The sequence below is a fragment of the Pseudomonas sputi genome, assembly GCF_021603585.1.
GTDB lineage: Bacteria > Pseudomonadota > Gammaproteobacteria > Pseudomonadales > Pseudomonadaceae > Aquipseudomonas > Aquipseudomonas sputi.
The window spans coordinates 1-55,124 of the sequence record NZ_BQHI01000017.1; the positions used below are offsets into that span (position 1 = coordinate 1).

At 59.0% G+C, this 55,124-nt stretch carries 56 protein-coding genes and 2 pseudogenes (1 of these 58 running past the window's edge); 26 read left to right on the forward strand and 32 right to left on the reverse strand.

Annotation, left to right across the window (positions count from 1 at the left end; translation table 11 throughout):
- Nucleotides 1-495: pseudogene (locus L6D81_RS20500) on the forward strand (DUF2955 domain-containing protein); the annotation flags it as partial.
- Here L6D81_RS20500 and L6D81_RS20505 read toward each other — a convergent pair.
- Nucleotides 480-920: a YMGG-like glycine zipper-containing protein gene (locus L6D81_RS20505; protein WP_236181678.1), complete on the reverse strand. Its 441-nt coding sequence runs from the start codon at nt 918-920 to the stop codon at nt 480-482. The pseudogene L6D81_RS20500 and the gene L6D81_RS20505 sit on opposite strands and share 16 nt — an antisense overlap.
- Nucleotides 921-1,010: 90 nt before the next feature.
- Here L6D81_RS20505 and L6D81_RS20510 point away from each other — a divergent pair, with 90 nt between their 5' ends.
- Entirely contained in the window at nt 1,011-1,694 is a 684-nt protein-coding gene (locus L6D81_RS20510; RefSeq protein ID WP_236181679.1) for a hypothetical protein, read from the forward strand.
- 30 nt (nt 1,695-1,724) lie between these two features.
- On the opposite strand, the gene L6D81_RS20515 is transcribed toward L6D81_RS20510, so the two are convergent.
- Genes L6D81_RS20515 through L6D81_RS20525 form a run of 3 tightly spaced genes read right to left on the reverse strand, consistent with a single transcriptional unit; the run spans nt 1,725 to nt 3,599 of the window.
- On the reverse strand, nt 1,725-2,744 hold the full coding sequence (locus L6D81_RS20515) for an AbrB family transcriptional regulator (protein ID WP_236181680.1): 1,020 nt from the start codon (nt 2,742-2,744) through the stop codon (nt 1,725-1,727).
- Nucleotides 2,745-2,772: 28 nt separating this feature from the next.
- Nucleotides 2,773-3,195: an HD domain-containing protein gene (locus tag L6D81_RS20520; protein WP_236181681.1), complete on the reverse strand. Its 423-nt coding sequence runs from the start codon at nt 3,193-3,195 to the stop codon at nt 2,773-2,775.
- A 14-nt stretch (nt 3,196-3,209) separates the two neighbouring features.
- A complete protein-coding gene (locus L6D81_RS20525; protein ID WP_236181682.1) occupies nt 3,210-3,599 on the reverse strand; it encodes a hypothetical protein in 390 nt (129 codons plus the stop codon).
- A 257-nt stretch (nt 3,600-3,856) separates the two neighbouring features.
- On the opposite strand from L6D81_RS20525, the gene L6D81_RS20530 reads away from it, so the two are divergent.
- The 6 genes from L6D81_RS20530 (at nt 3,857) to L6D81_RS20555 (ending at nt 9,190) form a co-directional block, all read left to right on the forward strand.
- Entirely contained in the window at nt 3,857-4,225 is a 369-nt protein-coding gene (locus tag L6D81_RS20530; protein ID WP_236181683.1) for a hypothetical protein, read from the forward strand.
- A 165-nt stretch (nt 4,226-4,390) separates the two neighbouring features.
- Nucleotides 4,391-5,515 carry a DUF6384 family protein gene (locus tag L6D81_RS20535; RefSeq protein WP_236181684.1) on the forward strand — a complete coding sequence of 375 codons (1,125 nt, stop codon included), beginning with the start codon at nt 4,391-4,393 and terminating at the stop codon, nt 5,513-5,515.
- 22 nt (nt 5,516-5,537) lie between these two features.
- Nucleotides 5,538-6,458: a DUF6384 family protein gene (locus L6D81_RS20540; RefSeq protein ID WP_236181685.1), complete on the forward strand. Its 921-nt coding sequence runs from the start codon at nt 5,538-5,540 to the stop codon at nt 6,456-6,458.
- 38 nt (nt 6,459-6,496) lie between these two features.
- The gene (locus tag L6D81_RS20545) at nt 6,497-7,621 is read left to right on the forward strand and encodes a DUF6384 family protein (RefSeq protein ID WP_236181686.1); all 1,125 of its coding nucleotides are present in this window, start codon (nt 6,497-6,499) and stop codon (nt 7,619-7,621) included.
- A gap of 59 nt (nt 7,622-7,680) precedes the next feature.
- A complete protein-coding gene (locus tag L6D81_RS20550; protein WP_119426536.1) occupies nt 7,681-8,001 on the forward strand; it encodes a hypothetical protein in 321 nt (106 codons plus the stop codon).
- Nucleotides 8,002-8,050: 49 nt separating this feature from the next.
- A complete protein-coding gene (locus L6D81_RS20555) occupies nt 8,051-9,190 on the forward strand; it encodes a merozoite surface protein 3b (protein WP_236181687.1) in 1,140 nt (379 codons plus the stop codon).
- Nucleotides 9,191-9,315: 125 nt separating this feature from the next.
- Here the strand turns inward: L6D81_RS20555 and L6D81_RS20560 are convergent, their stop codons facing one another.
- A complete protein-coding gene (locus tag L6D81_RS20560; RefSeq protein WP_236181688.1) occupies nt 9,316-9,726 on the reverse strand; it encodes an MSCRAMM family adhesin SdrC in 411 nt (136 codons plus the stop codon).
- Nucleotides 9,727-10,316: 590 nt separating this feature from the next.
- Between L6D81_RS20560 and L6D81_RS20565 the strand changes: the two genes are divergently transcribed.
- Complete coding sequence (locus L6D81_RS20565; RefSeq protein WP_236181689.1) at nt 10,317-10,604, forward strand: fructose-bisphosphate aldolase; 288 nt, start codon at nt 10,317-10,319, stop codon at nt 10,602-10,604.
- Between the two features lie 77 nt (nt 10,605-10,681).
- On the opposite strand, the gene L6D81_RS20570 is transcribed toward L6D81_RS20565, so the two are convergent.
- The 5 genes from L6D81_RS20570 to L6D81_RS20590 form a co-directional block, all read right to left on the reverse strand.
- Complete coding sequence (locus tag L6D81_RS20570) at nt 10,682-11,239, reverse strand: hypothetical protein (protein WP_236181690.1); 558 nt, start codon at nt 11,237-11,239, stop codon at nt 10,682-10,684.
- Between the two features lie 41 nt (nt 11,240-11,280).
- Nucleotides 11,281-11,829 carry a cupin domain-containing protein gene (locus tag L6D81_RS20575; RefSeq protein ID WP_011333561.1) on the reverse strand — a complete coding sequence of 183 codons (549 nt, stop codon included), beginning with the start codon at nt 11,827-11,829 and terminating at the stop codon, nt 11,281-11,283.
- 205 nt (nt 11,830-12,034) lie between these two features.
- Nucleotides 12,035-13,318, reverse strand: coding sequence for an NAD(P)/FAD-dependent oxidoreductase (locus L6D81_RS20580; RefSeq protein WP_236181691.1), 1,284 nt, complete (start codon nt 13,316-13,318; stop codon nt 12,035-12,037).
- A gap of 52 nt (nt 13,319-13,370) precedes the next feature.
- Complete coding sequence (locus tag L6D81_RS20585; RefSeq protein WP_236181692.1) at nt 13,371-14,861, reverse strand: aldehyde dehydrogenase; 1,491 nt, start codon at nt 14,859-14,861, stop codon at nt 13,371-13,373.
- Between the two features lie 105 nt (nt 14,862-14,966).
- Nucleotides 14,967-16,343 carry a glutamine synthetase family protein gene (locus tag L6D81_RS20590; RefSeq protein WP_011333558.1) on the reverse strand — a complete coding sequence of 459 codons (1,377 nt, stop codon included), beginning with the start codon at nt 16,341-16,343 and terminating at the stop codon, nt 14,967-14,969.
- 282 nt (nt 16,344-16,625) lie between these two features.
- Here L6D81_RS20590 and L6D81_RS20595 point away from each other — a divergent pair, with 282 nt between their 5' ends.
- The 5 genes from L6D81_RS20595 (at nt 16,626) to L6D81_RS20615 (ending at nt 21,708) form a co-directional block, all read left to right on the forward strand.
- Nucleotides 16,626-17,387 carry a gamma-glutamyl-gamma-aminobutyrate hydrolase family protein gene (locus tag L6D81_RS20595; RefSeq protein ID WP_236181693.1) on the forward strand — a complete coding sequence of 254 codons (762 nt, stop codon included), beginning with the start codon at nt 16,626-16,628 and terminating at the stop codon, nt 17,385-17,387.
- 219 nt (nt 17,388-17,606) lie between these two features.
- Nucleotides 17,607-18,749, forward strand: a complete 1,143-nt coding sequence (potA, locus tag L6D81_RS20600) for a polyamine ABC transporter ATP-binding protein (RefSeq protein ID WP_007957110.1) — start codon at nt 17,607-17,609, stop codon at nt 18,747-18,749.
- A gap of 29 nt (nt 18,750-18,778) precedes the next feature.
- Entirely contained in the window at nt 18,779-19,660 is an 882-nt protein-coding gene (locus L6D81_RS20605) for an ABC transporter permease subunit (protein WP_373874323.1), read from the forward strand.
- Nucleotides 19,657-20,541 carry an ABC transporter permease subunit gene (locus L6D81_RS20610; RefSeq protein ID WP_236181695.1) on the forward strand — a complete coding sequence of 295 codons (885 nt, stop codon included), beginning with the start codon at nt 19,657-19,659 and terminating at the stop codon, nt 20,539-20,541. The genes L6D81_RS20605 and L6D81_RS20610 overlap by 4 nt, the downstream gene beginning before the upstream one ends.
- 69 nt (nt 20,542-20,610) lie before the next feature.
- Nucleotides 20,611-21,708, forward strand: a complete 1,098-nt coding sequence (locus L6D81_RS20615) for a polyamine ABC transporter substrate-binding protein (protein WP_236181696.1) — start codon at nt 20,611-20,613, stop codon at nt 21,706-21,708.
- 174 nt (nt 21,709-21,882) lie between these two features.
- On the opposite strand, the gene thpR is transcribed toward L6D81_RS20615, so the two are convergent.
- A complete protein-coding gene (gene thpR / locus L6D81_RS20620; protein WP_236181697.1) occupies nt 21,883-22,422 on the reverse strand; it encodes an RNA 2',3'-cyclic phosphodiesterase in 540 nt (179 codons plus the stop codon).
- Between the two features lie 107 nt (nt 22,423-22,529).
- Here thpR and L6D81_RS20625 point away from each other — a divergent pair, with 107 nt between their 5' ends.
- On the forward strand, nt 22,530-22,724 hold the full coding sequence (locus tag L6D81_RS20625; protein ID WP_236181698.1) for a hypothetical protein: 195 nt from the start codon (nt 22,530-22,532) through the stop codon (nt 22,722-22,724).
- 15 nt (nt 22,725-22,739) lie between these two features.
- On the opposite strand, the gene L6D81_RS20630 is transcribed toward L6D81_RS20625, so the two are convergent.
- The 11 genes from L6D81_RS20630 to L6D81_RS20680 all read right to left on the reverse strand — a co-directional run bounded on the left by L6D81_RS20630 (nt 22,740) and on the right by L6D81_RS20680 (nt 33,195).
- Nucleotides 22,740-23,093, reverse strand: a complete 354-nt coding sequence (locus L6D81_RS20630; RefSeq protein WP_236181699.1) for a DUF1428 domain-containing protein — start codon at nt 23,091-23,093, stop codon at nt 22,740-22,742.
- Between the two features lie 2 nt (nt 23,094-23,095).
- Nucleotides 23,096-24,175, reverse strand: a complete 1,080-nt coding sequence (locus L6D81_RS20635) for a hypothetical protein (RefSeq protein ID WP_236181700.1) — start codon at nt 24,173-24,175, stop codon at nt 23,096-23,098.
- A 73-nt stretch (nt 24,176-24,248) separates the two neighbouring features.
- Entirely contained in the window at nt 24,249-24,656 is a 408-nt protein-coding gene (locus tag L6D81_RS20640) for a hypothetical protein (RefSeq protein WP_236181701.1), read from the reverse strand.
- A 1-nt stretch (nt 24,657) separates the two neighbouring features.
- Entirely contained in the window at nt 24,658-25,392 is a 735-nt protein-coding gene (locus L6D81_RS20645; RefSeq protein ID WP_236181702.1) for a hypothetical protein, read from the reverse strand.
- A 15-nt stretch (nt 25,393-25,407) separates the two neighbouring features.
- On the reverse strand, nt 25,408-27,822 hold the full coding sequence (locus tag L6D81_RS20650) for a penicillin acylase family protein (RefSeq protein ID WP_236181703.1): 2,415 nt from the start codon (nt 27,820-27,822) through the stop codon (nt 25,408-25,410).
- A 23-nt stretch (nt 27,823-27,845) separates the two neighbouring features.
- Entirely contained in the window at nt 27,846-28,466 is a 621-nt protein-coding gene (locus L6D81_RS20655) for a 2OG-Fe(II) oxygenase (RefSeq protein ID WP_236181704.1), read from the reverse strand.
- A 28-nt stretch (nt 28,467-28,494) separates the two neighbouring features.
- Nucleotides 28,495-29,751, reverse strand: a complete 1,257-nt coding sequence (locus tag L6D81_RS20660; protein ID WP_236181705.1) for a hypothetical protein — start codon at nt 29,749-29,751, stop codon at nt 28,495-28,497.
- A gap of 19 nt (nt 29,752-29,770) precedes the next feature.
- On the reverse strand, nt 29,771-30,943 hold the full coding sequence (locus L6D81_RS20665; RefSeq protein ID WP_236181706.1) for a hypothetical protein: 1,173 nt from the start codon (nt 30,941-30,943) through the stop codon (nt 29,771-29,773).
- A 5-nt stretch (nt 30,944-30,948) separates the two neighbouring features.
- Complete coding sequence (locus L6D81_RS20670) at nt 30,949-31,725, reverse strand: sterol desaturase family protein (protein ID WP_236181707.1); 777 nt, start codon at nt 31,723-31,725, stop codon at nt 30,949-30,951.
- A 44-nt stretch (nt 31,726-31,769) separates the two neighbouring features.
- On the reverse strand, nt 31,770-32,390 hold the full coding sequence (locus L6D81_RS20675) for an acyl-homoserine-lactone synthase (RefSeq protein WP_236181708.1): 621 nt from the start codon (nt 32,388-32,390) through the stop codon (nt 31,770-31,772).
- Between the two features lie 415 nt (nt 32,391-32,805).
- Nucleotides 32,806-33,195, reverse strand: coding sequence for a DUF4902 domain-containing protein (locus L6D81_RS20680; RefSeq protein ID WP_236181709.1), 390 nt, complete (start codon nt 33,193-33,195; stop codon nt 32,806-32,808).
- A 118-nt stretch (nt 33,196-33,313) separates the two neighbouring features.
- Between L6D81_RS20680 and L6D81_RS20685 the strand changes: the two genes are divergently transcribed.
- A complete protein-coding gene (locus tag L6D81_RS20685; RefSeq protein ID WP_236181710.1) occupies nt 33,314-34,027 on the forward strand; it encodes an autoinducer binding domain-containing protein in 714 nt (237 codons plus the stop codon).
- A 96-nt stretch (nt 34,028-34,123) separates the two neighbouring features.
- Here the strand turns inward: L6D81_RS20685 and L6D81_RS20690 are convergent, their stop codons facing one another.
- A complete protein-coding gene (locus L6D81_RS20690; protein ID WP_236181771.1) occupies nt 34,124-34,903 on the reverse strand; it encodes a PhzF family phenazine biosynthesis protein in 780 nt (259 codons plus the stop codon).
- A 364-nt stretch (nt 34,904-35,267) separates the two neighbouring features.
- Between L6D81_RS20690 and L6D81_RS20695 the strand changes: the two genes are divergently transcribed.
- A complete protein-coding gene (locus L6D81_RS20695; RefSeq protein WP_236181711.1) occupies nt 35,268-35,891 on the forward strand; it encodes a glutathione S-transferase family protein in 624 nt (207 codons plus the stop codon).
- A 192-nt stretch (nt 35,892-36,083) separates the two neighbouring features.
- Nucleotides 36,084-36,356: a hypothetical protein gene (locus L6D81_RS20700; protein ID WP_236181712.1), complete on the forward strand. Its 273-nt coding sequence runs from the start codon at nt 36,084-36,086 to the stop codon at nt 36,354-36,356.
- Nucleotides 36,357-36,399: 43 nt separating this feature from the next.
- Here the strand turns inward: L6D81_RS20700 and L6D81_RS20705 are convergent, their stop codons facing one another.
- The gene (locus tag L6D81_RS20705; protein WP_236181713.1) at nt 36,400-36,606 is read right to left on the reverse strand and encodes a hypothetical protein; all 207 of its coding nucleotides are present in this window, start codon (nt 36,604-36,606) and stop codon (nt 36,400-36,402) included.
- 334 nt (nt 36,607-36,940) lie between these two features.
- Here L6D81_RS20705 and paoA point away from each other — a divergent pair, with 334 nt between their 5' ends.
- The 3 genes from paoA to paoC are packed head-to-tail and all read left to right on the forward strand — an operon-like array spanning nt 36,941 to nt 40,730.
- Nucleotides 36,941-37,582 (forward strand): aldehyde dehydrogenase iron-sulfur subunit PaoA, encoded by a 642-nt coding sequence (gene paoA, locus L6D81_RS20710; protein WP_236181714.1) that lies wholly within the window; start codon nt 36,941-36,943, stop codon nt 37,580-37,582.
- Nucleotides 37,579-38,535 carry an FAD binding domain-containing protein gene (locus L6D81_RS20715; RefSeq protein WP_236181715.1) on the forward strand — a complete coding sequence of 319 codons (957 nt, stop codon included), beginning with the start codon at nt 37,579-37,581 and terminating at the stop codon, nt 38,533-38,535. Before paoA ends, L6D81_RS20715 begins: the two co-directional genes overlap by 4 nt.
- The gene (paoC, locus tag L6D81_RS20720; RefSeq protein ID WP_236181716.1) at nt 38,532-40,730 is read left to right on the forward strand and encodes an aldehyde oxidoreductase molybdenum-binding subunit PaoC; all 2,199 of its coding nucleotides are present in this window, start codon (nt 38,532-38,534) and stop codon (nt 40,728-40,730) included. The genes L6D81_RS20715 and paoC overlap by 4 nt, the downstream gene beginning before the upstream one ends.
- Before the next feature lie 55 nt (nt 40,731-40,785).
- Here the strand turns inward: paoC and L6D81_RS20725 are convergent, their stop codons facing one another.
- Nucleotides 40,786-41,730, reverse strand: coding sequence for an aldo/keto reductase (locus L6D81_RS20725; protein ID WP_236181717.1), 945 nt, complete (start codon nt 41,728-41,730; stop codon nt 40,786-40,788).
- 112 nt (nt 41,731-41,842) lie between these two features.
- On the opposite strand from L6D81_RS20725, the gene L6D81_RS20730 reads away from it, so the two are divergent.
- The 3 genes from L6D81_RS20730 (at nt 41,843) to L6D81_RS20740 (ending at nt 44,442) form a co-directional block, all read left to right on the forward strand.
- Complete coding sequence (locus tag L6D81_RS20730) at nt 41,843-42,613, forward strand: alpha/beta hydrolase (RefSeq protein ID WP_236181718.1); 771 nt, start codon at nt 41,843-41,845, stop codon at nt 42,611-42,613.
- Nucleotides 42,614-42,743: 130 nt separating this feature from the next.
- On the forward strand, nt 42,744-43,610 hold the full coding sequence (locus tag L6D81_RS20735; protein ID WP_236181719.1) for a CAP domain-containing protein: 867 nt from the start codon (nt 42,744-42,746) through the stop codon (nt 43,608-43,610).
- Between the two features lie 403 nt (nt 43,611-44,013).
- The gene (locus L6D81_RS20740; RefSeq protein WP_236181720.1) at nt 44,014-44,442 is read left to right on the forward strand and encodes a nuclear transport factor 2 family protein; all 429 of its coding nucleotides are present in this window, start codon (nt 44,014-44,016) and stop codon (nt 44,440-44,442) included.
- 67 nt (nt 44,443-44,509) lie between these two features.
- Here L6D81_RS20740 and mqo read toward each other — a convergent pair whose 3' ends face one another.
- From mqo to L6D81_RS29730, 3 genes and pseudogenes are all read right to left on the reverse strand, one after another.
- Nucleotides 44,510-46,159 carry a malate dehydrogenase (quinone) gene (mqo, locus tag L6D81_RS20745; RefSeq protein WP_236181721.1) on the reverse strand — a complete coding sequence of 550 codons (1,650 nt, stop codon included), beginning with the start codon at nt 46,157-46,159 and terminating at the stop codon, nt 44,510-44,512.
- 491 nt (nt 46,160-46,650) lie between these two features.
- Nucleotides 46,651-47,514: a methyl-accepting chemotaxis protein gene (locus L6D81_RS29725; RefSeq protein WP_373874324.1), complete on the reverse strand. Its 864-nt coding sequence runs from the start codon at nt 47,512-47,514 to the stop codon at nt 46,651-46,653.
- Nucleotides 47,509-48,264: pseudogene (locus tag L6D81_RS29730) on the reverse strand (MCP four helix bundle domain-containing protein); the annotation flags it as partial. The gene L6D81_RS29725 and the pseudogene L6D81_RS29730, both read right to left, overlap by 6 nt.
- A 247-nt stretch (nt 48,265-48,511) precedes the next feature.
- Between L6D81_RS29730 and L6D81_RS20755 the strand changes: the two are divergent.
- Together L6D81_RS20755 and L6D81_RS20760 are read left to right on the forward strand one after the other, a co-directional pair.
- Nucleotides 48,512-48,826, forward strand: a complete 315-nt coding sequence (locus tag L6D81_RS20755) for a DUF2388 domain-containing protein (protein ID WP_236181723.1) — start codon at nt 48,512-48,514, stop codon at nt 48,824-48,826.
- Between the two features lie 114 nt (nt 48,827-48,940).
- Nucleotides 48,941-49,345 (forward strand): hypothetical protein, encoded by a 405-nt coding sequence (locus L6D81_RS20760; RefSeq protein ID WP_176240513.1) that lies wholly within the window; start codon nt 48,941-48,943, stop codon nt 49,343-49,345.
- Here L6D81_RS20760 and ligD read toward each other — a convergent pair whose 3' ends face one another.
- From ligD to L6D81_RS20780, 4 genes are all read right to left on the reverse strand, one after another.
- On the reverse strand, nt 49,346-51,892 hold the full coding sequence (gene ligD / locus L6D81_RS20765; protein ID WP_236181724.1) for a DNA ligase D: 2,547 nt from the start codon (nt 51,890-51,892) through the stop codon (nt 49,346-49,348).
- A gap of 17 nt (nt 51,893-51,909) precedes the next feature.
- Nucleotides 51,910-52,863, reverse strand: a complete 954-nt coding sequence (locus tag L6D81_RS20770; protein ID WP_236181725.1) for a methyltransferase — start codon at nt 52,861-52,863, stop codon at nt 51,910-51,912.
- An 11-nt stretch (nt 52,864-52,874) separates the two neighbouring features.
- Nucleotides 52,875-54,251 carry an iron-containing redox enzyme family protein gene (locus L6D81_RS20775; RefSeq protein WP_236181726.1) on the reverse strand — a complete coding sequence of 459 codons (1,377 nt, stop codon included), beginning with the start codon at nt 54,249-54,251 and terminating at the stop codon, nt 52,875-52,877.
- A gap of 168 nt (nt 54,252-54,419) precedes the next feature.
- Nucleotides 54,420-55,124 carry the 3' portion of a tellurite resistance TerB family protein gene (locus L6D81_RS20780; RefSeq protein WP_236181727.1) on the reverse strand. 27 nt of this gene lie beyond the right edge of the window, so the window shows 705 of its 732 coding nt (coding positions 28-732); its start codon lies off the right edge, out of view; the stop codon is at nt 54,420-54,422.

A 55,124-nucleotide genomic window follows, 5' to 3' on the forward strand; every position in this document is an offset into this window, starting at 1 on the left:
GTGGCGTTACGCGCAACATTGATCGTGCTGCCGACCTTTCTGCTGGTGCTGATCGACCCGGCCAGCTACCTGCCGATCATCCTCAAAGCCGTCAGCCTCGGCCAGCAGAGCACCACCACCCGCACGCATCACGCCGGGCGCGAACTGCTCGGTTCGACCTTGCTCGGCGGGCTGCTGGCGGTGTTGTTCTGGTGCGCGCTGAGCCTGTTCGTGCACCTGTGGATGTTCTTTCTGTGGATGCTGCTGTTCGGGCTGTTGGTGGCGCGCAAACTCTATCGACTGCACCCGACACAACTGACGCCGGGGTTCTGGCTCAACACCCTGATCACCATGATCATCCTGCTCGGCCAATCAGTGGAAGACAGCGCAGCGGGCAAAGACGTCTACACCGCCTTCGCGGTGCGCATGGGGTTGTTCATTCTGGTGACGCTCTACAGCGGTGTGATGATGCACCTGCTCGTCGCGCACCGGGAAAGCCGTCAGGGCGTGACCTGATAACCCCGCCCTTGCAGGCAACCGGTGTAGGCGCTTGAACTGGCTGAAGCATCGGTCCGCCGTTGCTCACGCCGATCCTGCCGCTGCCGCGCACCGCCAACCACCGCACCCGCCGCAGCGGTCTGCTTGGCGCGGTCCTGGCGGTAATCCTGCTTGCGGTCATCGTCCACGGCTTCGTAGAACTCGTCGTGCTGACGCCCGCGCACCTCAGCGGCGGTGGCGCCGGCCGCGGCACCCACTGCGGCGCCCTTCAACCGACCGCCGGCTTGCGGTGTCGACGTGGTTGAGGTGGACGCGATGGAGTGGCAGTCGTTGATGTCGATCTGGGTTTGTTGAGAGGTCTGGCCCTTGAGCGGGACGACGGATTCAGCGCTGGCCTGTGTGGCGCACAAGCACGCTGCGATGAACAGTGAATGGCGGAACATGATGACCTCCGACGCGGCGGGGTTGCCTGTGGGGCGGGGTAATCTGGGAGTGTAGTTCACGGGGGTTCACAACTCCGGGCGAACGCATCAATGGTTCACACTCCGCTTGTTGGGTACCATCCCGACACGCCAATCTTTGTGTCCCGCATCCCGATGAAACTACTTAGCCGAATCATGGCTTTCGTGAAACCCGCAAGACGAAAGCTTTTTGCCGGTTACAGCGAGCAAGCGCTCAAGACCCGATTCGCCTCACCGTTACCAAGCGCCAGCCTGCCGAAACTATCGACGGTGGTATCTGTAGCAGCGTCCGGGATCAATGCTTATTACAGCTCCCTTCTGATGGTCGCCGATGACCTTTGCAAGTTTCAGCGACTGGTGGAATCACATTTCCAAAAGATCGACGAGCGCAGATTCAAAGACCTGACCGCTTTTGAATATGAAGATGTCACGAAACAAGAGCTGTTGATTTACTTCCCCTCCACCACCGAGTTCAACGCGCTGACCATTCGTATCTTGACCAACAGCGTCGAGTTTCTGAGTAGCCTTGGAAATCAGACCTTTTGCGTGCCTCCGCCCTGGATTGCTTTCGACGATTACCCCGCGTCGTGGTGGGGCGGCAATATGCAGGGCACGCAGAGTTTCTATAACGACAACTACTTTCTTCCGTATTTCATCCGACTCGGTGACGCTGAGAAACAAGCGTACTTTGCAAGATTCCAGGCCCCTACCGAGTGGATTGAACAGTTAGCGCTGATGTATGTCGACGGATGTTGAACCCTGAAGGACAGCCATTCACGTCTCCCGTCAGACGTCTTCCCGCACCCGCCGAACCTGCACCAACAACGCCGGCGCAAAGTGCAGCACCACCATTCGCGCCAGATGGTGGGTCAAGATAAACACCACATTCAGCCCGCCGGCGAACGCCACAATCGCGATGGTTTCGATGGCCCCCGGCATGTAGGCGAGCCACAGCGACAACGCATCGCTGCCCAGCAACCGCGCCGCCGCCAATGCAAAAACCGCCGCGACCAAAATCATCAAACCCACCGACACCAATGCCGTGCGACCATGACGTCCCAGTTCCGCGAGGCCCAACCCCTGGAATCGGGAGCCGATCCGCACACCCAGAATCAGCGCCGCCAGATTCAGGCTCCAGTCCGGCATTTGAAAGCCCTGCAGCCACCCTGATTTCACAAACACGGCGGTGATGATGATTGCTGTCAGCATGAACGGCGCCGGCACGCCAACGGCCAGCAGCAAACGCCCGATCACCACGCTCAAAACGATCACCGACAGCACGGTCAGCGCCATGCCCGTGGACAGCGGCTCGACTTCGGCCACTGCAACCGGTGCTGTTCCGGGAATCAGCAAACTCACCAGCACCGTAATCAACAGCAGGCGCATCAAGTGCACGATGATCACCTTGCTCGACGCCTGATGCGACTCCAACAAATCGAACACCGCCGCCAGCGCACCCGGATATACCGCCAGCAAGGCATCCGTTCGATTCCACCCTGCCCCGCGCGACAGCCACCATGCGGCCAGCGCCACTTGCACGGCCAGGCACAGCAGCAACACGCCGAGGCTCGGCAACATCGTCGAAACGGTCGCGCTGTCCCACGCTTCGAACATCAACCCGGTGGCGATGCCCAGCGTGACCTGGATATAGCCCAGACCATAAGGCGTCGCCGGTGCGATGCCAAATTTAGTGACGACAAGGGCGGTGACAAGGATTGAGCCCAACAGCAACCCGTGGGGCACACCTTCGAACTGCAACAGCGCGCCGAACCCGGCAGCAATCAACAAACACAGAGTGGATTTCATCGTCGCCTTCCTGGCTATTCAATTTGAGTCAGGCGCGCAACCGTCCAATCGCCCGCCGATATTTTTCGACCCGCTCCAGATCCTCCCAGCTCGGCGAGGCAATCCGCGACAGATCGCTGTTCTCTTCCAGATCCGCCAATTTCACCACCCGCCCGATCGGGTTCTGCGCCGCGCGCTCGACGAAGTCCTCGTAGGACTCGCCCGGCACTTTGGTCACCGATTCGATGGCGGACAAAACGGCTTCGCTGAAGCCTTCCTTGCGCAAATCCTCCAGGCTGATGCCGCAGTCCTCGACCACATCGTGCAGCACCGCGACGATGCGTTCTTCCAGGCTGCTCATGCGCAACATGACCTTCAGCGGATGCAAAATGTACGGCGCACCGCCCTTGTCCACCTGCCCCGCGTGGGCCGTGGCAGCAATCGCGATGGCGCGTTCCAGTGTCTGGGTCATGGGGTTTCCTCGGGTCAGACGCCGTACCGGCCGCCAATATAGAAGTGACGCTTGAACCAGCGCCCAATCGCCTGCAAACGCCCGGTTGGCTGCGCCGGCTCGGCGTACCGCTGAAGGATCAGCGAGACCAGATCAGCCTGACTCTCCCCCGAATGCGCGTCCATCAATTCGGCCACCCAAGCGCATCCGGCCTTCTTCAAATGCTCCCGCCATTCACCGGGCCAGCCATCCAGCTCATCCAGCGCCAACCACCGCGCACCACCCTGCTCGACATGCCCGCCGCCAATCGATTGCTCGAAGCAGAACGGGGTGGCCGGGCGGGACAGGTCGAGGCTGAAGATGTAGATGTCCTGGGTTTTGTGCTGCGGCGTGGGGGCGTTGTTGCGGCTGCCGATCTGAATCATGCGCGGGTCCGTCCCTGGCGAGGCGTTACAAACTGTTTCATGTATACCTTCACGGATTCACCCCGCCATGGCAAATCAAAAATCAACTGAACCGCCCCCATCAACGTCCGGAGACGCTCCAAAATTTCCGCCCTGCACATAGGCCGTCCATGAACTTTTCTTTAAAATGATGTCAATGCGATATCGCTGTTTGTCCTCAGGCATACGGCCCCCCCCCAGCGTCAGGCTGTTTCCTGACAATCATGGAAGCCCCCCCGATGAGACTGATTCTCGTGATGTTATTGATGTTGAGCGGCTACGCGCACGCCGGTTGTGAAAACATCAAGGACGATGACCAACGCAACTATTGCAAGGCCAAGGAAGGCTGGGGTGGCTGCCAGAACATCAAAAATGATGACATGCGCAACGCCTGCAAATCTGAAGCCGAGGGTAGCGATAGCTGTGGGAACATCCGAGACGATGATCAGCGCAATCTCTGCAAAGGCAAGAGAGGCATCGACAGCTGCGCGAACATTCACGACGATGACCTGCGTAACTTGTGCAGGGCACAACAAGGTCGGGGTGGCTGCCAGAACATCAAAAACGATGAGATGCGCAGAGACTGCAGAGCCACGACCAATGGCTGAAGGTTGCCGCTGACGCCGCAGCCACCAGGAGTCACTCCGGTCCGGTCATCTCGAGAATGATGTTTGCCTGCCTCTGGCACGAGGCGGGCACTCGGGATTGACCGCCCCGGTATACTCCCCCGCCATGCTTGCCCTGCATGACGCCTCAACCTGGAAAGGACACCGATGAGCAGTATTCCACTCTCCGAACAGATGGGCGCAATGGCCTTGGTCGATGAGTTGCGCCATCAGCGCAAACAGGTTCAGGAACACCTCGACCTGCCGCGACGCCGAGCCGAAATTGCCGAGCAAATTCGCACCTATTACCAGAACCACAACATCGCATTCGACGACAACCTGATCGAGCAAGGCGTGCGTCAGGTGTTTGCGCGTCGCCTGCTGCTGGAAATACCGCCCACGGGTGCCATCGACACCTGGCTGGTCAACTTGTTAGTCCGGCGTTCCAGTGTGTTCAAAACGCTGCGAACCTCTGCCCTGGTGCTGTTGGTCATTGCCTTCGCGGTCTACAAATTCACCAGCCCGACGGTTTACAGTCCGGCCGAAGTGCGCAAGGTCAGCACCGCCGCCGCGATGGTCCGCGATGATCGCAAAAAGCTGTTCCTGGAAGTGGACAAGCAGCGTGGCGCCGTAGAGGCCCTGGCTCGAAGGCTGGCCGAACAACCGGACCCGCACGCCAGCGTATTGCTGCAGCGCGCCCGAAGTGCGTTGCCGGCTACCGACGTGCGCACGTCTATCGGCCTTTCCGAACCCGTCACATCGGCAAACGCAGCCGCGATCGATACCCGCGTCAAAGAACTCGAGGAGGGCCGGTATGCGATCAACCGGTCTCTGAGCGATGTTGAAAACAACGTGAAGTACGCCCGACGTATCCTCGACACTCGCAATGACCTTGAAACAATGCTGCAAGACCCGCAGTTTGCACTCGGGATTGCCCACTCCAGCAATCTGGACCAGCGCCTGACGGAAATCGACCAGTTGCTCAAGCAAGTCAACGACTACGACAGTCACCAGGATGCACAAGATGCGTACAACGATCTGCGTAGCGATCTCTGGGACTATGAACAAGACATGCTCAAACTGCAGTCGAAGCGCTACCGCTCGCTGAAAGAGCGCATCACCTCCCGCTGGGTACCGGATGAAATCCGAACCCAGTTGCGCAGAAAAGTCGAAGTCATCCACCAGGTCCTGAAAGCCGGTGACTCGACGGCCGCCGAGCGAAAAATCAATCATCTGATCAGCTCGATGAAAGATGCAGGCTACTGGCGCCGCTGGGGTGGTTCGGGAGAATGACAGATTGAAAAGGACACCCCCCATGAGCAGCACCGCACTCTCCGAGCAACTGACGGCGATGGCGTTCATCGACAAATTGCGCCATGAGCAAAAGCAGATTCAGGATCATCTGGACCTGCCCAGCCGCCGCGCGGACATCGCCGAGCGCATCCGCGCCTACTACATCAGCAACGCCATCGGGTTCGATGACAAACTGATCGAACAGGGTGTGCGGCAATTTTTCGCCCATCGATTGGTGCTGGAAACACCGGCGCTCAACGGGTTCGATGCGTGGCTGGTCAAGTGGCTCTGCCGCCGCGGCGCTTCGCCGGCGAGCGTCAAACCGGCAAACAGACGCCGGTGGCCGCTCATGCTGCTGATCCTGTTATCCAGCGCGCTGACCCTGTGGGCGACTCACCACTACAAGGATGCCGGGAGAGTTGACGGCGTCGTCAAAAATGCCGGGACGTTGCGCGACAGAAGTTTCCAGTTGAACGAGAAAATGCAGTCAATCACCAAACGTCTAGCGGTGTTGCGCAAGAGCAACGCCGAGCACCCGAACGCGAACGTCGGCCGTTTGCTCCAGCATGCGCAGTCCAGAGTGCCCGCCAGCGCTTTTCGCACGGATCTCGGGGTGGATATAAAAATCACCAAGGACAATCTGGACCTGATGGAATCGCAGGTCATGGCACTCAACGCGCAGCAATGGCGGTTCGACGCCGACTCTGAACAGATCTACATCGACATGAAGTATGCCGGTGCAATCATCTGGATGCGCCAGACCCTGCGTGACATCCGCCAGGACCCGAAGAATGTCGCCAGGATCGAACAGTCCAGCAGTCTGAAACAGCGACTGACCCTGCTCGGGCAACAGCTTGAGCGCATCAACAACGAGAAGACTTACGGCGATGCGTTCTCCACGTTCCGCGATATCGACGATGAGCTGTTTGGCCTCAGTCTATAAACCACCGACTGCCTGCCCCCCCCACGAAAGGACTCCTGATGCGCAGCATTTCACTCTCGGAACAAATGAAGGTCGTAGCCCTGATCGACGAACTGCGGTATCAGCGCAAGCAGGTCCAGGAGCACCTCGACCTGCCTCGCCGCCGCGCAGAGATCGCCGAGCGCATCCGTGCCTATTACCTGAGCCAGGACCTGCCCGTGGACGACGACCTGATCGAACAGGGCGTGCATCAATTCTTTGCCCGGCGCTTGATTCTCGAGGCGCCGCCAACCCATCCTGTCGACTCGTGGCTGATCAGGACGCTGGTTGATCGGCAGATGCTGGCCGGTCGCATTCGACGCCTGCTGCCTAGGTTCGGGATCCTGCTGCTGTTGGGAGTCGTACTCGGGGGTGGCCTGCTGTTGCAAAAGCAGTGGGCTTCCGGCGGGGACGACCTGAAGCTTATTGAAGTCAAATTAGCTGCGCATAATTTGTCCGGCAGTCTGCGCGATCAGAACACAGAGCTTGAGAAGCTTCGGACGCTGCTGGCAAAGGTTCAGCACGAAAACGCACAACTGCCGGACGAAACCGCGACCCGCCTGCTCCAGCGTGCCGAACAGAAACTCCCGGCTCGCGGCCTGCAGACCGGTATCAGCAGTAACACCCAAGTCACCCGCGATAACGTCCTGGCCCTGGACTCGCAGATCAACGACCTTGAGCGGCAACGTCTGCAATTGAATCGGGACACCTACGCGGCCGACAAAGACATCCAGCGCGCCAGCGGTATTCTCGGCACACGCCGAAAGGTCCAGGAATTACTGAAAGATCCGAAACGTGCCGCCGCCATTGCCCAGTCGAGCAACCTCGATGAACGCTTGGCCGAGATTGATCTGGCGCTGAAAAACATGGATGACGATCAGGGGGCGGCGAATGCCGCTTACTGGGAGCTGTCGCGTGATCTGTTCGGCGATACCAGCCTGTTGGAGTTGCAGACCAGCCGCTTCCAGGGCTTGCGGGCACGGATTGAACGTAAGGAATTTCCAGCGGAACTACGCGAATCCTTGCAGTCGCGCCTGCAGGAAATCGAAACCGACCTGAACAAGGGCGACTCGAACGCCGCCGAGAAAAAAATCACTCAGACACGACAAAAACTCAGGGCAGCAGGCTATTGGTCGCTGTATTGACCAGGCCGACTTTCAGCCTGCAATTTCCTCCCTTGACCCGCGACTCAACAGGTACAGCAATGACCTCAACCACCCAGAACAAGGCGTCATCGACCAGTCAATCGACCGCCAGACAGACGCCGGCCCACAGTGCCAAAGACTACGAAGACATCCGCCAGGAATGCAGGGAAAAACTGCGCGCCTACAGTGAAAACGAAGCCTATGTCTTCCTGCGCGATCGAGCCTATGGCACCGACCAATACGCGTTCGGCTTTTTCCAGCGCTGGCTCGACGGCCTGCTGGCCAAACGCATCAACTACGCTGGCAATCGCCAGAACGAGCTGATGCTGCTGGCGATGCAGGCGCGCAATGAAGAGCTGCACGGCAAGCCGGCCCGCTGAGCATTATCTTTGCCCCCCCAGAACAGACGACACCACGTAAGGACACTCGATGACCAACTACCTCGAACGGGCACTCACGGGTCTGCGCACGATCGGCATCAACCTGTTTCAACCGGTTCACGATGCACCAGTGCTGGTCCTGCTCGACCGCGTCGCTCAGTACGACAACAGCAAAGTCACCGCCATCGCTTCAGTACTGCAGCAGTCGACCGCGTTCAACAGCATGGTCCGCGAGCAGATTGAAGGCATGGACATTTCCACGCGCTTCATGGACATCACCCAGCGCTTCACCTCGATCCGTGAAGACGCTTCGTCCATGGCCGAATGGATGGACGACGGCCGCCTCGACACCCTGGAAAAACTCAAGCTGAACTGGATGAACCTGCGCCGCGGCTCGATTCCCAGCCGCTTCAATGACATCCGCGAAAGCTACTTGCAGGTGTGCAAATCGGCCAATGACCAGATTGCCCGGGAAAGCGTGGTACTTGAGGCGTACATGGATTTCCGGATGGCAATGAAAGCCGCCGAAGTCGACGCCCAGCAAGTTCTGGCAGTGGCCGGCAAAGCGCTGGAGCAACGCACTCAAGCGCTGAACGACGCCAGTGCTCTGGTCTCCGCTGCCGAGACTTCCGAGCCGGCCCGGCGCGCCAGTCTGGAGCTGCAACGCGATGAAGCCGTACGTGCCTTGCAGGATGAAGACAAGCGCTACCAGATCGTCAAGGACATTGCCGATGATTTGAAGGTCGGGTACAACACTGCTGAAATGGTGTTTGCCCGGATCAATCAGGTGCATGTAATCAAGGAGCGCCAGTATCAGCGCATGGTCTCGTTCTTTTCCACCAACGAAGTGGTACTGACCGGCCTCGCCGTATCCTTCACCAGCAACAGCGGCCTGGCCGAAGCGACCCACACACTCAACGCCACCACCGAAGGCATCAGCAAAGGGCTCGAAACGCTGGGCTCTGCCGGCAATCAACAGATTGAAGCGGCGGTCAAAGCCAGTTACGGCTCGACCATCAAGGTCGATTCGGTTCGCGCACTTGCCGATGCGACCCTGAGCTTCCAGACCGACATGCAGAGCCTGACCGACAGCTACCGCGCCGAATCAAGCAATGCCGCCCGTGACATTGCCGATGCCGTGGAAGATGCCAAGCGCAAGTTTGCAGCGCTGCTGAGCAAGGCGGCCTGACGTCTCCAATGCAAAAAACGCCGATGCCCGCTCAGGCATCGGCGTTCAAGCACGTTGAAGGTTTACGCATATTAAAAAGGGACACCCTCAGGTGTCCCTTTTTGCATTTGGGGCAAACAGATCAATCAACGCTTCATGGCTTCGCACTGATTGCGCAGGTCCGAATCATGGATGCTCGAACAAGTGCTGCCCTTCTTCGCCTCACAAAAGGCACGCTGGTCGCTGTCATGGATGCTGGAACAGGTACTGCCTTTCTCAGCCTCACATGTTGCGCGCAAATCCGAATCATGAATGCTCGAACACGTACTGCCCTTTTTGGCCTCGCAGTAAGCGCGCTGGTCGCTGTCGTGAATGCTCGAACAAGTACTGCCCTTCTCGGCCTCACATGTCGCGCGCAAATCCGAATCATGAATGCTCGAACACGTGCTGCCGTTTTTCGCCTCGCAGTAAGCGCGCTGGTCGCTGTCGTGGATGCTGGCACAACCGGCAAATGCGTAACCGCTGAACAGCAACAACATCGCAAGAATCAGTTTCATCTCACACTTCCTTGGGTTTGCCGGGAAACAGCCAGGCACTGGTTGATCCGTTCGAAATGAGCGTCGCGACACGCTATCAAATTGACATCGTTTTTGAGGAAAGTTCCGGGGCGGGGATGGGTGCTGGATTTTGGGATCTGAAAAACGCGTAGGAAATGGCCGCGCGTGGTGAGGGAGCTTGTTCTTGAGGGGTTGCGAAGCGGTTCCAAACCCGGCAAGTCATTTTTCCCTGATACTTCGCAGCTCTTGATTTACGGCGGTTTCGCCGTTTACCGGGAGCAAAATCGCTGGCCACACGTGGGATTTCGCGTCCTACAGGCTGATTGCGACGCTGGGGATCGGTGCCTAGAGTGAGTCTGTCGCTGAACGAATTTGGCGATAGGGTTTCGCAGCCCTTAAGATTGACACCCTGTTCCGTCTGGCACGGCCGACTCCCGGCTGCGCAAATTTTATGGCGGTTGTGCGTGGGAGACCTTCGGGTCTGCCGGGTCTTGGTGTTAATCCTCCGGTCTGCGAACCCGCGCATAGCTGCCACCCATTTTGTTTCGCAGCAGGACGGTGGCAATTCTTCTAAACAAAGGATTAACACCATGACGACACCGAAACTTATGCGCCACTGTGCAAACATGTCCCACCCTGCCACCGATCACCCTGTCCTGCTCATCGACGCCGACACCCCACTGCGCGACTTACATGCCTGCCTCAGTGAACGCCTGAATGCCGTCCTCAAATTTCTCGATCTCATGGCCTGTATTCACTTACCTGACCATGCTGAACATGACATCAACACAGTCACCACCATCGCCAGAATCATGGTGCAAGACGTGAGTGATGTGTTTCGAGTTATAGAGCAACGAGGATTTGATGTCGTAGGCTAGAAAACTTGAAGGTGACAGACTCATACAAATAGATCTGTCACCTTTTCTGCAGTCACCTTTTCTGCATGTCACAGCAATCACTCCCTACCATTCTGCTCTTTCAACAACACCGTCATAGTGGCAAGTTTTTTATCAACATCAACGATACTGAAAGTAAACGACCGCGCCCCCACTTCAAAGTTTCGACTCCACCCCTTGGTTACTTTTACCGTATACAAAGGAGACTCCGGCGTCTGAACGTCTATAAGAAAACTCGAATACCCTTCACCGCCCGATGCTGACTTTACATATACACTAAACGGCAAAGTACTTTCTTTCAGGCCCTGCCCTACATTCAAGATACGGGTCTTGTTTATAGGCTTTGTCACAGTGCTTTCTGGTGACTTGACTTCCACTTGTTGCTTTGCTTTTTCAAGTTCGGAAATACGCTTTTCAAGGGAAATTATTTTCTCGCCAAACACACCATCAACATTAGGCGTATTTTTTACAGCACTAAAATCTTGGCCCCAGATCCGAAAAACAACACCATTTGATTCGGAATACCAGAGCATGCATGCCACCGTTGCGATACTCAGGAACAGAAAAAACAAAGCAACAGGCAAGGTTAATTGTTTCCAGAAGGCACCATTTTCCATTTCGTCTTCCCTTACAAAAAATCCAAATTTTCAGTCGACGATCAAAAATTCGCCGGCGTATTCGCACTAATAATCTCCGCCTCATCCGCTCCAATATTCCGGAACTTATGCGGCAGCGTCGTCGGAAAGTAATACCCATCCCCCGCACTCAACACGCTCACCTGCCCATCCACCGTCAACTCGACCGTGCCACGAGTGACAAGCCCACACTCCTCACCCTCAGCATGAACAATCGGCTCTTCCCCCGAACTCGCGCCCGGGGCGTATTGCTCGCGCAGCAAACGCATCTGGCGGCTGGGGACCGAGGCGCCGATGAGCAGCAGGCGCAGGCCGTGGCGGCCGAGGTCGGGTTGTTCGTTGGCGCGGAAGACGTATTGGTGTTCGCGGGGGGGCTGGTCGAAGGTGAAGAAGTCGGCCAGGGACATCGGGATGCCTTCGAGCAGCTTTTTCAGTGAGCTGACGGAAGGACTGACACGATTCTGTTCGATCAGGGAGATGGTGGCATTGGTCACGCCGCTACGCCGGGCCAGCTCGCGCTGGGAGAGTTTGTAGCTTTCGCGTACTAGTTTGAGTCGAGAACCCGTATCCATGACAGCCTTATGTGAGAACGACTTAAGGGCAATGGGGGTGGGTGGCGGGTGCCGCGCGAGGCGCGCGGATCACGTTGCTCCCGTGTCCCGGAACCGTGAAAGGCGGCTATTAAATCACGTTTGTCGGTGTTGCTCAGCAGGTTCGATGGACGGCACAAGAAAAAGCCGGCGGCGCCCTTTTTGGGGCCACCGCCGGGGAGGTAACTCAGATGCCGAAACGGTCGCGCAGCGAGTAGTACACGGCGCCGAGGGCGGTCAACGGGGCCGAAAAGGTGCGGCCCCCGAGCATTGGCATGTGTGGCAGGGAGGCGAAGGCGTCGAAGCGTTCGGCGTCGCCGCGGATCATTTCCGAGATCAGTTTGCCGGCCAGGTGCGAGCAGGTGACGCCGTGGCCGCTGTAGCCCTGCATGTAGTAGGCGTTTTTCTCGATGCGGCCGAATTGCGGCATGCGGGACATGGTCAGCAGGAAGTTGCCGGTCCAGCGGTAGTCGATTTTCACGTCCTTGAGTTGCGGGAAGGTCTTGAGGATCTTCGGGCGGATCAGGGTTTCGATGTCGTCCGGTTCACGGGCGCCGTAGACCACGCCGCCGCCGTAGAGCAGACGGTTGTCGGCGGTGAGGCGGTAGTAGTCGAGCAGGTAGTTGCAGTCTTCGACGCAATAGTTGTTGGTGATCAGGCTGCGGGCCTGTTTCTCGGTCAGCGGTTCGGTGACGCAGATCTGCGAGCCGCACGGCATGCTTTTGGCGGTCACGCGGTTGTCGAGGCCTTGCGGCAGGTAGGCGTTGCCGGCGATCAGCAGGTACTTGGCGCGGACCTGGCCTTTGGCGGTGCGCACGACGTTGGGTTCGCCGTATTTGATTTCCACGGCAGCGGACTGCTCGTAGATCTTGCCGCCCAGACGCACGATGGCCGCGGCTTCACCGAGGGCCAGGTTCAGCGGGTGAATGTGGCCCCCCTGCATGTCCAGCAGGCCGCCGACGTAGGCGTCGGAGCCGACTTCGCGACGAATGTCCGCAGCGTCGAGCATCTTCAGGTTTTTATTGCCGTAACGTTCCCAGCTACGTTTTTGTTCGGCGAGCCCCTTGAGCTGCTTGTTATTCATCGCTGCGAAAATGCCACCCGGGCGGTAGTCGCATTTGATGTCGTATTCCTTGATGCGCGAACGGATGATGTCGGCGCCTTCGAAGATCATGCTACCGAGGATTTCGGCGGTCTTGTCGCCGTAGCGCTCTTCGATCACGTCGACGTCGCGGCTGTAGGAGTTGACCAGTTGACCGCCGTTGCGACCGCTGGCGCCGTAGCCGACTTTTGCCGCTTCCAGCACCGTCACCTTGTAGCCGGCTTCGCTCAGGAACAGCGCCGAGGACAGCCCGGTATAGCCGGCGCCGATGATGCAGACATCGCAGTCCACCGACTCTTCAAGCGTCGGGAAGTCGATGACTTCGTTGCGGGTGGCCGCGTAATAACTGTTGACGTGTTGTTGTTTCATTTTTTTGTTCTCCGAGGGCCGCCGGTTGCAGGCGACCACCGCTGTAAAAGAGTCAGAGCTTGATCCAGGTCGCTTTCAGCTCGGTGTACTTGTCGAACGCGTGCAGCGATTTGTCGCGACCGTTGCCCGACTGTTTGAAGCCACCGAACGGCGCGGTCATGTCGCCGCCGTCGTACTGGTTGACCCACACGCTGCCGGCGCGCAGGCCACGGGCGAAGGTGTGGGCCTTGCTCAGGTTGCTGGTCCAGACCCCGGCGGCGAGGCCGAAGATGCTGTCGTTGGCGATGTGCAGCGCTTCTTCAACGGTGTCGAAGGTGATCAGCGACAGCACCGGGCCGAAGATTTCTTCCTTGGCGATGGTCATCGCGTTGGTCACGCCGTCGAAAATCGTCGGCTCGATGTAGGTCCCGCCGGTTTCTTCGAGGGTGCGCTGACCGCCGGCAATCAGCTCGGCGCCCTGCTCCCGGCCGAGGCTGATGTAGCGCAGCACGTTGTCCAGTTGACGCTGATCGACCACGGCGCCGACCGTGGTCGCAGGATCGAGCGCGTGACCCGGTTTCCACGCTTGCAGCGCTTCGACCAGCAGCGGGATGAATTGCTCGCGGATCGAACGCTCCACCAGCAGGCGCGAACCGGCGGTGCAGACTTCGCCCTGGTTGAACGCAATGGCGCCGGCCGCCGCTTGTGCTGCCGCGCGCAAGTCCGGTGCGTCGGCAAACACCACGTTCGGGCTCTTGCCCCCTGCTTCGAGCCAGACGCGTTTCAGGTTGCTTTGGCCGGCATAAATCATCAGTTGCTTGGCAATCGCCGTGGAGCCGGTGAAGGCCAGCACATCGACGTCCATGTGCAGCGCCAGCGCCTTGCCGACGGTGTGGCCGAAGCCTGGCAGGACGTTGAACACGCCTTTGGGGATGCCGGCATCCAGCGCCAGTTGGGCGATGCGGATCGCGGTCAGCGGGGATTTTTCCGAAGGCTTGAGGATGAACGAGTTACCCGCCGCCAGCGCCGGGGCGAATTTCCAGCTGGCCATGATCAGCGGGAAGTTCCACGGCACGATCGCAGCAACCACGCCCGATGGCTCGCGGGTGACCAGGCCGAGTTGGTCGTGCGGGGTGGCGGCGACTTCGTCGTAGATCTTGTCGATGGCCTCGGCGCTCCAGCGGATCGCGTTGGCGGTCGCCGGGATGTCGATGCTCATCGAGTCGCTGATCGGTTTGCCCATGTCGAGGGTTTCGAGCAGCGCCAGCTCTTGCTGGTGTTGCAGGATCAGGTCGGCGAAGCGGATCAGGATGCGCTTGCGCTCGGCCGGGGCCTTGTTCGCCCACACGCCGGCGTTGAAGGATTGGCGCGCGGCTTCGACGGCGAGGTTGGCGTCGGCTTCATCGGTGCTGGCCACGGAGGCCAGGAAACGGCCGTCGACGGGGCTCAGGCATTCGAAGGTTTCGCCGCTGATGGCCGGGCGGTATTCGCCGTTGATGAAGGCGCGGGATTCGATATTCAGGGACTGGAAACGTTGTTCCCAGTCGTTGCGGGTCATGGTCATGGGGGGGGTGACTCACACATAAGAATTAGTGACCGATAAACCTGTGGGAGCGGGCTTGCCCGCTCCCACGGGGTTTTGCGGTGTTAGCGAGATCGTGCTTGAGCGTCAGACGGTATGCAGATACCAGTTGTACTCAAGGTCAGAGATCGAGTTTTCGAACTCGGCCAGCTCGCTTTCCTTGCACGCGACGAACACGTCGATGTACATCGGATCGATGTAGCGGGCCATGACTTCGCTGTCGTCCAGCTCGCGCAGAGCGTCGCGCAGGTTGTTCGGCAGGCTCTGTTCGTTCTGCTCGTAGCTGTTGCCTTCGACCGGGGCACCCGGTTCGATTTCGTTGGTCAGGCCGTGGTGAATACCGGCCAGCACGGAAGCCATCAGCAGGTACGGGTTGGCATCGGCACCGGCAACACGGTGCTCGATGCGCACGGCATCCGGCGAACCGGTCGGCACGCGGACGGCCACGGTGCGGTTGTCGATGCCCCAGCTCGGCGAGTTCGGCACGTAGAACTGTGCGCCAAAGCGGCGGTACGAGTTGACGTTCGGGCACAGGAAAGCCATTTGCGCAGGCAGGGTCTCCAGCACACCGCCGATCGCGTGGCGCAGCGCGGCGTTCTGCTCGGGATCCTCGCTGGCGAAGATGTTGTTGCCTTCCTTGTCCAGAATCGAAATGTGTACGTGCAGACCGTTGCCCGCCTGACCCGGATACGGCTTGGCCATGAAGGTGGTGTCCATTTCGTGGTCATAGGCGATGTTCTTCACCAGACGCTTGAGCAGGACCGCGTAGTCGCACGCCTTGATCGGGTCGGACACGTGGTGCAGGTTGACTTCGAACTGCGCCGGGGCGCTTTCCTTGACGATGGCGTCGGCCGGAATGCCCTGCTCTTTCGCGCCTTCGAGGATGTCTTGCAGGCAATCGACGTACTCGTCGAGGTCGTCGATCAGGTAGACCTGGGTCGACACCGGGCGCTTGCCCGACACCGGCGAACGCGGCGATTGCGGACGGCCGTTCACGTTGTCCTGGTCGATCAGGTAGAACTCGAGTTCGAACGCGGCGCAGATGGTCAGGCCCAGCGCGTCGAACTTGCGCACCACGTTGGCCAACACTTCACGCGGGTCGGCGAAGAACGGCTCGCCTTCCAGTTCGTGCATGGTCATCAGCAGTTGTGCGGTCGGGCGCTTCTGCCAGGGCTCGATGCTCAGGGTGCCAGGAATCGGGTAGCAGATGCGGTCGGCGTCGCCGATGTCCAGGCCCAGGCCGGTGCTTTCCACCGTGGAGCCATTAATGTCGAGGGCGAAGAGCGAGGCCGGCAAGTTGATGCCTTTCTCGTAAACCTTGTGAAGACTGGTGCGCTCGATGCGCTTGCCGCGCACCACACCGTTCATGTCTGCAATCAGAAGGTCGACGTACAAAACCTCAGGATGTTTCTTAAGGAATGCGTTTGCTTCGTTGAGTTGAACGGCACGCAGAGGGACCGACATGATGCACCTATTTAGCTGTTAATTATTATGTTCACTGCTGTTTCGCGGAGCCAGTCAACCCGAACGGCAAAGTGAAGTCAATAGCGAACACAGGGCCGCTCAGCGTTTATTTTTCGGGCTTTTTTTAACACTCGCGTGCCAATTCAGGCGCCAGAGCGCCGGTCTTGATGAAGATTTGATGAACGGCGTTTAGAATTTTTTACATGGGAGTTGTTAATTAAAATCAACGAGGCTAAGCTCCGGAAAAGCTCGTTCAAGTGTCAAACTTCGAGGTGAATAAAAATGGCATTCAAGCCATTGATCGGCGTTACTGCGTGCGTCAAACAGATTGGCCTGCACCCCTATCACATCAGCGGTGACAAATACGTTCGCGCTGTCAGCGTTGCGGCGCTGGGGTTGCCCGTCGTCATTCCTTCCCTTGGCAAACTGACTGAAATCGAAGACCTGCTGGGTCAGCTCGACGGTCTGTTGCTGACCGGCTCGCCGTCCAACGTGGAACCCTTCCACTATCAGGGCCCGGACAGCGCCCCCGGCACGGATCACGATCCGGCGCGGGACGCCACTACCCTTCCTCTATTGCGTGCAGCCATCGCGGCGGGCGTTCCGGTACTCGGCATCTGCCGCGGTTTCCAGGAAATGAACGTGGCGTTCGGCGGCAGCCTGCACCAGAAAGTGCATGAGCTGCCGGGCATGCTCGATCACCGCGAAGCCGACAGCCCGGACGTCGCCGTGCAATACGCCCCGGCCCACGCCGTGAAGGTATTGCCGGGCGGCGTGTTCGAAACCCTGGAGCTGCCGGGTGAATTCCAGGTCAACTCGATTCACAGTCAGGGCATCGACCGCCTCGCTCCCGGCCTGCGCGCCGAGGCCGTAGCGCCGGACGGCCTGATCGAGGCGGTCTCGGTGGAGCACAGCCCGACCTTCGCCCTCGGCGTGCAATGGCACCCGGAATGGCAGGTGCTGGACAACCCGAACTACCTGCGGATTTTCCAGGCGTTCGGCGAGGCCTGCCGCCAGCGTGCGGCGCGACGCAACCAGCGCTGACGCTACCCAACGATTGCAAAACCATTTACTGCCCCCGCGGGGTCGGCGGTTGCTCGTTTGCGCATCCGTCATCCGCGATCAGCAACACACCGCGAAAACAAAAAGCACCACCCGGCAGCCAGGACGGCGGCGCCGAACAACCCGCACGGTGCGGGTCTGCAATCCACTCTTAAGCCTGGCCGCGTTGGCCCGGCGACTGAAACCTGTTGGGAGTTTCACATGGCAAACGCCTCCAGCACTTACAGGAAGGCTCTTGAAGGTCATCAGCAACCGAAAAAGGTTCTGGTGAAGGTCGATCGAGTCACCAAGAAGTTCGACGAAACCACTGCGGTGGACGATGTGTCCCTGGAGATCCACCAGGGCGAAATCTTCGCCCTGCTCGGTGGCTCCGGCTCGGGCAAATCGACCCTGCTACGCATGCTCGCCGGTTTCGAACGGCCGACTGAAGGACGCATTCTGCTCGACGGTGTCGATATCACCGACATGCCGCCATACGAGCGGCCGATCAACATGATGTTCCAGTCCTACGCCCTGTTCCCGCACATGACTGTCGCGCAGAACATCGCCTTCGGCCTCAAGCAGGACCGTTTGCCGGCCAGCGAAATCGACGCCCGCGTCGAAGAAATGCTGCGCCTCGTCCACATGACCCAATACGCCAAGCGCCGCCCGCATCAACTCTCCGGCGGTCAGCGTCAGCGCGTGGCTCTCGCCCGCTCGCTGGCCAAGCGGCCGAAGCTGTTGCTGCTCGACGAACCGATGGGCGCACTGGATAAAAAGCTGCGTTCGCAAATGCAGCTGGAACTGGTGGAAATCATTGAGCGCGTCGGTGTGACCTGCGTGATGGTGACCCACGACCAGGAAGAGGCCATGACCATGGCCGAGCGCATCGCGATCATGCACCTGGGCTGGATCGCCCAGATCGGCAGCCCGGTCGACATCTATGAAGCGCCGGTCAGCCGCATGGTCTGCGAATTCATCGGCAACGTGAACGCCTTCGACGGCACCGTGGTCGAGGACCTTGAAGGTCACGCAATCATTCACAGCCCGGACTTGCAGCAAAAGATCTACGTCGGTCATGGCGTCAGCACTTCGGTGCAGGACAAGTCGATCACCTACGCGATCCGCCCGGAAAAAATGCTGGTCAGCACGATCAAGCCCGAGACTCGCTACAACTGGTCCGAAGGCAAGGTGCATGACATCGCCTACCTCGGCGGTCACTCGGTGTTCTACGTCGAGTTGCCGAGCGGCAAGATCGTCCAGTCGTTCATGGCCAACGCCGAACGCCGTGGCGCGCGGCCGACCTGGGACGACAAGGTCTACGTCTGGTGGGAAGACGACAGCGGCGTGGTACTGCGCTCATGAGAACCTTCAATCAGCAATTCCTGCGCCTGGTGCCCAGCGGGCGAAAGTTCGTCATCGGCATTCCATTCATCTGGCTGTTCCTGTTCTTCATGCTGCCGTTCTTCCTGGTGATGAAGATCAGCTTCTCGGAAGCCGCGCTGTCGATCCCGCCGTACTCGGAGATCTACACCTACGCCGAACAGAAATTCCAGCTGCTGCTGAACATCGGCAACTACACCCTGCTCGGCGAAGACGAGCTGTACCTGTCGGCCTACCTCGGTTCGCTGAAGGTCGCAGCGCTGAGCACGATGATGTGCCTGGTGATCGGCTTCCCGATGGCCTACGCGATCACCAAAGCGAGCAAGGAAACGCAAAACGTCCTGCTGCTGTTGATCATGATGCCGACCTGGACCGCGATCCTGATCCGCGTTTATGCGTGGATGGGCATCCTCAGCAACAACGGTCTGCTCAACGCGTTCCTGATGTGGACCGGGCTCACCGATCACCCGATCGAGATCCTCAACACCAACACCGCCGTCTATATAGGTGTCGTGTATGCCTATCTCCCGTTCATGGTGCTGCCGCTCTACGCCAACCTGGTGAAGCACGACGCCAGTCTGCTGGAAGCCGCGCAGGATCTGGGTTCGAGCAACTTCAACAACTTCTGGAAAATCACCGTGCCGCTGGCCAAGAACGGGATCATCGCCGGCTGCATGCTGGTGTTCATTCCGGTGGTGGGCGAGTTCGTGATCCCGGAACTGCTGGGCGGCCCGGAGACCCTGATGATCGGTCGCGTGCTGTGGCAAGAGTTCTTCAATAACCGCGACTGGCCGGTGGCGTCTGCCCTGGCGGTGGTGATGCTGTTGATCCTGATTGTGCCGATCCTGCTGTTCAACCGCAGCCAGGCCAAAGAGATGGAGGGACGGGGATGAAACGCTTCGGATTTTCAAAGTTCATGCTGATCTTCGGCCTGATGTTCATCTATCTGCCGATGCTGATCCTGGTGATCTACTCGTTCAACGCCTCCAAACTGGTGACGGTCTGGGGTGGCTGGTCGGTGAAGTGGTACGTCGGCCTCCTCGACAACACCCAACTGATGGGCTCGGTGGTGCGTTCGCTGGAAATCGCCTGCTACACCGCGATTGCCGCGGTGGCGCTGGGGACGCTGGCAGCCTTCGTGCTGACCCGTGTGACGCGCTTCAAGGGTCGCACGCTGTTCGGTGGTCTGGTGACCGCGCCGCTGGTAATGCCTGAGGTGATTACCGGCCTGTCGCTGTTGCTGCTGTTCGTGGCGATGGCGCAACTGATCGGCTGGCCGCAAGAGCGTGGCATCGTCACGATCTGGATCGCCCATACCACGTTTTGTGCCGCTTATGTGGCGGTGGTCGTCTCCGCCCGCTTGCGCGAACTGGATCTGTCGATCGAAGAAGCGGCGATGGATCTGGGCGCAAAACCGTTCAAGGTGTTTTTCCTGATCACCATCCCGATGATCGCGCCGTCGTTGGCGGCGGGCGGCATGATGTCGTTCGCGCTGTCGCTGGATGACCTGGTGCTGGCGAGTTTCGTGTCCGGGCCGGGCTCCACCACCCTGCCGATGGAAGTGTTCTCGGCGGTGCGTCTGGGCGTTAAGCCCGAGATCAACGCCGTGGCCAGCCTGATTCTGCTGGCGGTGTCGCTGGTGACCTTCCTGGTCTGGTACTTCGGCCGCAAGGCAGAAGCCAACCGCAAGCGGGCGATTCAGGAAGCGATGGATCAGACCGCCAACGAATCGTGGCAGCAACCGCGACCTCAACGAGCGGCAGCGACGGCCTAGGGCCGTCGCGTTTTACGGCTTTGCGCTTTGGCTTAAACGCTTTTGAATAAAAAGAATGGAGTTTCACCGATGAAAATGTTTGGCAGGACTCTGCTGACACTGTCCTTATTGGGCGCAATCGCCACAGGCGCCCAGGCCAACGACAAGGTGCTGCGTGTTTACAACTGGTCGGATTACATCGGCCCGGACACCGTCAAGAAGTTCGAGGACGAGACCGGCATCCGCGTGACCTACGATGTGTTCGACAGCAATGAAACCCTCGAGGCACGTTTGCTCGCGGGTAAATCCGGCTACGACATCGTGGTGCCGTCCAACAGCTTCCTGGCCAAGCAGATCAAGGCCGGGGTCTATCAGACCCTGGACAAATCGAAGCTGCCGAACTGGAAGAATCTCAACCCGGTGCTGCTGAAAAACGCCTCCGCCAGTGATCCGGACAACGCCCACGCGTTCCCGTACATGTGGGGCTCGATCGGCATCGGCTTCAACCCGGACAAGGTCAAGGAAGTCCTCGGCAAGAACGCGCCGACCAACTCCTGGGATCTGCTGTTCAAACCGGAGAGCGCCGAGAAGCTCAAGGCCTGCGGCATCAGCTTCCTCGACTCGCCGACCGAAATGCTCCCGGCCGCCCTGCACTACCTGGGCTATCCGGTGAACGACAAGGACGTGAAGCACATCGCCGAAGCCGAAGCGCTGTTCATGAAGATCCGGCCGTCGGTGGCGTACTTCCATTCGTCCAAGTACATCTCCGATCTGGCCAACGGCAACATTTGCGTGGCCGTAGGCTATTCGGGTGACGTGTTGCAGGCCAAGGCCCGCGCGGTGGAATCGGGCAACAAGGTCGAGATCGACTACAGCATTCCCAAGGAAGGTGCCGGCAGTTTCTACGACATGGTCGCCATCCCGCGCGATGCCGCCAACGTCGAGAACGCCTATCTGTTCATGAACTTCCTGATGCGCCCGGACATCATCGCCGAAGTCACCAACAGCATCGGCTACAGCAACGCCAACGAAGCGGCGACGCCGCTGGTGGACGAAGCGATCCGCAACGACCCGGGCTCGTACCCGCCGCAAGCGGTGATGGCCACGCTGTATGCGGTGCCGGATCAACCGATTGCCACGCAACGGATCATGACCCGGGGCTGGACCCGCGTAAAACTCGGCAAATAATTGAAGCTCTGTGTGATCGTTCCCACGCGGACGCGTTCGACGTGGGAACGATCAGAGTTACAAGTTTCCGTTCACGCAGCGCCTTACCACCGCTGCCCCCTGCTCTGAACGGCCTCACCTGGCTTCCTCGGTTCGGGTGAATTCAGGCGCCCTCGGGCGCCTTTTTTTGTGGGCTCAGACCAGCGGCCATTCGGCCAGCGAGCGATAACGGCCCTTGTGGGATTCGAACAACGCAAAGCGTTCAGCGCGCAGGAAAAACTCTGGCGCAGTGGCGGATTCCGGTTCCGGCGCCCGATAGTCCCGGGCCAGCGTCAGGTGCGGACGATACTCGCGCGTCGCCTCTTCAAACCCGAACGGCAACATCGCCTGCTCCAGCGCATACACCAATCGCAGCAATGCCTGCGGTGCCTGCTCCGGCGCCAGCGACAACACCCCGGTACGCCGCCAGACCTGCAAGCGATCCAGCGAAATCCTCAGCGCCTCCCCCGGTGTTCGCACCTTCGCCGCCGCCTCGCAGACCTCGCCAATCTGCGCCAACGGCACCGCGCCGAGAAACAGCAGCGTCAGGTGAAAGTTGTCCGCCGGCACCGGTTTGCCGGTACGCAAACCCAATTCGCTGCGCCACTGGGCAATCGCCTTGCGCTGCGTCGGCGGGCAGTCCAGGGCGAAGAACAGCCGCTTGAACGGTTGATCCCCGCGCGTTTCGTCCGTCATGGCCACGCTCCTTCGTTCGTCGAGATCCCTGGATTCTACACGCCCATTTCTGGCGACTCTCGGTGTGGGGTTTATAGTTCAACGATTGCCATCAACCGGAGGACGTCATGCGCGAGATCCTCAGCAAAGAACCCTGGTGGGCCCGGCCACCGAATCCCGGACAGGATGAGAGTGAACTGGAATGGGGCTGGCTGGTGCACTACAGCGAAGGAGAGCCGCGTTTCGAATTCGTGCGCGAGCGGCCGACGGACGAGCAGATCCGCAACCGCAAAGGCTGCCGGATCACCCCGTCGACGGAGTGATCCGGCAGCGCTGCATCAAGGCTCGAGAATGTCTTTGAAGCCACCAAAGATCATCCGCTGCCCATCGAACGGCATCGGATTGACGTCCGGCTGCATGCGCGGGTCTTCCATCATTTTCGCCATGCCGGCGTCGCGGGTGGCCTTGTCTGGCCAAACCAGCCAACCGGCCGATACGGTTTCGCCTTCCTTGAGTTTCACGGCCATCGGGAATGAGGTGAGCTTGCCGTCCGGCACGTCATCGCCCCAGCCCTGAATCACCTCCAGCGCGCCATATTCCTTGAACAGCTTCGCGGCGATTTCGCAGTGTTTTTTGTACTGTTCGCGGTTGGCCTTCGGCACGGGCGCCACGAACACATCGATGTAAGCCATGGTCATTCTCCTTGCAGGGTGGGTTCGGTCTGCTGAGTAGTCGACTCGTGCGGCCGCCATTCGACACGGTTGACGCCCAACCCGACCGACGGCTCGTCCCGCCCACCCAGATTGCCCTCGACCTGCGCCGCCATGTGCAGGGTGCCGGCCATCACGCCGGTGGTCGGGTTTTGCAGCAGTTTCAGCCAGGCCTTGTCGAAGGTGTTGCCCAGGCTGCTGCGGATCAAGGCTTCGCTGTCGGGGCGATCGTTGGCCTGAATGATCGCGCGGATGCCCGCCACACCGACCGAAATCAGCGCCCCGGCCAGCTTGCCCGCCGCGGCCGCCACCGCGCTGGCGGCGCCACGCGGGGCCATCTCCGCCTCCATGCGCTGACTGGCGCGCCTGGCCACTGGCGCCATGGCCGTATCGGTCGAGGCCACGCCTTTCGAGCCACCGTCGGAGTGGATCTTGTCAATCAGCGCGGCGTAGGCCGGTAGCGTGTTCAACGGTTCAGTGCTGACAATCTGGTAGAGCGACGCGTCCCGGGCTGGCGGCGGGCCGAGGGCAATGGCGGGGATTTTCTGCAACCGTCCGTTGAGTTGGGCGATAGGCACGCCGTGGCGCTGGGCGATGACCGGCATCTGCTGCGCCATCAGTTGCGCGTAGAACGCGGTGGACTGGCCGAGGATCGCATCCGGGTCGATTTCCACTGCAACCGGCGCCAGAACCTTCTCCTGATATTGCTCAAGCAGATACGTCGCCAGCCGCTTGGCCGAGGCGTCCTGCTCGCCCCCCGCGCTGATCGTGTACCAACTGACCTTCATCGACAGCCATTCCTGGGTCCAGTAGCTGCTGAACCACGGGATGAAATTCTCTTCGGTTTGCTGATAAACGCGAGTGCGCCAATGTTCCATTGAACCGCGGGCGAACACCTTGACCTGTTCGGTAGCTTGCTGCGAGGCGCTGATCAGCTCCCGGTCCACCTGGCGCCAGGTCGTGGCGGAAACAGGAACCGCGATCGGTGTCGGCGGGGCAGGAACCTGACTGGCGCACCCCGCCAACGCAAGAAGCGCGACGACAATCAACGAGCGCGGGCTCACGATAACGATGTCCCATAACACTGCCGAACACTGGGCCGGGTGTTCTCCGAGGTGCAATGTGCAGTATAGGTGCCTACAGCGGATCACCGATGTCGGTTAACGTCCGGCAGGAGTCCGTGCGCCAATAGACGACCGTGAAATACACCCAACCGATGAAGAATGAAGGCGCAACCGTCAACAGCACATTGGGCGTGTCTGCCGTCAGGTGGATGATGATCGAGACCAAACTGAACACACTGACAATCGTTAACGGCGCGATACTGCGACGGATCACAGCACTGTAGCCACTCAGCAGACTCGCCAGCCTGAACATCAGCGACAGGGCAACAAGCGTCGAGGCGTAACTGACCAGCGCCTGGACAATCGCCGCCTGCGTGACGACCCGGATACCGTGCCCGTAATTGGCAACTGCCGCCAGCGCGCCATAAAAAATGGCGGCTGGCAGTGCCGAGAGCAAGAGTGAAAGGTGAGTGACGCGCATTTCAGCGAATGATTTTGTCTTGGATGAAGACTTCGGAGTTCGGCTGTAGCAGAACCAGGCACAACACCTGATCCGAGTACCCGACATGCTTGATGAAGTGGGCATTCGTCACGTCATCACTGGACATGTCCATTTTCGGAAAAAAGTTTGGCGCGACTGAACTCTGCCCACCAGGAATAACCCCCGTATTGATGTCCAGCACCAGGTCCTTGGACAGGGCCTGAACAATCTCGACCGCCAGCGCCGACATATCCGATGGCTGAGTATCCTGTCGCAAGTCCGGATAAAGCCGTGCCGACGGCACCCTCGAAGACATGACCCGGAACATGTTGTAGACCACCGGATTATAAGTCTTGGCCACTATCAGTTCAGGCAAGCCGATCTGCTGTATGACGTTCTTCAGAAAAAACTGGTTGAGCTTCTTGAACAGCGAGGAACCGCGACATTCATCGGCAATCATCGCCGTCCACAGGTACAGAAACGATGAAGCGCCAAAGGGAATACTCTTTGCTCCAATGATTCCGACGACTTTCTCCGTCGTCGAGTCAATCGCCAGCGCCAAATGCTCATAATTGTCGAAAATCCCGGGCTGGTTGCCGAAGTACTGATTCACATCATAATCCGGCATACCCTGCTGCAGATCGGCGACGATCCTGATTTTGAAACTCTCAGGAAAGTTACGGCCAGTCATCGAGTAATCCAGATCCCAATCCGCACTACTTTTCACATCGGACATATATCAACCCTCTTCTTAAAATTTGTTATCTGGATAAAACCTGAGCGCGTGACTTTCAGACATCTGTCGGGATAGCGGAATCTTCACATAGTCACCCCGCCCCCAAAGCCTGTTCATATCGACATAGCCATTGAACTTGATGCCGGTATTGGAGGACGAGAGGATGTAACTTGAATTATCAAGATCAGAAAGGTCAGCGACCATTCTGAACGTCGCGGCGATGTTTGTATTGAACGGATTCACCGGGTCGCTGTAGTTGTATCGACCGACATTGACCGTGAAATTGTCACCGCCCACAACATTATGATTGTCGAAAAACCATGCCGCAGGGCTCTTGTGCAAAGGGACGTGTTCGGATACCGCCTGATGCGCCTGCCCCCAATGCCAGCGGCTGACCTGATCGCCGTATTTTTCCTTGATCTGACGCAGCGAAGTGACCAGGGACGCCTCCAGCACGCGCTGGCAATCCGCCGCTCCGCACCAGAATGCCTGGTCAGCCTGTTTGCTCAACAGCAGATTGAGAAACGCGTCATAGTTACGCTGATTCCAGCCAGCGGCCAGCAGCTCCTTGCCAATTTTCGGTTCCAGCAACGCCTGCGTGAAGTTCTTCACCCAATACGCTGCAATCAATGGCGCTGCGGAGTCGGGGTCGGAATCAAACTTCCACGCCTTGAGAATATTCAATTCGTTGCTGATCGCCGGAAGGTTTTCGAGCGGCGCCATCATTTTCGGCAGGAGATCGGACATCGAGGTCGAATAACGATCCAGCTGAATATCGGCAGACGTTTGCACCGTGTGCGGCGCATGCGCCTTCAACAATTGCATGATTCGATCATAACGATAAGGCAGCACCCAGTCGTGACCGAAATTGAATGCGTAATCATCCGGGACAATACGATTGTTGGCGGTTGCAATATAGCCGCTCGACGGATTGAACTGTTTGGGCTTCGCCGATTCCGGAACATAGCCTGTCCAGTCATATTTGCCTTCCCAACCTGGCGCGGGGCCCTGCCCCAAGAGGTCATTGTCCTGCCCCTTCACCGGCACCCGCCCTGCCGAAACATAGCCAATGTTGCCTTCGGTATCGCCGTAGACCATGTTCTGCGGAGGCAAGCCGAAGTCCGCAGAAGCGCTTAAAAACTGCTGCCAATTTTGCGCACGATTGATCCCCAGAATGCTGTCGAAGGTTTTGTCACGGGCGTCCAGCCCCGTCCAGGCCAGCGCGATGACCACTGATTTTTTACCTTTGAGCGCCTGTTGCGCAGCCGGGTAGATGTCACTGATGACCGGACCGTGTCGGGTGGCACGAACAGCAAGCCTGACCGGTTCCTCGCCCTTGACATTGATCGTCTCCTCAGCGATTTGAAATGGCTGCCAGGTCGAATCGGAAGCGAGGTACAGACGGGTATCGTCGGGGTTCACCTTCTCCAGATAGGCGTCCTGAACGGACGAACCGGTGTTGGTATAGCCCCACGCGATTTTCTTGTTGTGCCCGATCACAAACAGCGGCGCGCCGGCATACGTGGCGCCCACCAACGAAGATTGCGCCGTTTCGATAGAGGCCAGGTAAAACAGCGCAGGATTGGTCAGGCGCAGGTGCGGGTCGTTCGCCAGAATCGGTTTGCCTGAAGCCGTATGTTCACCGCTGATGACCCAATTGTTGGACCCCACGCCCTCGACATTCGAGGGCGGTAACTTGTCCAGCAGCGCCATTGCGGTATCGGTGACATCAAGCGTTCTGTACAGGGCCGCGTAGTCCCGGGTTTTCACGGCGGCACTTCCCGGATAAGGAGCGAACACTTCGTTGATTTGCGCGACCGTCAGATCCTTCGACAATGACAGGCGCTGCAACTGCATGCCCAGGTTTGAACTCAACGTCCATGAAAACAACAAGTGCAGCGCAACCGAGTCAGAAGGTTGCCAGTGTTTCGGCGGTGCAGAACGGGTCAGGGCAAATTCCACCGGGAGCCGGTCAGAGAACTTATCGATGAAGTAATTCACCCCGTCACTGTAGCTCTGCAGTACATCCCGCGTATCCGGATTCAACTGTTTGTAGATCGAATCCGCGGTCTTGCTGAAGCCCAGCGTTCTGGAAAACTTGTCCATCTCCAGGGTTTTCGAACCGAAGGTTTCCGAGAGCGTGCCATTGGCGTAGTTTCTGCTGAATTGCATCTGCCACAGCCGGTCCCTGGCGTGGCTATAGCCCAGCAAAAAATATGCATCCCGGTCATTCGCCGCCTTGATGTGGGGAACGGCGTTGGCATCCCAGGCAATGGTGCCTTTTTCAGAAAGTCCCTGGCTGACTTTAAGAATGCCGGTCGCAAACACATTGGACAGGGTGATGTTATGCAACACATACATCACTCCGACCAGCCCGATTCCGCAGACACCCAACGTACCGAACAGTAACGTTTTACTTATGGTTTTCATGACAAAATTCCGATCCTGAAGACTCACGCAACCCGGCGATTCTTTTCTGCGTACTTGCTGACAAAGAACACCAGTGAAACCCGTTCGCCTTGAGTGACCGACTCCACCTGATGCGGAAATTTGCAATCAGTGATGACGATGGATTGCAGCGCGGGGTGAATCGTATTCACCTGCTCGCCTTGCTCGTTAAAGATAAGGAATTCACCACCGGAAAAACCCTGGCCGAGCTGCAAAACGATCGAATACAGATAATCGGGATTACTGTCGACATCCAGATGTTTGCCAATGAAAGAGCCGTCTTTCATTCTGTTGACTTGCATCCGCCGGATATAAAACTCTTCACCGTCGAGCAGGTTCGAGACAAACTGCATCAGCTTGTCGTTGCACACCACCGAGATCATTTGATCGGCGAGCGGCTGGTTGACACGTTTGGGTCGTTCAACGTCAGTCATGAATCGAGCGACCGTGAGGTCGTTGAGTTCGTCGGCATCACCAATGAACACCCGCTCCCACGGCAGCGCCTGGCTGGCGAGGATTTTATTGATGGTGTCCCAGTCGCGCTGACTGTAAACAAACTCGCTGACAGGCGAATAAAACGAACCTTTCTGCGCCAACTCCCGCTTTGCAACTTCAACAATATTCATTTCACGTTCCTTCGTTATCAATCGATTATCAGGCAGCGGCTTCGACGGCGGCGGTTTCACGCGCCAGCCTGGTTTCAAGTTGTTGTTTATTGCTCTGGTACCAGGTGACAATCCCGAACGGATCACTTTCATTGCGGCACAAGTGATCACGCAGGATCAGGAAGCTCTCGGTCATGCTCCAGGTTTCAGTCATTGGGCCGAATCGAGAAACCAGGCCCTCATTTGCCGCTCGCTCGGGCGCGATACTCCAGAAATTCACCCCTGGACTGCGGTGATGAAAATCATGGCTGGGCAAGTCCTGCATGAAGGAAAAAACCCGCAGCGGTATATCGATAAACAACGTACCCAACCCCCACTTCACTACACGCCAGGCAAAGGCCCAACCGGTGTAGCCGATCGGGTATGGCCGACCAAAGAAGCGCCCCCAACTCAGCGACCCGTAAAAAACGTACTTTGGTAATCCGTCTGTATTCTCGGCAAACCACAGGTGTTCAGTGACATGCTGGATCCACGAAGAAAACTGCGTGATCAACAAAATCGGCAGCAGGTAATACAGAGCGAACGAAGTGAAATATCCAGACAGATAAACAGCCGTCAGCAACAGCGCCCAATAGATCGCACGACTGATTTTCTCGTGCCTGTCAGTGTTGACAAAACACACTTCAAGTCGAAATTTGATGTGCTCATATATGCGCATTGGATGAAATGGCGCGAGCACCAACTTTGTCCAGTACTCGGTTTCGCTCATGCCTTTGTAAAAACCATGGCTGGTCATGAACTGCAGATCAACATCCTTGTCGGTGCAAAACGTATTGACACTGTGGTGTTCGCCCACATGCAATTTCATGTAATTGTTCCAAGGGGTGTGCAGGATCGGCATTGACAGCACCCACTTGCAGACAAACTTTGCCAACTTCTTGTTAGCAATACCCGCACCGTGAATTGTGTAGTGAAACGTATGCAACAGCCCACGCTGACGGTTGACGACCATGCACATGAGTGGAACGGATAACGCAACCTTGGCCGCCCAGTTGAGCTCCGATTGCAGAATTTCATTACCCAATAGCACAGCGGCAAAGAACACCGCATAACCCCAGCTGATCTGAAGAAACAACTGCCACGGTTTCAACAGTGTTTCCTTGGCGGCTTTCGGAGCATTTTTATTACTCGACTTTCCGGTCACCCACGTCCAGAAGCCTTGTAAGGGCAGTTGCTCATAAGTGGCCCTGACATCAAAGCCATGACCGTATTTTGTATAGCGCGTCTTGAAAAGTTCCTGTTTCATATTGGCAGCTTCCTATCGCCTACAGATAATCCGTTTTCACATACAAAACAGCGACCGGCCCAAAGAAGGAATAAAACGGCTCCATCTTGTAATGATCAACAGCCAGGACCACAAAGTTATTGTAACTGTCGATAAATATTTTCCCCATCAGCGCATACTCGGCAGCTTGCGACAGGAAGTTATTCCAGATTAATTCGTCGCTCTGACCCGTAAACCACTTGGAATACAGCGGGCGCCTGGCTTCGAATATCTCTTTCATCTGTTCATGGTTCAGACCGCTCTGACCATAGTCGCCTGCTCGCAACCGCTGCAGAATGTCTGCATGCTGGTCATGCCAGCCCTGCTCGGTGCCACATAGTTCGAAGAAAGAACCAACGGATGCAGGGGCCGTCAACTGATTGCCAATGGTCTGCAACTGCCGATTGACCTTATCGAGAAACACCTCTCGCGCACTGGATGAACCGGCATTCCTGTTGAACGATATATATTCGAACTCACCACCGAATAACTGATGCTCCACCGTTACGCCTGCCGCCGCCGAAAAGGCAGTCAAGGCTTCATCGGTGTTGATCAGTTTGGTGCCCGCCAAACCTGGCTGATCACCCACATGCGTAAAGGTGTATCGAGGTTTGCCGTCAGCTGTGAGGTCATACGAATAATCGGGGCATACCGCACTGACGACAGTCAAAGGCTCGCCGGTCGTTTTACAGCGATGGATCTGCGCAACCGCCCCTTCAACCGCCGGCCTTGTCGGTGTCATCAACCCGCCATCGACCACAAACCGGGACAGTGCAGCGCCATATAACCCCATGTGTTCCACCGCCGCATATTTAAGTTCAAGCGTGGATTTCGCCACGTGACTATCCGATAGCAACAAAGAGGCAATCGAAGGGATACGCCCTTTGGATTTGAACACATGAATATTGGTCACGACCCGCGCCCTGCTGTTACGCAACTCGAAATCAAACTCGGAATACTTATCCTTGAGCATCATGTAAAACAGATAATTACTGACCGGGAGCGTCTTGTTACCAAATGTTTTGCGCAACGCGACATACTGACTGCGCAGATCTTCGATTTTCCCGATCAGCGATTCCGGGTCTTTCGGCACATTCAGCGCGTCATGCGGAATGCCCGAGTTGATGCACTTGAGCAGATCTCGACTCAATCTCGAATCAATATCAAGAAACATATCGCTCACCCACGTTTTGCAACGGACTCGATAGTTTGAGGAACAGACTCACGCATACTCACAGGTACTTCGTGGACGTCCTTGAATAGCAAAATGTCGACAAACCGGTTTTCTTTATTATCGGAAAATCCTTGGGGATGGAGATTTTCTTTGGGGTTTTCAAAAGTCCCGAACAACATGTCCCAAATTGGGAAGTCACTATAGTTGCATTCATGACGATCACGCTGGTGATGAACATGATGCATCTCGGGCCTCTGGAAAAAGTACCCCAGCCAGTACGGTGTACGAAGGTTGGAGTGATAGAACATTTCGCCCAACGCAGCAAACATCACATAGAACGCACCGGCTTCCACGCTAATGCCCAGCAACACGTAGGCTACAGCGCTACCCAGCATCGAGTTGAATACCATCTCGGTAGGATGCTTATAAAATGAGGTAAACACTTCAATGCGCTGTGGGGCGTGATGCATTTGATGAAAAAGGCGCCACAGGAAATTATTCGCGTGACGCCAACGATGCCACCAGTAAGTTACGAATGTATTGATAAAGTAGGCAATAAACCCTGCCAGCAACGGGCTGTAACTTTCAGAAAGATGAAACAGGCTATGGCCCTGCATCCACTTGTTCCACGAAACACCAGCAAGTAACGCCACGGCGACCTGCACAACATTGAGTGTCACGGATCGAAAAAACCAGGTGCTGACTTTCGGCAACTTCCATCCTGGAATAATTTGTTCCAGCACAAGCACCGCCAACGCCACACCTATCAGATAAACAATCATGGTGAATTCCTCAGCATTTGTTTTGTAACCACTCTGCTCACGCCCTAATAAACCGACAAGGCGCTGATCGTTTTTTCGTTAACTTCGATCCAGAAGGCCAACACTGGTTTGCCGTCGATCAGTTGCGCAGAAGATACGCGATGAACATCCACTCCCATCCGGCTGAGCAAGCGTTCGTTACCCAGCGCAGAAAAGGCGATCAGACGTTTGACGTTATGCTTATGGGCGAGCACGACAATCTGCTTCATCAGCCGGCACGTATCCAGCCAATGGCCTGCGCTCGAAGTTTCGGAACTTTCTGACTCGACGGCAAAACGGGAAAGTTCCCAGATATCGGGTGATTTGGGAAGTGGGATATCGCCCATCAACTCCGGGAAAACTTGCTCAAGCAAATAATCGCTCATGGTCGACAACAATCTTGCGCAACCAAAGACCTGGCCCTTGCCGTCCTGCGCAATTACATAGTGAGTGTCTTCACGATCAAATTCGTCATATTCAAGACCGGGCTCGCATTGCAGAGGCCACGCCATTTTTTCGACAAAGATTTTATAGCGAAAGAGACCGAGCCCAGAAATAAGCTCAGGAGTAAGTTGCTGAGATTTGCCATTTATTATATTTAACATTCCGCACCAGCTTCCAATCCAGTTACCTGAATTAGAAGTCATGGGTGCGGAACAAAATAGCTGCCCAAAAGGGCAGCTTCCCGGCGTACGGGTTCAGCCTGGGCCTGACATGGAATCGACAACGACCTTTACGGCGAGACAGCCGATCCGCCGTCCCAGCCAGCGCCCGCGTTCGCTATCGATTGGGGCGGGCATGACAGTCGCCATCTTAAACCGAGTTCGAAAAGGAATATTGATGCGGGTCATTGAAGACCGGACTGGCGAACACATCTAACCCGCCACGACCAGCATGCCAGGCGCGCCGGGATAGAGCAGTCAGCGAGCACCGCAGAGCCAGCGGGTTGCACCTTTTCATCCCAATTAGGGACAGCCCTCTTATTTCACTTCATGAATAGGTCGCTGAATTAACTTAATCCAATAGGTTGCACCAATAAATTCATGGTTGCACCTTTACCGGTCACACACTGTATTCGCGGGTCAAACTCTCGGGCAAAGTTCGCTCCAGAGGTTGGCCGGATAACCATAGAAGAATCATTTCTTGAGTGGTGTGTGCACCGAGATCATAACCGCGTGTCGAACGTAACATAATGTTGCAGCTGATCCCGCCAGGTGCTATAAAAACTTTTCCGGAAAAACTGGCTTTAAACCAAGCCCAACCAATGCTCAGTTTTGGTGCAAAGTCGTGAGATTCCCATTCACTGTAGCCGGCACATGCCACTGGCAGTCCGATTTCTTTTAGTTCGGCGGTCAAACAGGTGTCGACCCAGGCAAGCGAGGGCTGAAAAGTCACACTACTCAATTCGGCATAGGACAGACGTATCAATTGATCGGGCGCTAACGACTGCATGTGAATCACCCTGATTACTTATAGTTTTTTTATTGCCTTGATGGATTTATCCGCATCACGGCATCAACAACCCAAAACCTGGACACTCCCCTTCACACTTAAAACTCTGGCACGCAAGATGACTGATTGGCGCGAGCACTATTTATCTCTGTTCATGAACGTTACATCCAAGGAAGGATTGCTCACGCTGCTTGATTCCGTTGTTCGCTCCTTCGAGTTTGATCAATTTTCTTTCGGCATACGCTTCCCCCTACCCATTTCCAGCCCGAAATTTCACTTATCTTCCAACTACTCTCCCCAATGGGAAGACGCATACAAGAGGGAAAACTATTTCAGCGTAGACCCCACCGTCAAGCATGGTCTGACTCAGAATCGCCCCCTGTGCTGGTCGGCTGACACCTTCAAGGACGATCCACATTTCTGGGAGGACGCCAGGCACTATCAACTTTCCCATGGCTGGTGTACGCCTTCACGCGCCAAACATGACACCATCGGCATGCTCTCGATGGTCAGGTCCGCGACTCCTGTATCACTGCTGGAGCTGAATGAAAAAGAAGGCAAGCTCACCTGGATCACGCATCTGGCGCATTCCACCATGCTCAATTTCATTGCGAGTGAATACATTCCGGAAGTGGGTGCTTCATTGACAGCCAGGGAGGTGGAAACGTTGAAATGGTCGGCGACGGGTAAAACCTATTGCGAGACCGGGCTGATATTGTCCATAGACGAACGGACCGTGAAGTTTCATCTGGTCAACGCCATGCGCAAGCTGCATTCCAGCAATAAGGTGGAGGCCGCCATGAAAGCTTATGCCTTGGGAATGCTCCATTGAGTCTGTCCACTCGATATCGAATACAGCGCAGAGAAATCGTCAGGCCGCCGGCATCTGCGCCCACGGCACTTTCCGGCGGCATATCGCGCATCAGCGCTAAACGGTTATTTCTCCGACCATGTAGAGCACTGACTCACCGCTGATCAACACCCGATCTCCAGCCAACTCGCAGCGCAACTGCCCCTTGCGAGTTCCCCCTTGTTGCGCGCTCAGCACCTGTTTATCCAGCGCGTGCGCCCAGTAAGGCGCGAGAGAGGTGTGAGCCGAACCGGTGACAGGGTCTTCGTTTACCCCTACATTCGGACCGAACCAACGCGAAACAAAATCAAACGACTGACTTGCGGCGGTCACCACGACACCCCGCTTGGGCAGTCCCTTGAGTGCGGCGAAGTCCGGGGACAGCCGCTCGACAACTGCCTCATCTGAAACCACGACAATATAGTCGTCAGTGGCCAGAACGTCCGCCGTGGTCAAGCCAAGCGCTGGCAATAACGCGGGCGGAGGCTCGCAACTCACCGGCACCTTCGCCGGGAAATCCATCGTCAATCCCGCACCGTCACGCCGCACTCGAAGTTCGCCGCTGCGCGTCGAAAACCGTAACACTCTGGCGTCGTCTCCAAGCCTGTTAAAGATGACCCACGCCGCCGCCAATGTGGCATGACCGCACAAGTCAACTTCTACCTGAGGCGTGAACCACCTCAACTCATAGAGATCACCCTGTTTAACGAAGAATGCTGTTTCCGACAGGTTATTTTCAGCAGCGATCGCATATAACTTTTCGTCCGGCAACCATTCGTTCAATGGGCAAACCGCTGCGGGGTTTCCATCAAAAGGTCGAGAAGCAAAGGCATCCACTTGAAAAATAGGGATCTGCATCAATACCACTCCTGCAATAAACACCATTGACGGCAATAATAAGTACCGCCTCACTTGCAACTTTAACGAATACACGAAACCAAAATTTAAACCGTTTGCCTCAATGATGTACACCCGCCCATTCGGGCAGGGAACAAAACATTAAACAAACATCAAAAAACAGCCACCACTACTGGCCTCAACACTAACTTCCTCAAGGAAACCCGCTATCACGGCCAGACGCTGGTTAACGTTATAAGCACGCCGTGCAATCCCGACAACCGATATATTTAAACAATCCGGATTTTAACCGCCGCACTCGTTTAACCTTATGGCCAGTGGCATCATACGGCCTCAGCCAGATCGCTCACGACAGGGAGATAAAATGCTAAAGGTATTGGGCAAGGCGTCATCGATCAATGTCCGCAAGGTACTCTGGACCTGCGCAGAGCTAAAGATTGCCATTGAACGTGAAGACTGGGGATCAGGTTTCCGGGATACGCACACCCCCGAATTCATCGCATTGAATCCCAACGCAATGGTGCCGGTGATCAACGATGAGGGTTTTGTACTGTGGGAGTCGAATACGATCATTCGCTACCTGGCAAACCGCGACAACGCGTTGCACCTTTACCCCTCGTCCCCCCGACATCGGGCGCGAATCGACCAATGGATCGACTGGCAGGCTACCGACCTTAACAAGTCCTGGGGTTATGCATTCATGTCACTGGTGCGCAAGAGTGCAGCCCATCAAGACACCGATGCTTTACAGCAAGGTGTTCATCAATGGGCAGCGCACATGGCAATCCTCGAGCAACAGCTCCAGAGGACAGGCGCCTACGTCAGCGGCGACGCGTTTTCGCTGGCGGACATACCGATCGGGCTGTCAGTGAACCGTTGGTTCGAGACCCCCCTGCCGCACCCGGACTTGCCGGCAGTCAGTGCGTACTACGACCGCCTGAACTCGCGTCCGGGATTCCGTGCATTCGGCAGAAACGGCACACCCTGAGCCAAAAAGCGCAGCGCTGGTCGCGCATCGGGTAACGGTGCGCGCAGTGCACCGTCTATCCGCTGGTCAGGGCTGCGCCGGTCCAACCATCAATCCCGTCGATATTCACCATTGCGACGATTGCCTTCCGCCGACCGCTCGCCAAAGGCACGATTGACCCATCCGAAACACACACCACGAGGAGTTCACATCATGATCAGTACTGTCACCCTCGCCGTGAGTTTCCCGGTCTTCGGCAGCAACTACTACGATCAGCATCCCGTGTCGCGCAAGACCCGGGCGCTGGTGTTCGACGAAGCCTTCGAAGCGCTGTTGATGCCTGCCGCCAGCAATCATTTCAGCAATGAAGTGGTCGGCATCAACGATCAGTTCCGTTTTCTGAGCGACATTCTCGCCACCCATTTGCTGGACATCGAGGCCTCCGTGCCTGCGCGATCCAGCGTCCGGGCGAGCGCTCATTTTTAATGCCAGAGGGCGTTCCCGCAAGGGAACGCCCTCTTCGTTTCAATCAGTCATCATCCCGGTCGCGGTGATAACGACGCCCGTCGCGGCGGTCGTAGTCGCGGTCGTCCCAGCGTCGGTCATGATCGTAGTAACGGCCATGGTCGCGGTCGTAATGCCGGCCATGGCGATGGTCATCATCGAAATCCGCCACACAGCCGCCCAGCAGTACAGCGGCGGAAACGGTCAGCAGCAGGCTTGTTGCACGCATCATTCAGAATTTCCCTAAAACCAAGGTCTTGACGACGGAAATGGTCAGCGCAGCCCGCAGCGAAGAGGCACGGTGCGCGCTGCCGCAGATACGACCGGGGAAAAAGGCTTTGATTCACTGGCCACTAATGACCGTTCATCGCCCTTTCTTTCGCGTTCGGCCCGTGCCCCCAGTGGCCGACTGATGGCTCTGTCCGGGACGACAACAGGGCGAAATCCGACAAAACCTTTTCCTCCCCCCTGCGGTCACTCCTAGAACAGTACGAGACTGGCGACCACGCCGGCGTGCCCGAGCGAGTCATTTGCGACCTGCCGACCTGACAAGAGGAAGCCCAGCCATGAACGACCATCCGCCGTTGGCGATATCCCGACGCCGTTTCCTGATTCTTGGTGCCGTGACCGCAACCGCGTTCGCGATGCCCCCTTTCATCAGCCTCAAGGCCTACGCGGCCAGCCTGGAGCAACCGGCCATGGCCAAAGTGACCCTTGAAGTCAACGGCAAACCGCAGACGCTGGAGATGGACACCCGCACCACCCTGCTCGATGCGCTGCGCGAACACCTGCACCTGACCGGCAGCAAAAAGGGCTGTGACCACGGCCAGTGCGGCGCCTGCACGGTGATTGTCGACGGTCGGCGAATCAATTCATGCCTGACCCTGGCGGTGATGCAGGACGGCGCCAACGTCACCACCATCGAAGGCCTCGGCATGCCAGACCAGCTGCACCCGATGCAGGCCGCGTTCATCAAGCATGACGGCTATCAATGCGGCTACTGCACGCCGGGGCAGATCTGCTCGGCGGTGGCGGTGCTTCAGGAAATCCGCGACGGCATCCCCAGCCACGCCAGCGCCAGCCTTACCGAAGCGCCGCAACTGATCGCCAGCGAATTGCAGGAACGCATGAGCGGCAACATCTGCCGCTGCGGGGCCTACTCGAACATCATCGAAGCCATCAGCGAAGTCGCGCAGGTGCCAGCATGAGAGCGTTCAATTACAGCCGCGCCGACTCCCCTGCCGCAGCCGCCGCTCAAGCCGCACAACTCGAAGGTGCGCGCTTCATCGCTGGAGGTACCAACCTGCTGGACTTGATGAAGCTCGACATCGAAACGCCGCAGCACCTGATTGACATCAATCACTTGGGCCTCGACCAGATCGAAGCGACCGACGATGGCGGCCTGCGCATCGGCGCACGGGTGCGCAACACCGACCTGGCCGCTGACAACCGCGTCCGCAAAGACTACGCGCTACTGTCCCGCGCCTTGCTCGCCGGTGCCTCGGGCCAGTTGCGCAACATGGCAACCACCGCCGGCAATCTGCTCCAGCGCACGCGCTGCCCGTATTTCTACGACACGAATCAGGCTTGCAATAAACGCAATCCCGGCAGTGGTTGCGCGGCGATTGGCGGTGTCAGTCGGCAACTCGGCATCATCGGCGTCAGCGACGCCTGCATTGCGACCCATCCGAGTGACATGGCGATTGCGATGCGGGCGCTGGATGCCCAGGTCGAAACGATCAAGGCCGACGGCAGCACCCGACGCATCGCCATGGCCGATTTCCATCAATTGCCCGGCACCACGCCGAATGTCGAAACCTGTCTGACGCCGGGCGAGCTGATGACCGCCGTCACCCTGCCGGCACCGGTGGGCGGCACCCATGTCTATCACAAGGTGCGCGACCGCTCGTCTTACGCCTTCGCGCTGGTCTCCGTCGGCCTGATCCTGCAGAAGGATGGCAGCGGCCGCATCGCCGTCGGTGGCATCGCGCCGAAACCCTGGCGGGTCGAAGCGGCGGAAGCGCTGCTGCCGCAAGGCGCGAAAGCCGTCAGCGCGCGCCTGCTCGACGGCGCCACGCCCACTGCTGACAACCAGTTCAAAGTGACATTGGTCGAGCGCACGATTGCCTCGGTGCTGGCCCAAGCGAGGGACGAAGCATGAAATTCGACACGCCCGCCACGACCAACCCGATTGACCAGTTGAACGTCATCGGCAAGCCCACCGACCGCATCGAAGGCCCGCTGAAAACCAGCGGCCAGGCGCCTTATGCCTACGAGCAACATGAAGCGGTGAAGAATCAGGCCTATGGCGTCATGGTTGGTTCGGCCATTGCCAAGGGGCGCATCACCCGCATCGATCTGGAGGCCGCCCGCGCCGCGCCGGGCGTGCTGACCATCGTCACCGCCGCCAATGCCGGCAAGCTCGGCAAAGGCCAATACAACGCTGCGCACCTGCTGGCCGGGCCGCAAGTGCAGCACTATCACCAGGCCGTGGCGCTGGTGGTCGCCGAGACGTTCGAACAGGCACGGGCCGCTGCGCAATTGGTCAACGTCGAATACGCGCAAGACACAGGTCAATTTGATCTGGCCAGCGTGCGCGACCAGGGCGTGGAGCCAAAAGACGATCTGCCGGACGTCAAGCACGGCGATTTCGCCACCGCCTTCGCCGCCGCGCCCGTGCAGTTCGACCAGACCTACACCACGCCGGATCAGTCCCACGCGATGATGGAGCCCCACGCGACACTCGCCGCGTGGAAAGGCGATCACGTGACGCTCTGGACCTCCAACCAGATGATTGCCTGGAGCGTCGGCGACATCGCCGCCACCCTCGGCCTGCCCAAGGAAAACGTGCGGCTGATCTCGCCGTACATTGGCGGCGGTTTCGGCGGCAAGCTGTTCATTCGCGCCGACGCGATCCTCGCCGCTCTGGGTGCACGGCTGGCGAACCGTCCAGTGAAGGTCGCCCTCGCCCGTCCGCAGATCGCCAACAACACCACCCACCGTCCCGCCACCATTCAGCGGATTCGCATGGGCGCCACGGCTGACGGCAAACTTACCGCCATCGCCCATGAAGGCTGGTCGGGCAACCTCGCCGACGGCAAGGTCGAGGTTGCTGCGCAGCCGAGTCAGTTGCTCTACGCCGCAGAAAATCGTTTGGTGACCATGCGCCTGGCACCGCTGGATCTGCCGGAGGGCAACGCCATGCGCGCCCCCGGTGAAACGCCGGGGCTGATGGCACTGGAAATCGCCATGGACGAGATGGCCGAACAACTCAAACTCGATCCGATCCAGTTCCGCATCCTCAACGACACCCAGGTCGATCCGGTGAAAACCGAACGACCGTTCTCCCAGCGGCGTCTGATCGAATGCCTGCAAACCGGCGCCGAGCGTTTTGGCTGGGATAAGCGCAATGCGACGCCCGGCAGCCGTCGCGAAGGTCGCTGGCTGATCGGCATGGGCGTCGCGGCGGCGATTCGCAACAACCTGCTGGTGAAGTCCGGCGCACGGGTACGACTGGAGCGCGACGGCAAGATCACCGTTGAAACCGACATGACCGACATCGGCACCGGCAGCTACACCATCATTGGCCAGACTGCAGCGGAAATGATGGGGGTCAGCCTGGACGATGTGGTGGTGCGACTCGGCGATTCGAATTTCCCGGTGTCAGCCGGCTCCGGCGGCCAGTTCGGCGCCAATTGCTCGACCGCCGGGGTCTACGCGGCGTGCATGAAACTGCGCGAAGCGGTCGCGACCAAACTGGGCATGAACGCGGGTGAAGCGCAGTTTGTCGACGGCCACGTGCGGCTGGGCAGCCAGAACGTGCCGCTGCGTGACGCCGCGCAACACGCCGCGATCGAAGTCGAGGACAGCATCGAATTCGCCGACCTCGCCAAGCAGTACCAGCAATCGACCTTCGGCGCGCACTTCGTCGAAGTCGCCGTCGATGCCGCCACCGGCGAAGTCCGCGTGCGGCGCATGCTCGCGGTGTGCGCCGCCGGGCGGATTCTCAATCCGAAATCAGCCCGCAGCCAGGTGATCGGCGCGATGACCATGGGTGTAGGCGCGGCCTTGATGGAAGAGCTCGCGGTGGACAAACGCCAGGGCTTTTTCGTCAACCATGACCTGGCCGGCTACGAAGTGCCGGTGCATGCCGACATCCCGCATCAGGAAGTGATTTTCCTCGATGAAACCGACCCGATCTCATCGCCGATGAAAGCCAAGGGGGTCGGTGAACTGGGGATTTGCGGCGTGAGTGCGGCGGTGGCGAATGCGATCTACAACGCCACGGGCGCGCGGGTGCGGGAGTACCCGATTACGCTGGACAAGATTCTGGATGCACTGCCGCCGATGATCTGATACCGGTCGCGCACCAGCATGGGGGGCGAGTGCGCGACTCACTCCCGGGCGATGACTAACCCACCAACGCAATCAACTGCTGACGCTGCGCATCGGTCAGCATCAACCCGAAACCGGCGCCGGCATTGTCGGCCATGTACAACGGGTTGCTGGTGCCGGGAATCACACAAGTTACCGCGGGATGCGCCAGCAGAAACTTCAGTGCCAGTTGCGGCCAGCTTCTGGCCCCGACTTGCGCCGCCCAACCCGGCAGCGGTTTGCCCTTGAGCCGTGCGAGCAGGTCGCCGCCGCCGAACGGCCGGTTGCAGATCACCGCCACCCCGCGTTCGCGGCACAGCGGCAGGATACGTTTCTCGACCCCGCGATCATCCAGGGCGTAGTTGATTTGCAGGAAATCCAGCGGCTCGGCCTTGAGCACCGCTTCGACTTCGTCATAGGCCGATGGCGTGTAGTGGGTGATGCCGATGTAGCGGATGCGGCCCTGCTCTTTCCAGTCGCGCAGGGTCGGCAGGTGGGTTGGCCAGTCCAGCAGGTTGTGGATCTGCATCAGGTCGATGCGTTCGGTGCGCAGCAGGCTGAACGACTGCTCCATCTGCGCGATGCCCTCCTCGCGGCCACGGGTCCAGACCTTGGTTGCCAGGAACGCCGGTGAGCGCGGTTCGTGGATCGACAGCAATTCACCGGTGGTTTGCTCGGCGCGGCCGTACATGGGCGAACTGTCGATTACCGTGCCGCCCTTTTTGAACAGCTCGCCGAGCACCGCCGGCAATTGCTTGTAGACCGGATCGCCAGGGGCGACGTCGAAACCGCGATAAGTGCCCAACCCCACCAGCGGCAGTGGCTCGGAGCTCGAAGGGATGGCGCGGGTCTGCATGGTCTGGGCTCCTGTGGCGTTCGGCGACGTAATGGCGGCCAGCGCCCGGTCAAAGGTGAAAACCGCTGACACCCCGGCTGCCAGTGTCAGCAACCGGCGGCGGGAATATCCCTCAGTGTGGTTCATGCTGGCGCCCTTGCCCTGTGGATCTGTTGCACCTTGTGTTTTGATGCAGCCCAACCAAACCGTTGGTCTACACTGCGACAGCCAACCTGCGCGCCCGGTTAACGTTAGTCGAATGTCCAGAACCCTGTTGTCAGTCGTCGCATCGATTGTTGCCGTGTACCTGATCCTGTGCGCGGCGCTGTTCGTGTTTCAGCGGGCGCTGATCTATTTTCCTCAGCCCGCCAGTCTGGATTCTCCGGACACACGGATGACGCTGGCCATGCCCGACGCCGAGATCCGCGTGACGGTGCGCGAGCGCGCCGGGCCCCGAGCGCTGATCTATTTCGGCGGCAATGCCGAGGACGTTTCGCGCAATCTGCCGGAGTTTTCCGCGGCGTTTCCTGACTATTCGTTGTATTTGCTGCACTACCGGGGATTTGGCGGCAGCGGCGGCTCGCCCTCCGAAGCGGCGATCGCCGAGGATGCGCTGGCGCTGTTCGATCAGGTGTATGCCAGCCATCCGCAGATTGCGCTGCTGGGGCGTAGCCTCGGTTCCGGAGTTGCGGTGCGGCTGGCCAGTCAACGGCCGGTGGAACGGCTGATTCTGGTCACGCCCTACAACAGCCTCGAAGAAATCGCCGCCCGGCAGTACCCGTGGGTGCCGGTGCAGTGGTTGCTCAAGGATCGTTTCCAGTCCGGCCAGTACGCGACGCACATCCGCGTGCCGACGCTGTTGCTGGCGGCAAGCGATGACGAGGTGATTCCACGGGCCAGCACCGAGCGCTTGCTGCACCGTTTTCCCGACGGTGTGGCCACGCTCAGAGTAGTGGCGGATTCGGCACACAATTCGATTTCCGAACGGCCGCAATATCTGCAATGGATGCAGGACGTATTGAATCGCTGAGCACTTCGTCGGCAGCCGTAGAAACCCGGCGCCGCCTCGTGAACCAAGTGCAAAAAGGCCAGTCCTACCCGCGCCGCGTTCTGCGGTTCACTTTCCTTCAGCCATGTCTTTGTTCAGAGCTTTGCGTCCCATGCGCCACGCCGTTCGTTCGTCTCGCTTCGTTTCGCTGTGCCTGTTGATCCTTTCTCCCCTGCTCGCCCCCTCTGCCCACGCCGGCGCCGAGCGGCAACTGGTGGCCGCCATCAACGACTACCGCGCCCATCCGCAACGGTGTGACCGACGCCCGGCCCAACGGCTGGCGCCGCTGACGCTGAAGTCGAACCTGGCGTTGCCGGTCGGCTATGGCTACGGCGGTGGATTGCGCGAACGCTTGAAAGATTCCGGCTATGCCGCCGTGGCGGTGCGCAGCATCCGGATCGTCGGCGCGCAGGATGCCGAAGAGGCGTTCGATAGGCTGCAAGACGATTACTGCGGCGCATTGCTCGACGGTCAATACGCCGACATCGGCATCAGCCGCGCCCGCAATGAATGGCAAGTGGTGCTGGCCCGGCCGGTGCTCGACAGCCGCATCGGCGACAACCGCAGCGTCGGCAAGGCCTTGCTCGCCGAGGTCAACGCCGCCCGCGCCCGTCCGCGCATGTGCGGCCGCCAGCGCTTCGCCGCCGCCCGCCCCCTGCGCTGGAACCCGGCACTCGGCGCCGCCGCTCAGGGCCACAGTAAGGCCATGGCCTACGGCAACTATTTCGCCCACCGCGACCCGGACGGCGACGGCCCGGCAGATCGCGCCCGGGCGGCCGGCTACCGTGGCCGGCAGATCGGCGAAAACATCGCCGCCGGGCAAAGCTCACCGGGCAAGGCCATGGCCGGCTGGCTGGCCAGCCCCGGACACTGCGCCAACCTGATGAACCCGATGTTCACCCAGGTCGGCGCCGGGTTTGCGAGCGAGGCGCGCAGTGATGAAGGGGTTTACTGGACGATGCTGTTCGGGGCGCCTTGATCCGGTTCCTTCCGAAAACGTCGAAAAGCGCTGCAAGTCGCAACTCGATGTCGGATCGTCAGACCGGAGAAATCGTGGCAAGGACGCCGATCATGATGGTCAACACAAGAAAGCCGCCGAGGAAAATCGCCATCTTAGCCATGAAGGCCTCCTGAATACTGAATGTCCGGCGCACCGGGCGCTCCGGAATGAAGCGCGTCGCGTATGGCCGAACGGCAGGGCTATTTTGGGCGCTTGGCTGAGATGGTTACAGATGCAGATTCGACAGGAAAAAGCGGATCAGATGAATTGGGCTGGCGCATGGGTCGACATTCAGATCGGTACAGAGGGTTCCCATTGCGCCGCTTTGATCTAGAGTCATGGGCGCCGCGCAAAGAACAACAAAAATTCCAGGAGTGAAACCATGTCCGACCTGAACCTGCACCCCAACGCCGCCGTATCCCTGAACCGCTGGCACGAGATGATCCGCACCGGCAACCTCAAGGCTCTGCCCGAGCTGCTCGATCCCAAGGCGGTGTTCCGCTCGCCCATGGCCCACACCCCCTACCCCGGCGCACCGGTGGTCGCGATGATCCTCAATACCGTGTTCGAGGTGTTTGAAGACTTCAAATACCACCGTGAACTGGTGACGGCCGATGGCCTGAATGTGGTGCTGGAGTTCAGCGCCAAAGTGGGGGCGAAAGAGCTCAAGGGCATCGACATGATCCGGTTCGATGAACAGGGCAAGATCGTCGAGTTCGAGGTGATGGTGCGGCCGCTCAGCGGGTTGCAGGCGTTGGGTGAAGAGATGGGACGGCGGCTTGGTGCCTATCTAGCGGCCGCCAAGGCCTGAATTCCGGACACAAAAAAGCCCACTGACCGTCACCGGTTCAGTGGGCTTTGTGTGTCAGGCGTCTGGATTACAGAGCCATGTCACGTGCAGCGCTTTCTTTCGGCGCCGGGGCTTTTTCAGCCGAGGCGTCCGCCGCTGGAGCTGCAACCTGGCCAATGACCGGAGGGGTTGGCAGTTGCAGGATCTTGGCGGTGTAAGCCCACTCTTCAGCCACTTTGGCTGGATCGTTGTTCAGCTGGGTGCCGTAGCTTGGAACGATCTGGTGCAGCTTGGCTTGCCACTCAGGGCTGGCGACTTTGTCTTTGAAGACTTTCTGCAGCACGCTCAGCATGATCGGTGCAGCGGTCGACGCGCCTGGGGATGCGCCCAGCAGACCGGCGATGGAGCCGTCTTTGGAAGCAACGATTTCGGTGCCCAGTTTCAGCACGCCGCCAGCGGCTTCATCACGTTTGATGATTTGCACACGCTGGCCGGCTTGCCACAGGCGCCAGTCTTCGGCCTTGGCGTTCGGGAAGTATTCCTTCAGCGCGTTCAGACGGTCTTCATCCGACAGCATCAGTTGACCGGCCAGGTACTCGACCAGCGGGTATTCCTTGATGCCGACCTTGGTCATAGGCCAGATGTTGTGAGTGGTGGTGCTGGTCAGCAGGTCCAGGTACGAACCTTCTTTCAGGAACTTGGTGCTGAACGTCGCGAACGGGCCAAACAGGATGACGCGCTTGCCGTCCAGGACACGGGTGTCCAGGTGCGGAACGGACATCGGAGGCGCGCCAACCGAAGCTTTGCCGTAGGCCTTGGCCAGGTGCTGTTCGGTGATGGCCGGGTTATCGGTCACCAGGAACGAGCCGCCTACCGGGAAGCCAGCGTATTCCCTGGCTTCTTCGATACCGGACTTCTGCAGCAGGTGCAGGGCACCGCCGCCGGCGCCGATGAACACGAACTTGGCGTCGGTTTCAGTCTTGGTGCCGTCTTTCAGGTTCTTGTAGCTGACGCGCCAGGTGCCATCTGCATTCTTGGTGATGTCTTGCACTTCGCTCGACAGCTTCAAGTTGAAGTTAGGCTTGGTCTGCAGGTAACCGGCGAACTGGCGGGTGATTTCGCCGAAGTTCATGTCGGTGCCCAGCGGGCTCCAGGTGGCCGCGATTTTCTGGTTCGGGTCACGCCCTTCCATCATCAGCGGGACCCACTTCTTGATCACAGCCGGGTCTTCGGAGTACTGCATGCCGGCGAACAGCGGGCTCGCTTGCAGGGCTTCGTAGCGCTTTTTCAGGAACTTGATGTTGTCATCGCCCCACACGAAGCTCATGTGCGGAGTGGTGTTGATGAACGAACGAGGGTCCTTCAGGACGCCTTGACGAACCTGCCAGGCCCAGAACTGACGGGAAACCTGGAACGCTTCGTTGATCTCGACGGCTTTCGGGATGGTGACATTACCCTTGTCGTCTTCCGGGGTGTAGTTCAACTCGGCGAGTGCGGAGTGACCGGTACCGGCGTTGTTCCAGCCGTTGGAGCTTTCCAGCGCCACGCCATCAAGGCGCTCGACCATTTCCATCGACCAGGTCGGTTCCAGCTCATTGATCCACACACCCAGGGTGGTGCTCATGATGCCGCCGCCGATCAGCAGGACGTCGACTTTCTTTGCTTCCTCGGCATTGGCGGAAGACATCCCCATCGCCAAAGCCAGCCCCAGCAAGGCTGTGTTCACTTTCTTAAACATCTGTTGCACCTATGATAAAACGCCTTCCGCCCGCCGCTGTTGTACGTATGAGGTCCCCTTTTTCGCGACACTCAGGCCAGCGTCGCGGGTTCCGGCACACTTCAATTTTGACGGGTGGGCACACAAGGCCGACAGGCAGTGTCGACCTCAGTTATATGTCCCTTCTGAACTGACTTCTTATCATTATTGGCTTCAGCTACTTGAGCGACAGGGGTTCTGTCCGGCCCGCCGAAAAGCGCGCCAGACTGAATTGGGTCAAACCAAGTGGCGCGAAGAATATCACGTCATGGCAAACCCGCGCGTCTGTTCCCGACTCGATAGTCTTTATCCGCTCAAGGACTTATCGGCTGCCAGCGGCCGAACATGACCCCCGTCAGCGGCTCTGGCTTATGCCTTTCAGCCGTTTGACCAGCGCTGCCAATCCAGAAATCGGTCTTTCACTTGTTACAAATAGGGTTCCGGCACCCATCAACTGCACGATCCAACAACCCTCACAACCTGAACCGATCCACCGACTGCGCAAGCCGCCCCGCCAGGCTCGACAGCTCGTCCGTGGTGGTGGCCGTCTCGCCGATCACCTTGCTGTTGCCCTCCGACATGCCCGCGATCATCTCCACCTGATGGGCAATCTCGTTGCTCGCCTGACTCTGTTCGCCAATGGTGCGGGTGATGTCGTTGACCAGTTGCGTGGTGCTCAGGGTGGCGTCGAGGATTTCGCGGATGGCGCGTTCGACGTCAGCGGTGACCGCCATGCCTTTGTCAACCTGGGCGACGCCCGCCTCCATGCTGGTGACGGCCTCGCGGGTGCTGTTCTGGATGCGCGCGACCATCGCGGCGATTTCCTGAGTTGACGCACTGGTGCGTGCTGCCAGGCTGCGCACCTCATCGGCCACCACCGCGAAGCCCCTGCCCTGCTCGCCCGCCCGGGCCGCCTCGATGGCCGCGTTGAGCGCCAGCAGATTGGTCTGGTCGGCGATGCCTTTGATCACTTGAATGATATTGAAGATGCCTTCGGATTCCTGATCCAGGGTACGGATCACTTGCGCCGATTGCTGGGCGGATCGGGCAATGTCGTCCATGTCGCTGACCACCTGATGGATCACCTGCCCACCGTTTTTCGCCAGTGACTCGGCCTGGCTGGCCATGTTCAACGCCCGCTCGGCGTGACGGGTGATTTCCTCGATGCTGGCGGTCATCTGACTCGCGGCAGCGGCCATGGTCCCGGCGGCGGTGCTTTGCTGCTGGCTGCTGTCAGCCACCTGATGGCAGCCGTGGCTCAATTGTTCACTCATGCCACTGACGCCGTGGGCGTTGCTTCGCACCACACCGATCATGTTTCGCAGGTCGCGCTGCATGGTCGCCAGCGTGCGGATTAGCGCACTGGCTTCGTCCTTGCCGGACGGTTCGACGATCGGCTCGCTGAGGTTGCCGTGGGCGATGCTTTCGGCGATGCGGCTGGCCGACTTCAGCGGCCCCATGATGCTCAGGATCACCCAGCGACCTTGAGCCAACAGCAACAACAGACTGGCGATCAATACGATACCGAGCGCGATATTGGCATTGTGGATCGCCGCTTCGGTGCCTTCGCTGGTCTGCCGGGTATTGGTTTCGATCAGCTCGCTGAGGGCGGCCATCTGTTCTTCGAGCTGGCTGAACGCCGTGCCGAACGTCCCGAGATGCTGCTGGGCGCTGTCCGGATCTTCCAGTGCAAGACCGACGATCCGCTCGCCGGCGCTGATGTAGGTGTCGAGGCTTGGCTTGATCTGCTCGAGCGCGGACTTGATCGTCGGATTCACCGGCAACTTGAGGTTTTCACCCAGCACCTCGCGAAAATGCGCCGCATGCTCGTCAACCGAACGGCGCACCTCGTCGGCTGAACTGGTGCTCTTGCCCAGCCCGACCAGCATCGCCGAATACACGTCGGCGCGCAGGGCGTCGTGCATCATGTCGGCTTCCATGTGATTGCGCAGCGCGCTCATGCTCACCGCGTTGTCACTGACCGCCGAAGCCATCCGCTGATTGCCCACATAACTGACCAGGCTCACGATCAGCGCCGTCAGCAGGCTGGTCGCAATCAGCAACACCAAACGCAGTTTGATCGACACCGTGATTTCCTCCCTGGTCGCGCCACACGGCGCCTTTCAACGCTTGAGTTAAGCCTATTTGCGTGAATTCGCCGCGTTAGAGCGTCGCAGAGTGTGTCGTTACATCCGGTAAAAATGCGGCACTGTGCGACGGTTCTCATTCCACCCCCTACCGCCTGACCCGATTTATGGAACTCCCGTGCCCGCCGACACCTCTCACATTATGTGGTACTTCCTTTTCGCTTTACGCTGCTGGAGGAACACCGTCATGCGTCGTTTACTACTGGTTTCGTCTCTTGTGCTGTGCCTGCCTTTCGGTTCGGCTCTCGCCCGCGTGGATGCGGGGGATGTCGCCACTTCGGCCGGCGTTTCCGCCTCGCTGTATTCCACGTTCAAGGATCACAAAATGGTGATTCCGGCCCGTGACGACCTGTCGGCATTCGTCGCCAGTGGCGGAACGATCCGTGGTGTGTACCTGGAATCGGTACTGCAGCAGGTGCGTCAGGACAATCCTGGCCTCAACGCCAGCGATGAAGAGCTGGCCAATGCCATCCTGGTTCACTACGAAGGCTTGTCGCAGTAACCACGGCACGTTCGATGATGGTGGCTGACGGATTTGCCACCGTTACGCCCTGCCGATGGACGGCTGGCGAACGACCATGGGCAAAACCGTCGAACGGCCTCTATGATGGAGGCCATGACGATTTCCGCCTCGCTTCGCTCCCCTTGCCCGCCGGGTCTGTGCATCTGCGGGCGTGATCCGCTGCTGGATACGCCCGGCGCGGATGTGCGCATCCTGCTGCTGACCCGCGAGGAGGAAAAGCGTCTGCTCGAGCGTCTGGAAAACCTCAAAGACCTCGCCGACCTCGAGCGACTGCAAGGCAAGATGTTCGATCAGCTAGGCATTCGTGTGCTGATCGCACCGAAGTTCGGTGAAGTGCGGACCGTGCGCGGCGGCATCGAGATCGAAGTCGAAGAGCTTCCGGGGCTTTGCCGCAAAACCCGCAAGACCATTCCGGCCGCCATCCGCCGGGGTCTGGAAAACAATCCGCAAGTCGCCTTCGACCTGCTCAACGCCCACGACTTGCTGCGCGGCACCTGATCATTTCTTCATGCCCACCCGCTTGCGCATCTCGGCCGTAATGCTCTGCCGGGTTCTCCTCATGGCCGCCCACGGTTCATCCCCTACTTCCGCCAGCCGTTCGTGGACGTTGCGCACGTTCCATTGATCGGCGCCTTTGATCTCGCCGACCTCTTCCCGAAACAGCGGCACCGACACCGGCAACCCTTCGCGGGTACGCGCCGCGTAGGCACAAATGGTAGTGGTGCCCAGCCCGTTGCGCAGGTAATCGATGAAGATCCGCCCCACACGGTTTTTCGGCCCGGACACCGCAGAAAAACGCTCCGGCAACAATTTCGCCATGTGCGTGACGATGGCGTGGCTGAAATCCTTGACCTCGTCCCAGCCATGCTTGCGGGTCAGGGGCACCACCAGATGAATGCCCTTGCCGCCGCTGGTCTTGAGGAACGCCTTGAGGCCCAGCTCATCGAGCACGGTCAGGGTCAGCGCCGTGGCTTCGACCATGCTTTTCCACGGCAGCGCCGGGTCCGGGTCTAGATCGAGGACGAAACGATCAGGCTTGTCCAGATCGGTGGTGGTGGCGTTCCAGGTGTGCAGTTCGACCGTGCTCATCTGCACCGCGCCGATCAAGGCTTCGGCGTTGTTGATCAGCATCACCGGCTGGCCGGTCAGGTCCTTGTCGAGCGTGCGGATGCCGGGGATCGCCAAGTGCTCGGCGTTCTTCTGGAAGAACAGCTCACCAGCGATACCCTCGGGTGCGCGCACCAAGGCCACCGGGCGATCCTTGAGTTGCGGCAGAATCCACTCGGCGACACTGGCGTAATACTCGGCCAGCTGCATTTTGGTGGTGCCACTGCCGGCGTCGATCACCCGGTCTGGATGGGTGATCCGCACTTTGCCGTCGGCCAGGCCGGATTGGGACGGCGCGGTCGATTCAGCCTTTGAAGTCTTCATGGGTTTGGCGCGCTCCTCGGTGATGTCCTTGGCCGGTTTGTCCTCGCGCAAGCCATGGAACACGGCGTGACGCACCGAGCCGTCCTGGGTCATTTCGGCGAACGCCACTTCCGCCAGCAGACTCGGTTTGAGCCAGTGCACACCCTTGGCCTCGAACCCCGTGGGCGGATTGACCACCGCCGGCTTCTTGACCCGCAACGGCTTGAGCTGCGCAAGGAGGCTCTTGAGGGTGGATTCATTGAATCCGGTGCCGACCTTGCCCGCGTACCGCAACTCGCCGCTGTCACGATCATGCAGCCCCAACAGCAACGCGCCGAACGCACTGCGCGCACCTTTCGGATCGGTATAGCCGACGATCACGAACTCCTGGCGATGCTTGCACTTGAGCTTGATCCAGTCGCTGCTGCGGCGCGACACGTAAGGCGAGCCAAGGCGTTTACCGATCAGGCCTTCCATGCGCATCTGGCAGGCGCTGTTGAGCAACGCCTGCGGGGTTTCATCAAACGCCTCGGAAAAACGCAGCAGCGAGTCTTGATGGGTTTTCAGCACCGTGGCCAGCGCTGCACGCCGCTCCTCCACGGGCACCTCGCGCAGATCGACACCGTTCAGATACGGCAGATCGAACAGGTAATAGACGATGTTTTCGCTGCGTCCCGAATCGAACGCGTTTTGCAGGGCCTGAAAATCCGGCACGCCGTCCGCATCGGCGACGACCATCTCACCATCCAGCCACGCCGATTCCAGGCCCAGCGCCGCCAGGGCCTGAGCCTGTTTCGGCAACTTGTGCGTCCAGTCATGGCCATTGCGGGTGAACAACTGCACCTCATCCTGATCGACGCGCGCCATGATCCGATAGCCGTCGAACTTGATTTCGTATTGCCAATCACCCTCCGGAGCACTCTCCACCAGGGTGGCCAGTTGCGGTTTGAGCTGCGCGGGAATATTGGCCTTGTGCGCCCCGGTGAGTTTGCCCGAGGCCAACTTGCGCGGTGCTTTCGCCGGGCCTTGAAGGGGTTTGACCTGCTTCGCACTGAGCCGGGGTTTGTCGACGATGGTGCGCTCGCTGAGCACGCTGTCAGGCTCGGCGACCAGCACGTCGTAATCGCTTTGCGGGCGTGCGGCGCTGTCCTGATGCTTGATCAGAAACCATTGCTCTTTCTTGCCCGGCATGTGGGTGCGCACCAGATTCCACACCCCGGCGAGTTTCTCGCCGCGCAGTTCGAATTTGAGTTTGCCCTTGGCATAGGCTTTCTCTGGGTCTTCCAGCGGAATCCACACGCCGCGATCCCACACGATCACATCGCCGGCACCGTAGTGCCCTTCGGGAATGCTCCCCTCGAACGTCGCGTAGTCCAGCGGGTGATCCTCGACGTGCACCGCCAGCCGCTTGACCTTGGGATCCAGCGACGGCCCCTTGGGCACCGCCCAGCTCTTGAGCGCGCCGTCGAGCTCCAGGCGAAAGTCATAATGCAGGTGCGAGGCGTCATGCTTCTGGATGCAAAATTGCAAAGCCTGCTCACCGCCGGGCTTCTGGCCCCGACGGTGGTCGGCCGCCGGCTCCGAGGTCGCCGAGAAGTCGCGCATCCGGTTGTAGTCGTCGAGATTCCTGCTCATCCTGCACCTACCTTGTTTCAGCCTGTTCGAGTCACCGTCAGCGCCACCACGGCAATCCGGTCGACGCGCTGATAGCCGGGGTTCAACAACTCTTCGCCGAACACATCGGGATCGAGTTCGCGGTAGGTCCAGCCGAAGCGTTTTTCATCCAGCCGTGGCAATACCGTGTCGAGGAAAGGATCGCGGCCATCGACCATCGCCACGCCGGTGTACAGCAGCAGCGAGCCGCCGGGCGTCAGGTGGTTGAGCGCCTGTTCGACAATGCGCAACGACAGCCCCGCCCCCAGCGTCCCACCGCCATGGCGGTAAGCTCGCCCGGCCGGATCGGCCATGTAAGGCGGGTTGGCGACGATCAGATCGAACTCACCGTCCACGCCTTGCAATACATCACTGGTGCGCACCTCGACGTTGGCCACTTCAGCCAGCGCCGCGTTGATCGTGGTCAGGCGCAGCGCAGCGGGGTTGATATCCACCGCCAGCACTTGCGCGTCTCGCCGGGCACGGCCAATCAGAATCGCGCCGACGCCGGCGCCACAACCGATGTCCACCGCCCGGTGAATGGGCGCAAAGTTCTGCTGCAAATGGCTGTGGATCAGTTGAGCGAAACGATAGGTGTCCGGGCCGAAGAACACCGAGTCGGCAGCATCGGTGGGAAACCCCGAATGCACGAACAGTAAATCATCCAGGCTCGACCAGCGCACCCGGCTCTTCAAGCGCCCGTCGAACGCATCAATCACGTGGGCGTCCTGCAATTGTCGCTGTTCATCGGCAGACAGAAGGCCCGGTTCGAACGGGCGCGACCACCCGAACACCTCCCGCAGGCCATCGGCAGCCTGCCCTTCGTCGCGCTGGTTGACCCGTTGGTGGGTCAGCGGCGTCGGGGTGATGAAACGATAGCCATCGGCCTGCAGGCGCCGCCCCAGTTGCAGCAGCACCCGATCGTTGGCGGACAGTTGTTCTTCCTGATTCATTGATGACTTCCTTAACGCAGGCCGGATTTGAGTTGGATGAAATGGCGAGTGGCGAGCAGCCCGGCCGGATGCGCGTGCCGGGCCGGCGCAAGCCAGGGAATCAACGTTGCGAATTGGGTGTGAGCGTCCTGCCCTTGCAGGGCAGCATTCAGGCGCTGCACATCGGGGTCTTGTTCGGGCACCTCGATCGGCGCAGGGCCTGAGGGGCGGCGACGGAACGCGACGGGTTTTTCCGCCGAAATCCAGTCACCGGCAATCCAGTCGTGCACCAGTTGTTTTTCATAGGCGCTGAATACGCCGAACATCGCCGCGCCATCGCCATCGATCAATTGCCAGAAACGGCTGCCCTGTGGATCTTCGTGGCGCTTGATCCAGCCCTTGTCCTGCATGGCTTGCAGGAACCCGGGCAACTGCTGCGGATCGGCCAGCCACTGATTGACGGTCTTGCCTTCAAAGCGGCAATAGTCGGAGTGCATGTGTTGAGCGAACGGACACTTGCGTTCAAGCATCGCCAACAGTTCGCGCTCCAGATCGAACCCCTCGATGATTGCGCGGCTGCCCTGCCCCAGGTCATTGAGCCGATAGCCCAGCGATACCCGGCGCAGGAAATCGCTGCGGTCTGCCTCCAGGGGCAGCAGATCCAGAACGGCCTGAACGGCTTTTTGCGCATGGCCGGTACTGGCATTGTCGATGGTCACGTGCAGTGTGAAATAGTACGGATCGATCCCCAGTTCACTGAGCTCGTAACTGCTGATCAACAGGTGCAAGGGCAGCTGTTCGTAGCCAAGGTTGTAACCGATCACCTCCGGCAGAAAATCCATGCCGCAGGCACCCAGGGCCAATTGCAGCGCGCCTTGCAGGTAGCGTTCGTCGGGCAGTGGACTGCTGGGCTCGAGGCCCTGTTCGGCGAGCAATTGCCGGTAGATCACCACGTGATTCTGCGCCGGGTTGCCCTCGCCCAGTTCTTCCAGATAAGTGCTGATCAGGCTGCTGAATCGCGGATCGCGCCATTGGCCCAGCAAGCCGTAGAGCCAGGCGCCATCGACCCGTTTGGTTGGCGCCACCGCTTGCAGGAAATACAGCGCATGAGCCTTGCAGCTGAAAAACTGCCGCGCTCCTCCCGCCTTGCGTTGTTGCAGGTAGTCGGCGTATTGCCGGGCGACATCGGCGCAGTGTTCGGCCACCCAGGCATGCCACTGCGCGGGGTCCGATGGCAGTTCATCCTTCAACTGCGCAGCTTGCAGCAGTTGGTGTTCCAGGAAGGCCCGCGCCAGCGGCTGCGGATCTTCGTCGAAAAAAAGTGCTTCATGGATACGCCGCCACTCACCCAGGGAGTCGAGGGGGTGCGATTGGGCAGGCGTCGCTTGCAGGTGAGTCAGGACAGTCATGGCAATATTCTCGATCGATTGGCAGGACGCTCAGTCACTCGCCTCTAATGCAGCAGAGAGGCGGCGCCTGCCGAAAATTCAATCGACGTTAAATGTGCCCGGACGGACGGAGCCTTCGCCACGCGCCTGACTTGAACAGGCGCGGGCGAAGATCGTGAGGTTTTGCTGTCAGGCTGTGCCCTTGGCCTGCTGCTCCAGGTGAACCTGCAATTCGGGGTCGATCTGCAACGCCGCCGCCAGTTCATCCAGATAATTGCGTTCGGCGTCCTGCTGATCGTCCACCAGCATCACGCTGGCCAGGTACATTTCGGCGGCCATGGCCGGATCGTTCTGCGCCGCCTGGGCGACTTCGGTGGGATTCAGGGGTTTGGCGACTTCGTCGTCGAGCCATTGCTGCAGGTTCGGGTCATCGGTGTGCTTGCCGATTTCGCTGCTGATCAGGTGTTTTTCCGAGTCGTCGATCCGCCCGTCCGCCTTGGCCGCGGCGATCAACGCACGCAGAACGGCATGGCTGTGTTCTTCGACTTGCGGGCCGGACAGCAGGTCCGCGGTTTGCGGGGTCTGCTGCGGCGCGGTGGAGGCCTGGCTGCGTTGCCACGCCTGATACGCCTGGAAAGCCATCATGCCCAGCGAGGCCAGCGCCGCGTAATGGGTGCCGCCGGAGCGACGCTGCGTGCCGCCACCCAGCGCGCCGCCACCGCCAAGCAATCCACCAAGCAGCCCGCCCAGGCCACCCAGTCCTCCGGCAGGAGAACCGCCGCCGCTGGTACCGCCACCGCCCAGCAGACCGCCGAGCAACCCGCCAAGCCCGCCCAGTCCCCCGCCGGCCGACGCGCCACCTGGTTGTCCCGCCGAGGCCTGGCCTCGCAGCAG

Excerpts from the sequence above, each read along its gene's own strand:
- L6D81_RS20540 (WP_236181685.1), top strand. The coding sequence starts at position 5,538 with ATGAGCAGCACCGCACTCTCCGAGCAACTGACGGCGATGGCGTTCATC.
- L6D81_RS20640 (WP_236181701.1), bottom strand. The coding sequence starts at position 24,656 with ATGCGCGTCACTCACCTTTCACTCTTGCTCTCGGCACTGCCAGCCGCC.
- L6D81_RS20665 (WP_236181706.1), bottom strand. The coding sequence starts at position 30,943 with ATGTTTCTTGATATTGATTCGAGATTGAGTCGAGATCTGCTCAAGTGC.
- L6D81_RS20625 (WP_236181698.1), top strand. The coding sequence starts at position 22,530 with ATGCGCGAGATCCTCAGCAAAGAACCCTGGTGGGCCCGGCCACCGAAT.
- L6D81_RS20575 (WP_011333561.1), bottom strand. The coding sequence starts at position 11,829 with ATGGATACGGGTTCTCGACTCAAACTAGTACGCGAAAGCTACAAACTC.
- L6D81_RS20670 (WP_236181707.1), bottom strand. The coding sequence starts at position 31,725 with ATGATTGTTTATCTGATAGGTGTGGCGTTGGCGGTGCTTGTGCTGGAA.
- L6D81_RS20585 (WP_236181692.1), bottom strand. The coding sequence starts at position 14,861 with ATGACCATGACCCGCAACGACTGGGAACAACGTTTCCAGTCCCTGAAT.
- L6D81_RS20570 (WP_236181690.1), bottom strand. The coding sequence starts at position 11,239 with ATGGAAAATGGTGCCTTCTGGAAACAATTAACCTTGCCTGTTGCTTTG.
- L6D81_RS20580 (WP_236181691.1), bottom strand. The coding sequence starts at position 13,318 with ATGAAACAACAACACGTCAACAGTTATTACGCGGCCACCCGCAACGAA.
- L6D81_RS20555 (WP_236181687.1), top strand. The coding sequence starts at position 8,051 with ATGACCAACTACCTCGAACGGGCACTCACGGGTCTGCGCACGATCGGC.
- L6D81_RS20690 (WP_236181771.1), bottom strand. The coding sequence starts at position 34,903 with ATGCAGATCCCTATTTTTCAAGTGGATGCCTTTGCTTCTCGACCTTTT.
- L6D81_RS20675 (WP_236181708.1), bottom strand. The coding sequence starts at position 32,390 with ATGACTTCTAATTCAGGTAACTGGATTGGAAGCTGGTGCGGAATGTTA.
- L6D81_RS20650 (WP_236181703.1), bottom strand. The coding sequence starts at position 27,822 with ATGAAAACCATAAGTAAAACGTTACTGTTCGGTACGTTGGGTGTCTGC.
- L6D81_RS20595 (WP_236181693.1), top strand. The coding sequence starts at position 16,626 with ATGGCATTCAAGCCATTGATCGGCGTTACTGCGTGCGTCAAACAGATT.
- L6D81_RS20655 (WP_236181704.1), bottom strand. The coding sequence starts at position 28,466 with ATGAATATTGTTGAAGTTGCAAAGCGGGAGTTGGCGCAGAAAGGTTCG.
- thpR (WP_236181697.1), bottom strand. The coding sequence starts at position 22,422 with ATGACGGACGAAACGCGCGGGGATCAACCGTTCAAGCGGCTGTTCTTC.
- L6D81_RS20725 (WP_236181717.1), bottom strand. The coding sequence starts at position 41,730 with ATGAACCACACTGAGGGATATTCCCGCCGCCGGTTGCTGACACTGGCA.
- L6D81_RS20715 (WP_236181715.1), top strand. The coding sequence starts at position 37,579 with ATGAGAGCGTTCAATTACAGCCGCGCCGACTCCCCTGCCGCAGCCGCC.
- L6D81_RS20685 (WP_236181710.1), top strand. The coding sequence starts at position 33,314 with ATGACTGATTGGCGCGAGCACTATTTATCTCTGTTCATGAACGTTACA.
- L6D81_RS20740 (WP_236181720.1), top strand. The coding sequence starts at position 44,014 with ATGTCCGACCTGAACCTGCACCCCAACGCCGCCGTATCCCTGAACCGC.
- L6D81_RS20550 (WP_119426536.1), top strand. The coding sequence starts at position 7,681 with ATGACCTCAACCACCCAGAACAAGGCGTCATCGACCAGTCAATCGACC.
- L6D81_RS20755 (WP_236181723.1), top strand. The coding sequence starts at position 48,512 with ATGCGTCGTTTACTACTGGTTTCGTCTCTTGTGCTGTGCCTGCCTTTC.
- paoA (WP_236181714.1), top strand. The coding sequence starts at position 36,941 with ATGAACGACCATCCGCCGTTGGCGATATCCCGACGCCGTTTCCTGATT.
- L6D81_RS20530 (WP_236181683.1), top strand. The coding sequence starts at position 3,857 with ATGAGACTGATTCTCGTGATGTTATTGATGTTGAGCGGCTACGCGCAC.
- L6D81_RS20775 (WP_236181726.1), bottom strand. The coding sequence starts at position 54,251 with ATGACTGTCCTGACTCACCTGCAAGCGACGCCTGCCCAATCGCACCCC.
- L6D81_RS20630 (WP_236181699.1), bottom strand. The coding sequence starts at position 23,093 with ATGGCTTACATCGATGTGTTCGTGGCGCCCGTGCCGAAGGCCAACCGC.
- L6D81_RS20535 (WP_236181684.1), top strand. The coding sequence starts at position 4,391 with ATGAGCAGTATTCCACTCTCCGAACAGATGGGCGCAATGGCCTTGGTC.
- L6D81_RS20645 (WP_236181702.1), bottom strand. The coding sequence starts at position 25,392 with ATGTCCGATGTGAAAAGTAGTGCGGATTGGGATCTGGATTACTCGATG.
- L6D81_RS20730 (WP_236181718.1), top strand. The coding sequence starts at position 41,843 with ATGTCCAGAACCCTGTTGTCAGTCGTCGCATCGATTGTTGCCGTGTAC.
- L6D81_RS20700 (WP_236181712.1), top strand. The coding sequence starts at position 36,084 with ATGATCAGTACTGTCACCCTCGCCGTGAGTTTCCCGGTCTTCGGCAGC.
- L6D81_RS29725 (WP_373874324.1), bottom strand. The coding sequence starts at position 47,514 with ATGCAGCGCGACCTGCGAAACATGATCGGTGTGGTGCGAAGCAACGCC.
- L6D81_RS20705 (WP_236181713.1), bottom strand. The coding sequence starts at position 36,606 with ATGATGCGTGCAACAAGCCTGCTGCTGACCGTTTCCGCCGCTGTACTG.
- potA (WP_007957110.1), top strand. The coding sequence starts at position 17,607 with ATGGCAAACGCCTCCAGCACTTACAGGAAGGCTCTTGAAGGTCATCAG.
- L6D81_RS20735 (WP_236181719.1), top strand. The coding sequence starts at position 42,744 with ATGCGCCACGCCGTTCGTTCGTCTCGCTTCGTTTCGCTGTGCCTGTTG.
- L6D81_RS20615 (WP_236181696.1), top strand. The coding sequence starts at position 20,611 with ATGAAAATGTTTGGCAGGACTCTGCTGACACTGTCCTTATTGGGCGCA.
- mqo (WP_236181721.1), bottom strand. The coding sequence starts at position 46,159 with ATGTTTAAGAAAGTGAACACAGCCTTGCTGGGGCTGGCTTTGGCGATG.
- ligD (WP_236181724.1), bottom strand. The coding sequence starts at position 51,892 with ATGAGCAGGAATCTCGACGACTACAACCGGATGCGCGACTTCTCGGCG.
- L6D81_RS20515 (WP_236181680.1), bottom strand. The coding sequence starts at position 2,744 with ATGAAATCCACTCTGTGTTTGTTGATTGCTGCCGGGTTCGGCGCGCTG.
- L6D81_RS20510 (WP_236181679.1), top strand. The coding sequence starts at position 1,011 with ATGGTTCACACTCCGCTTGTTGGGTACCATCCCGACACGCCAATCTTT.
- L6D81_RS20610 (WP_236181695.1), top strand. The coding sequence starts at position 19,657 with ATGAAACGCTTCGGATTTTCAAAGTTCATGCTGATCTTCGGCCTGATG.
- L6D81_RS20770 (WP_236181725.1), bottom strand. The coding sequence starts at position 52,863 with ATGAATCAGGAAGAACAACTGTCCGCCAACGATCGGGTGCTGCTGCAA.
- paoC (WP_236181716.1), top strand. The coding sequence starts at position 38,532 with ATGAAATTCGACACGCCCGCCACGACCAACCCGATTGACCAGTTGAAC.
- L6D81_RS20505 (WP_236181678.1), bottom strand. The coding sequence starts at position 920 with ATGTTCCGCCATTCACTGTTCATCGCAGCGTGCTTGTGCGCCACACAG.
- L6D81_RS20545 (WP_236181686.1), top strand. The coding sequence starts at position 6,497 with ATGCGCAGCATTTCACTCTCGGAACAAATGAAGGTCGTAGCCCTGATC.
- L6D81_RS20520 (WP_236181681.1), bottom strand. The coding sequence starts at position 3,195 with ATGACCCAGACACTGGAACGCGCCATCGCGATTGCTGCCACGGCCCAC.
- L6D81_RS20660 (WP_236181705.1), bottom strand. The coding sequence starts at position 29,751 with ATGAAACAGGAACTTTTCAAGACGCGCTATACAAAATACGGTCATGGC.
- L6D81_RS20590 (WP_011333558.1), bottom strand. The coding sequence starts at position 16,343 with ATGTCGGTCCCTCTGCGTGCCGTTCAACTCAACGAAGCAAACGCATTC.
- L6D81_RS20695 (WP_236181711.1), top strand. The coding sequence starts at position 35,268 with ATGCTAAAGGTATTGGGCAAGGCGTCATCGATCAATGTCCGCAAGGTA.
- L6D81_RS20525 (WP_236181682.1), bottom strand. The coding sequence starts at position 3,599 with ATGATTCAGATCGGCAGCCGCAACAACGCCCCCACGCCGCAGCACAAA.
- L6D81_RS20560 (WP_236181688.1), bottom strand. The coding sequence starts at position 9,726 with ATGAAACTGATTCTTGCGATGTTGTTGCTGTTCAGCGGTTACGCATTT.
- L6D81_RS20680 (WP_236181709.1), bottom strand. The coding sequence starts at position 33,195 with ATGCAGTCGTTAGCGCCCGATCAATTGATACGTCTGTCCTATGCCGAA.
- L6D81_RS20760 (WP_176240513.1), top strand. The coding sequence starts at position 48,941 with ATGACGATTTCCGCCTCGCTTCGCTCCCCTTGCCCGCCGGGTCTGTGC.
- L6D81_RS20565 (WP_236181689.1), top strand. The coding sequence starts at position 10,317 with ATGACGACACCGAAACTTATGCGCCACTGTGCAAACATGTCCCACCCT.